At 52.5% G+C, this 55,252-nt stretch carries 61 protein-coding genes, 3 tRNA genes and 1 other RNA gene (1 of these 65 cut by a window edge); 27 read left to right on the top strand and 38 right to left on the bottom strand.

All coding sequences use genetic code 11. The annotated features are described in order from the left end of the window. The 7 genes from modA to O0S09_RS06190 all read right to left on the bottom strand — a co-directional run. Positions 1-440, bottom strand: the 5' end (the start) of a protein-coding gene (modA, locus tag O0S09_RS06220) for a molybdate ABC transporter substrate-binding protein (RefSeq protein ID WP_268923102.1). The gene continues 484 nt to the left of window position 1, outside the view; the window shows 440 of its 924 coding nt (coding positions 1-440); its start codon is at positions 438-440; its stop codon lies beyond the left edge, outside the window. 152 nt (positions 441-592) lie between these two features. Further along, the gene (locus O0S09_RS06215) at positions 593-1,558 is read right to left on the bottom strand and encodes a malate dehydrogenase (RefSeq protein ID WP_268923101.1); all 966 of its coding nucleotides are present in this window, start codon (positions 1,556-1,558) and stop codon (positions 593-595) included. A gap of 22 nt (positions 1,559-1,580) precedes the next feature. After that, an RNA gene (gene ffs / locus O0S09_RS06210) (signal recognition particle sRNA) lies at positions 1,581-1,892 on the bottom strand. 72 nt (positions 1,893-1,964) lie between these two features. Beyond that, positions 1,965-2,036, bottom strand: a tRNA-Ile gene (locus O0S09_RS06205). 319 nt (positions 2,037-2,355) lie between these two features. Next, positions 2,356-2,428 (bottom strand) — tRNA-Asn (locus O0S09_RS06200). A 71-nt stretch (positions 2,429-2,499) separates the two neighbouring features. After that, the gene (locus O0S09_RS06195) at positions 2,500-2,802 is read right to left on the bottom strand and encodes a hypothetical protein (RefSeq protein WP_268923100.1); all 303 of its coding nucleotides are present in this window, start codon (positions 2,800-2,802) and stop codon (positions 2,500-2,502) included. 3 nt (positions 2,803-2,805) lie between these two features. After that, positions 2,806-3,156 carry a hypothetical protein gene (locus O0S09_RS06190; protein ID WP_268923099.1) on the bottom strand — a complete coding sequence of 117 codons (351 nt, stop codon included), beginning with the start codon at positions 3,154-3,156 and terminating at the stop codon, positions 2,806-2,808. Between the two features lie 67 nt (positions 3,157-3,223). Here O0S09_RS06190 and O0S09_RS06185 point away from each other — a divergent pair, with 67 nt between their 5' ends. The 3 genes from O0S09_RS06185 (at position 3,224) to O0S09_RS06175 (ending at position 6,034) form a co-directional block, all read left to right on the top strand. Beyond that, positions 3,224-4,357, top strand: coding sequence for a M24 family metallopeptidase (locus O0S09_RS06185; protein WP_277612915.1), 1,134 nt, complete (start codon positions 3,224-3,226; stop codon positions 4,355-4,357). 1 nt (position 4,358) lies between these two features. Next, the gene (gene map / locus O0S09_RS06180; protein WP_268923097.1) at positions 4,359-5,234 is read left to right on the top strand and encodes a type II methionyl aminopeptidase; all 876 of its coding nucleotides are present in this window, start codon (positions 4,359-4,361) and stop codon (positions 5,232-5,234) included. A 158-nt stretch (positions 5,235-5,392) separates the two neighbouring features. Then, a complete protein-coding gene (locus O0S09_RS06175) occupies positions 5,393-6,034 on the top strand; it encodes an ArsR/SmtB family transcription factor (RefSeq protein WP_268923096.1) in 642 nt (213 codons plus the stop codon). 134 nt (positions 6,035-6,168) lie between these two features. Here the strand turns inward: O0S09_RS06175 and O0S09_RS06170 are convergent, their stop codons facing one another. From O0S09_RS06170 to O0S09_RS06155, 4 genes are all read right to left on the bottom strand, one after another. Next, complete coding sequence (locus O0S09_RS06170; protein WP_268923095.1) at positions 6,169-6,330, bottom strand: hypothetical protein; 162 nt, start codon at positions 6,328-6,330, stop codon at positions 6,169-6,171. Between the two features lie 226 nt (positions 6,331-6,556). Further along, complete coding sequence (locus O0S09_RS06165) at positions 6,557-7,255, bottom strand: DUF169 domain-containing protein (protein WP_338148505.1); 699 nt, start codon at positions 7,253-7,255, stop codon at positions 6,557-6,559. A gap of 334 nt (positions 7,256-7,589) precedes the next feature. Next, positions 7,590-8,408 (bottom strand): NAD(+)/NADH kinase, encoded by an 819-nt coding sequence (locus O0S09_RS06160; RefSeq protein ID WP_268923202.1) that lies wholly within the window; start codon positions 8,406-8,408, stop codon positions 7,590-7,592. After that, the gene (locus O0S09_RS06155) at positions 8,408-9,208 is read right to left on the bottom strand and encodes a bifunctional fructose-bisphosphatase/inositol-phosphate phosphatase (protein WP_268923093.1); all 801 of its coding nucleotides are present in this window, start codon (positions 9,206-9,208) and stop codon (positions 8,408-8,410) included. The genes O0S09_RS06160 and O0S09_RS06155 overlap by 1 nt, the downstream gene beginning before the upstream one ends. A 118-nt stretch (positions 9,209-9,326) precedes the next feature. On the opposite strand from O0S09_RS06155, the gene O0S09_RS06150 reads away from it, so the two are divergent. The 5 genes from O0S09_RS06150 (at position 9,327) to O0S09_RS06130 (ending at position 12,129) form a co-directional block, all read left to right on the top strand. Next, positions 9,327-9,707, top strand: a complete 381-nt coding sequence (locus O0S09_RS06150) for a translation initiation factor IF-5A (protein WP_268923092.1) — start codon at positions 9,327-9,329, stop codon at positions 9,705-9,707. A 17-nt stretch (positions 9,708-9,724) separates the two neighbouring features. Continuing rightward, a complete protein-coding gene (gene speB / locus O0S09_RS06145; RefSeq protein WP_268923091.1) occupies positions 9,725-10,582 on the top strand; it encodes an agmatinase in 858 nt (285 codons plus the stop codon). Beyond that, positions 10,566-11,066, top strand: a complete 501-nt coding sequence (locus O0S09_RS06140; RefSeq protein WP_268923090.1) for a GNAT family N-acetyltransferase — start codon at positions 10,566-10,568, stop codon at positions 11,064-11,066. The genes speB and O0S09_RS06140 overlap by 17 nt, the downstream gene beginning before the upstream one ends. 87 nt (positions 11,067-11,153) lie before the next feature. Beyond that, positions 11,154-11,480, top strand: coding sequence for a PadR family transcriptional regulator (locus O0S09_RS06135; RefSeq protein WP_268923089.1), 327 nt, complete (start codon positions 11,154-11,156; stop codon positions 11,478-11,480). Position 11,481: 1 nt separating this feature from the next. Continuing rightward, positions 11,482-12,129: a DUF1129 domain-containing protein gene (locus O0S09_RS06130; protein WP_268923088.1), complete on the top strand. Its 648-nt coding sequence runs from the start codon at positions 11,482-11,484 to the stop codon at positions 12,127-12,129. A gap of 87 nt (positions 12,130-12,216) precedes the next feature. Here O0S09_RS06130 and O0S09_RS06125 read toward each other — a convergent pair whose 3' ends face one another. From O0S09_RS06125 to O0S09_RS06080, 10 genes are all read right to left on the bottom strand, one after another. Next, complete coding sequence (locus O0S09_RS06125; RefSeq protein WP_268923087.1) at positions 12,217-13,614, bottom strand: META domain-containing protein; 1,398 nt, start codon at positions 13,612-13,614, stop codon at positions 12,217-12,219. Between the two features lie 239 nt (positions 13,615-13,853). Continuing rightward, on the bottom strand, positions 13,854-15,269 hold the full coding sequence (locus O0S09_RS06120) for an META domain-containing protein (protein ID WP_268923086.1): 1,416 nt from the start codon (positions 15,267-15,269) through the stop codon (positions 13,854-13,856). A 121-nt stretch (positions 15,270-15,390) separates the two neighbouring features. Further along, positions 15,391-16,581, bottom strand: coding sequence for a M20/M25/M40 family metallo-hydrolase (locus tag O0S09_RS06115; RefSeq protein ID WP_268923085.1), 1,191 nt, complete (start codon positions 16,579-16,581; stop codon positions 15,391-15,393). Between the two features lie 3 nt (positions 16,582-16,584). Then, positions 16,585-17,100 carry a hypothetical protein gene (locus O0S09_RS06110; protein ID WP_268923084.1) on the bottom strand — a complete coding sequence of 172 codons (516 nt, stop codon included), beginning with the start codon at positions 17,098-17,100 and terminating at the stop codon, positions 16,585-16,587. A 101-nt stretch (positions 17,101-17,201) separates the two neighbouring features. Beyond that, positions 17,202-17,375 carry a 4Fe-4S binding protein gene (locus tag O0S09_RS06105; RefSeq protein WP_268923083.1) on the bottom strand — a complete coding sequence of 58 codons (174 nt, stop codon included), beginning with the start codon at positions 17,373-17,375 and terminating at the stop codon, positions 17,202-17,204. Between the two features lie 103 nt (positions 17,376-17,478). Further along, a complete protein-coding gene (gene dapB, locus O0S09_RS06100; protein WP_268923082.1) occupies positions 17,479-18,234 on the bottom strand; it encodes a 4-hydroxy-tetrahydrodipicolinate reductase in 756 nt (251 codons plus the stop codon). Beyond that, on the bottom strand, positions 18,227-19,120 hold the full coding sequence (gene dapA, locus O0S09_RS06095) for a 4-hydroxy-tetrahydrodipicolinate synthase (RefSeq protein WP_268923081.1): 894 nt from the start codon (positions 19,118-19,120) through the stop codon (positions 18,227-18,229). The genes dapB and dapA overlap by 8 nt, the downstream gene beginning before the upstream one ends. Positions 19,121-19,382: 262 nt before the next feature. Then, the gene (locus tag O0S09_RS06090) at positions 19,383-19,577 is read right to left on the bottom strand and encodes a 30S ribosomal protein S17e (RefSeq protein ID WP_268923080.1); all 195 of its coding nucleotides are present in this window, start codon (positions 19,575-19,577) and stop codon (positions 19,383-19,385) included. A gap of 10 nt (positions 19,578-19,587) precedes the next feature. Continuing rightward, complete coding sequence (locus O0S09_RS06085) at positions 19,588-20,100, bottom strand: thiamine-phosphate synthase family protein (RefSeq protein ID WP_268923079.1); 513 nt, start codon at positions 20,098-20,100, stop codon at positions 19,588-19,590. Positions 20,101-20,103: 3 nt separating this feature from the next. Then, positions 20,104-20,655: an HD domain-containing protein gene (locus O0S09_RS06080; protein ID WP_268923078.1), complete on the bottom strand. Its 552-nt coding sequence runs from the start codon at positions 20,653-20,655 to the stop codon at positions 20,104-20,106. A 56-nt stretch (positions 20,656-20,711) separates the two neighbouring features. Here O0S09_RS06080 and O0S09_RS06075 point away from each other — a divergent pair, with 56 nt between their 5' ends. After that, positions 20,712-20,891 carry a hypothetical protein gene (locus O0S09_RS06075; RefSeq protein ID WP_268923077.1) on the top strand — a complete coding sequence of 60 codons (180 nt, stop codon included), beginning with the start codon at positions 20,712-20,714 and terminating at the stop codon, positions 20,889-20,891. A 39-nt stretch (positions 20,892-20,930) separates the two neighbouring features. Here O0S09_RS06075 and O0S09_RS06070 read toward each other — a convergent pair whose 3' ends face one another. The 5 genes from O0S09_RS06070 to O0S09_RS06050 all read right to left on the bottom strand — a co-directional run bounded on the left by O0S09_RS06070 (position 20,931) and on the right by O0S09_RS06050 (position 25,728). Further along, positions 20,931-22,568 carry a class I adenylate-forming enzyme family protein gene (locus O0S09_RS06070; protein ID WP_268923076.1) on the bottom strand — a complete coding sequence of 546 codons (1,638 nt, stop codon included), beginning with the start codon at positions 22,566-22,568 and terminating at the stop codon, positions 20,931-20,933. A gap of 124 nt (positions 22,569-22,692) precedes the next feature. Beyond that, complete coding sequence (locus O0S09_RS06065; RefSeq protein ID WP_268923075.1) at positions 22,693-23,742, bottom strand: DNA primase large subunit PriL; 1,050 nt, start codon at positions 23,740-23,742, stop codon at positions 22,693-22,695. Between the two features lie 2 nt (positions 23,743-23,744). Further along, complete coding sequence (locus O0S09_RS06060; protein WP_268923074.1) at positions 23,745-24,488, bottom strand: DNA polymerase sliding clamp; 744 nt, start codon at positions 24,486-24,488, stop codon at positions 23,745-23,747. A 263-nt stretch (positions 24,489-24,751) separates the two neighbouring features. Continuing rightward, the gene (locus O0S09_RS06055; RefSeq protein WP_268923073.1) at positions 24,752-25,312 is read right to left on the bottom strand and encodes a TATA-box-binding protein; all 561 of its coding nucleotides are present in this window, start codon (positions 25,310-25,312) and stop codon (positions 24,752-24,754) included. 95 nt (positions 25,313-25,407) lie between these two features. Next, the gene (locus O0S09_RS06050; protein ID WP_268923072.1) at positions 25,408-25,728 is read right to left on the bottom strand and encodes a transcription factor S; all 321 of its coding nucleotides are present in this window, start codon (positions 25,726-25,728) and stop codon (positions 25,408-25,410) included. Between the two features lie 109 nt (positions 25,729-25,837). Between O0S09_RS06050 and artA the strand changes: the two genes are divergently transcribed. Then, on the top strand, positions 25,838-26,701 hold the full coding sequence (artA, locus tag O0S09_RS06045) for an archaeosortase A (RefSeq protein ID WP_268923071.1): 864 nt from the start codon (positions 25,838-25,840) through the stop codon (positions 26,699-26,701). 9 nt (positions 26,702-26,710) lie between these two features. Continuing rightward, entirely contained in the window at positions 26,711-27,094 is a 384-nt protein-coding gene (locus O0S09_RS06040; protein ID WP_268923070.1) for an HIT family protein, read from the top strand. Here O0S09_RS06040 and fen read toward each other — a convergent pair. After that, entirely contained in the window at positions 27,091-28,092 is a 1,002-nt protein-coding gene (gene fen / locus O0S09_RS06035; RefSeq protein WP_268923069.1) for a flap endonuclease-1, read from the bottom strand. The two genes, O0S09_RS06040 and fen, sit on opposite strands and share 4 nt — an antisense overlap. Positions 28,093-28,100: 8 nt before the next feature. Beyond that, a complete protein-coding gene (locus O0S09_RS06030; RefSeq protein ID WP_268923068.1) occupies positions 28,101-28,430 on the bottom strand; it encodes a hypothetical protein in 330 nt (109 codons plus the stop codon). Positions 28,431-28,472: 42 nt separating this feature from the next. On the opposite strand from O0S09_RS06030, the gene O0S09_RS06025 reads away from it, so the two are divergent. Then, a complete protein-coding gene (locus O0S09_RS06025) occupies positions 28,473-29,393 on the top strand; it encodes a presenilin family intramembrane aspartyl protease PSH (protein ID WP_268923067.1) in 921 nt (306 codons plus the stop codon). 60 nt (positions 29,394-29,453) lie between these two features. Continuing rightward, positions 29,454-29,525, top strand: a tRNA-Gly gene (locus O0S09_RS06020). A gap of 120 nt (positions 29,526-29,645) precedes the next feature. Here O0S09_RS06020 and O0S09_RS06015 read toward each other — a convergent pair. The 5 genes from O0S09_RS06015 to O0S09_RS05995 all read right to left on the bottom strand — a co-directional run bounded on the left by O0S09_RS06015 (position 29,646) and on the right by O0S09_RS05995 (position 34,253). After that, the gene (locus tag O0S09_RS06015; protein ID WP_268923066.1) at positions 29,646-30,839 is read right to left on the bottom strand and encodes an NAD(P)/FAD-dependent oxidoreductase; all 1,194 of its coding nucleotides are present in this window, start codon (positions 30,837-30,839) and stop codon (positions 29,646-29,648) included. Between the two features lie 17 nt (positions 30,840-30,856). Then, positions 30,857-32,050: an NAD(P)/FAD-dependent oxidoreductase gene (locus tag O0S09_RS06010; protein ID WP_268923065.1), complete on the bottom strand. Its 1,194-nt coding sequence runs from the start codon at positions 32,048-32,050 to the stop codon at positions 30,857-30,859. Next, positions 32,047-32,226 (bottom strand): 4Fe-4S binding protein, encoded by a 180-nt coding sequence (locus tag O0S09_RS06005; RefSeq protein ID WP_268923064.1) that lies wholly within the window; start codon positions 32,224-32,226, stop codon positions 32,047-32,049. Before O0S09_RS06005 ends, O0S09_RS06010 begins: the two co-directional genes overlap by 4 nt. A 198-nt stretch (positions 32,227-32,424) precedes the next feature. Then, positions 32,425-33,618: an inorganic phosphate transporter gene (locus O0S09_RS06000; RefSeq protein ID WP_268923063.1), complete on the bottom strand. Its 1,194-nt coding sequence runs from the start codon at positions 33,616-33,618 to the stop codon at positions 32,425-32,427. A 5-nt stretch (positions 33,619-33,623) separates the two neighbouring features. Continuing rightward, positions 33,624-34,253 carry a DUF47 domain-containing protein gene (locus O0S09_RS05995; protein ID WP_268923062.1) on the bottom strand — a complete coding sequence of 210 codons (630 nt, stop codon included), beginning with the start codon at positions 34,251-34,253 and terminating at the stop codon, positions 33,624-33,626. A gap of 131 nt (positions 34,254-34,384) precedes the next feature. On the opposite strand from O0S09_RS05995, the gene O0S09_RS05990 reads away from it, so the two are divergent. The 7 genes from O0S09_RS05990 to O0S09_RS05960 all read left to right on the top strand — a co-directional run bounded on the left by O0S09_RS05990 (position 34,385) and on the right by O0S09_RS05960 (position 40,676). Continuing rightward, on the top strand, positions 34,385-34,990 hold the full coding sequence (locus tag O0S09_RS05990) for a DNA-3-methyladenine glycosylase family protein (protein ID WP_268923060.1): 606 nt from the start codon (positions 34,385-34,387) through the stop codon (positions 34,988-34,990). A gap of 134 nt (positions 34,991-35,124) precedes the next feature. Then, positions 35,125-35,580 carry a pyridoxamine 5'-phosphate oxidase family protein gene (locus O0S09_RS05985; protein WP_268923059.1) on the top strand — a complete coding sequence of 152 codons (456 nt, stop codon included), beginning with the start codon at positions 35,125-35,127 and terminating at the stop codon, positions 35,578-35,580. A gap of 1 nt (position 35,581) precedes the next feature. Next, positions 35,582-36,625 (top strand): NAD(P)/FAD-dependent oxidoreductase, encoded by a 1,044-nt coding sequence (locus O0S09_RS05980; protein WP_268923058.1) that lies wholly within the window; start codon positions 35,582-35,584, stop codon positions 36,623-36,625. 25 nt (positions 36,626-36,650) lie between these two features. Beyond that, on the top strand, positions 36,651-37,139 hold the full coding sequence (locus O0S09_RS05975) for a GNAT family N-acetyltransferase (protein WP_268923057.1): 489 nt from the start codon (positions 36,651-36,653) through the stop codon (positions 37,137-37,139). Positions 37,140-37,208: 69 nt separating this feature from the next. Next, a complete protein-coding gene (locus tag O0S09_RS05970; protein ID WP_268923056.1) occupies positions 37,209-38,420 on the top strand; it encodes a bifunctional 5,6,7,8-tetrahydromethanopterin hydro-lyase/3-hexulose-6-phosphate synthase in 1,212 nt (403 codons plus the stop codon). A 276-nt stretch (positions 38,421-38,696) separates the two neighbouring features. Beyond that, positions 38,697-40,157 (top strand): homoserine O-acetyltransferase MetX, encoded by a 1,461-nt coding sequence (gene metX / locus O0S09_RS05965; RefSeq protein WP_277612913.1) that lies wholly within the window; start codon positions 38,697-38,699, stop codon positions 40,155-40,157. A gap of 30 nt (positions 40,158-40,187) precedes the next feature. After that, positions 40,188-40,676, top strand: a complete 489-nt coding sequence (locus O0S09_RS05960; protein ID WP_268923055.1) for a threonyl-tRNA synthetase editing domain-containing protein — start codon at positions 40,188-40,190, stop codon at positions 40,674-40,676. 266 nt (positions 40,677-40,942) lie between these two features. Here O0S09_RS05960 and O0S09_RS05955 read toward each other — a convergent pair whose 3' ends face one another. Both O0S09_RS05955 and O0S09_RS05950 read right to left on the bottom strand, forming a co-directional pair. Further along, positions 40,943-41,191: a pro-sigmaK processing inhibitor BofA family protein gene (locus O0S09_RS05955; protein WP_268923054.1), complete on the bottom strand. Its 249-nt coding sequence runs from the start codon at positions 41,189-41,191 to the stop codon at positions 40,943-40,945. Between the two features lie 353 nt (positions 41,192-41,544). Then, the gene (locus O0S09_RS05950; RefSeq protein WP_268923053.1) at positions 41,545-42,768 is read right to left on the bottom strand and encodes an FprA family A-type flavoprotein; all 1,224 of its coding nucleotides are present in this window, start codon (positions 42,766-42,768) and stop codon (positions 41,545-41,547) included. A gap of 327 nt (positions 42,769-43,095) precedes the next feature. Here O0S09_RS05950 and fae point away from each other — a divergent pair, with 327 nt between their 5' ends. Together fae and msvR are read left to right on the top strand one after the other, a co-directional pair. Further along, on the top strand, positions 43,096-43,641 hold the full coding sequence (gene fae / locus O0S09_RS05945; RefSeq protein ID WP_277612912.1) for a formaldehyde-activating enzyme: 546 nt from the start codon (positions 43,096-43,098) through the stop codon (positions 43,639-43,641). Between the two features lie 126 nt (positions 43,642-43,767). Beyond that, a complete protein-coding gene (gene msvR, locus O0S09_RS05940; protein ID WP_268923052.1) occupies positions 43,768-44,577 on the top strand; it encodes a transcriptional factor MsvR in 810 nt (269 codons plus the stop codon). 14 nt (positions 44,578-44,591) lie between these two features. On the opposite strand, the gene O0S09_RS05935 is transcribed toward msvR, so the two are convergent. Then, positions 44,592-45,920, bottom strand: coding sequence for a hypothetical protein (locus O0S09_RS05935; protein ID WP_268923051.1), 1,329 nt, complete (start codon positions 45,918-45,920; stop codon positions 44,592-44,594). 97 nt (positions 45,921-46,017) lie between these two features. Between O0S09_RS05935 and endA the strand changes: the two genes are divergently transcribed. Genes endA through pheT form a run of 4 tightly spaced genes read left to right on the top strand, consistent with a single transcriptional unit; the run spans position 46,018 to position 51,369 of the window. Beyond that, positions 46,018-47,049 (top strand): tRNA-intron lyase, encoded by a 1,032-nt coding sequence (gene endA, locus O0S09_RS05930; RefSeq protein WP_268923050.1) that lies wholly within the window; start codon positions 46,018-46,020, stop codon positions 47,047-47,049. A 20-nt stretch (positions 47,050-47,069) separates the two neighbouring features. Then, positions 47,070-48,326 (top strand): tryptophan--tRNA ligase, encoded by a 1,257-nt coding sequence (locus tag O0S09_RS05925; protein ID WP_268923049.1) that lies wholly within the window; start codon positions 47,070-47,072, stop codon positions 48,324-48,326. 2 nt (positions 48,327-48,328) lie between these two features. Then, entirely contained in the window at positions 48,329-49,753 is a 1,425-nt protein-coding gene (pheS, locus tag O0S09_RS05920) for a phenylalanine--tRNA ligase subunit alpha (RefSeq protein ID WP_268923048.1), read from the top strand. A 2-nt stretch (positions 49,754-49,755) separates the two neighbouring features. Then, complete coding sequence (gene pheT, locus O0S09_RS05915) at positions 49,756-51,369, top strand: phenylalanine--tRNA ligase subunit beta (RefSeq protein ID WP_268923047.1); 1,614 nt, start codon at positions 49,756-49,758, stop codon at positions 51,367-51,369. A gap of 133 nt (positions 51,370-51,502) precedes the next feature. Here pheT and metG read toward each other — a convergent pair whose 3' ends face one another. Then, complete coding sequence (gene metG, locus O0S09_RS05910; RefSeq protein WP_268923046.1) at positions 51,503-53,530, bottom strand: methionine--tRNA ligase; 2,028 nt, start codon at positions 53,528-53,530, stop codon at positions 51,503-51,505. 145 nt (positions 53,531-53,675) lie between these two features. Between metG and O0S09_RS05905 the strand changes: the two genes are divergently transcribed. Continuing rightward, on the top strand, positions 53,676-54,800 hold the full coding sequence (locus O0S09_RS05905; RefSeq protein ID WP_268923045.1) for a type IV pilin domain-containing protein: 1,125 nt from the start codon (positions 53,676-53,678) through the stop codon (positions 54,798-54,800). A gap of 134 nt (positions 54,801-54,934) precedes the next feature. Here the strand turns inward: O0S09_RS05905 and O0S09_RS05900 are convergent. After that, a partial coding sequence (locus O0S09_RS05900) for a hypothetical protein (protein WP_268923044.1) occupies positions 54,935-55,252 on the bottom strand: 318 nt, incomplete at its 5' end.

Here is a 55,252-nt window from a genome sequence, read left to right as displayed (position 1 = left end):
AGAATCTTCTTCTCGGAGATCAGACCCGCATCAACAACCGGCGTGAACTGCTTATTGTTTGCAGAAATGTACATATCAACATCGGCGCCCTCAAGAATCTGGGTCTTTAACGTCTGGCTTCCGGCGAAGTTGAAGTTGACTTTGATGTTTTTGTTCTCTGCCTCAAACTGCTTGCCCATCTCTCCCAGAACACCGGTAAGGGACGCAGCAGCAAAGACATTGATCTCACCGGAAATCTCAGACGCAGTCGGAGTAGGAGTGGCGACAGCGGTCTGCGTTGCGGTTGCAGTCGGAGTTGCGGTCGGAGTCGGGGTTGCCGGCGTATCAGTTCCGATACAGCCCGCCATACCCACGGTGAGCACTACACACACAAGGAGTGCTGCAAAAATCCAGGTTTTGGTCAGCTTCATACTAATCCAGATCATATTTGACTGAATCATATTTAATAGTAAGCCGATTGTGATTAACAGATTAAATTAACTAAGTTTACAAAAAAGCAGAAAGAACACCGGCTGAATACCACAACCCCATCATCGCGTACCGGGAACTATCGGCAGCCATACCGGTACAAAATACCAAAGAAAAGAGAAAATTACTCAGACTCTTGTGACTCCGCATCCAGCGCAGCACAGACCTTTTCCGTCATATCCTTAATGAGTTTCACCGACTCCCCGAACATCGCCGTCTCCGTAATCGACAGACGAACCCCGATCGGAAACACCCCGCCACGCGTAATCCGTGCCGGAACACTGATACAGACACCCTCGTGACCGAAAATCTCACGGCGAATCTGCGTTGACACCGTCAGCATACGGTTCTCATCCTCGACAATCGTCCGGATAAGCGTCGCAATCGCATCGCCCGGACCAAACACCGTCGCACCCTTCGCCTTAATGATATACGAACCGCTGTTCTTCACCCGCTCAATCATCTCCTCGCGCGGCAGCTTCGCAATACCGATCATATTATCGATCTGAATACCGCCAATCGTCGTTGCCGACCACATCGGCACCATCGTATCCCCGTGCTCACCGATAATACGCGTGTGCACCTCACTCACATGCACATTGAAAAACTCCGCAAGGCACGCCTTCAGACGCATCGAATCCAGATGAGTTCCAAGACCAAACACCCGGTGCGGCATCATCCCCGAGTACTTCAGGGCAACCGTTGTCATAATATCAACTGGATTAGTCACCACCAGAAGTATGGAATCCGGAGCCATCCGCCCCACCTGCTCCGCATAATGCCGGACAATCTTTGCATTCTGCAACGCAAGATCCAGCCTCGTCTGATCAGACCGGCGCGGAACACCGGACGTCAGAACAACAATATCCGACCCGCGCAGTTCTTTCGGATTCGTCCCGAACGTAACCCGCGTATTCGTTCCCCGTGCAGCAAACGAGTCCATCATATCATGTGCAAGACCATCAAGAAACTGTTCATTGCCCGGCCGCCCATACAGACACATCTCCTGAACATGGGGAAACTGCGAAACAGCATGCGCTGCATACGAACCAACCTGACCGGTCGCACCGATGATCGTCACTTTTGCCATGAGAAAACCCTCATAAAATCAAGATGGGACACGTTTTCGGTTGAAAGCGCACATCCGGCCTCTCTGACATACCCCTTCTCCGCCCCGCAACCCTGTGGGCGCCATGCGTTCACAGTAAGTCTGCTCCCTTCCGGGCCTGAACCGGTGCCCACGACAAGAGGGAAACATATCCCTCCGGATATGTCCTCCCCCGCCGCTGACCTCACAGGACGAGGTATCAACGTCAGAATATGCCGCGTCAGTCAGACTGCCACAGCCGTCCTCAAACTTCGTCCCCTGCGTATTGGCTGTTTCAGGTTACAGGTGACGCCAAGCCACCCGGACTAGTCCCATATATAATGAGTCCTTCACTGGTTAAAATGATGTAGGATGCGGAACAGTCAGACAACACCTACCCGAACAAAAATGGGCCCGGAGGGGTTCGAACCCACGACCACCCGGTTATGAGCCGGGCGCTCCACCACTAAGCTACAGGCCCAATGCTATGAGAATAATTACGGAAAATGGGATGGCAGATAAATCTGCATCCCGAGAGAAATTTGTTCCCTTGCAGAAGAACATATCATATTTGGCATACATCTACTTAAAGGTGTCCGTTCGCCGAATGTCTCGTCTTTATTCCCGATCATCCCACGGAAGCAAAAACATCACGGAAACAGATTAATTCAGGATTCTGTGATGTTCACGAACTATTCCGTGATGTTTTTTTTCAGTGGATCTCAGGACTCTATGGACGACGCCCGATCACAGACGAATCAACACCGACTACAGGAATCAGAAACGAAAAACAAAAGAAGCGCCGCCAACAGGACTCGAACCTGTGACATGCTGGTTAACAGCCAGCCACTCTACCAACTGAGTTATGGCGGCAATCAAACCCGTTGCGAAAGGATTTCGCACGTGTCTTGCCTAAATAGATGTGCTACACACCGTATTAAAGATTATGATTTGGAAATGGTTTTATCCTGATGCAGAGCAGCCAGGTGCAGAATCAGATCCTCCAAATCCTCATCAAAATGTTCCAGCATATTGTAGGCCTTCGGCGTCGCAATCGCACCGGCAGGTGTCGCCTTAATGTACTGCATCTGCTCTAAGACCCGGAGAGAATAACGGATGCGGTGCTGCGGCTGGCCAAGTTCTTCCGTGAGTTTCATAATACCAATAGGACCGTTCCGTGCAACGACACGCATAACCGACAGATGGCGTTCAAGCAGCTCCACTTCTCCTTTGATTTTGCTCAGCATAAGTTACATCCCCCCCTTCTGTTCCTGTTCATCGCGCAGCTCTTCCTCAAGCTCTGCACGAATTCTGGCACGATACTCCTCCTCTTCTTTCTTCGCCTGTGCAATACGTTCTTCCTTAGTGGTTCCGTGAACATTCAGCCACGCTTTGGTTGCCTTATACCGGGGAACAAAGAGCAGAACTGCCGCTGCACAGACAATACCAGCCGCGACAACCACCGGCAGCTTAAACCAGTAACCATCGTCAACAATCGCCCACACGCAGACGGCAACAGCGGCGGAGAAGATGATGACATTCAGGAGGACAACACAGAGGGTAAATTTGCCCTTGAATATCATCTGCTCTTTTTCATCCATTAGTATGTACATCGGTGTCACAGCAATAAAAACTACATCTCTCCGAAACACACATCTCTTGATCACTATGAGAACTCTCACGGATGCCCTGGCAGAAAAAAACTCTGATGCATACGTTGCCTACGACTCATCGGCAAATGCAGATATGCGATATTTAGCAGGCTTTCTTGCATCCGACCCGTATATTTACATATATCCGAAAAACGGAAGAGGGACAATTGTCGTCTCATCCATGGAAGAACTACGTGCGCGAAAAGAAACATCATGCAACGTGATAACAAGGAGCGCGGCGGGACTCCCGGACCTCCTGCAGGAACTCAAAGACCCCGAACGTGCAGCAGCACAGATGATCCGAAACCTTGCCGGAACAAAACTCCTGGTACCAGCCTCAATGCCGGTCGGATTCGCACAGACACTCATGCAGGTTGCAGACATCACCGTTGACCGCACAACCGTCGCAGCCATGCGGCGCGTGAAAACTCCTGACGAGATCCTCCTCATGCGCGAGGTTCAGCAGCAGAACGAAGCAGCAACCCGCGCAGCAGTGGAACTTATCAGAAAATCCGGAATCGACGAACACGGCGGCCTGATCTATGAAGACGAACCCGTAACCTCCGAAAAAGTGCGCGAGGTCATTGCATCCGTACTGCGCCCCTCTGCATGTGAAGAGCGCGACACCATCATCTCCTGCGGTCCCGACACAGCAATGCCGCACTGCCTCGGCACCGGACAACTGCACGCAAACCAGCCCATTGTAATGGACGTCTTCCCCCGTAATCTGAAAACCGGCTACTTCGCCGACATGACCAGAACCATCGCAAAAGGCGCCCCCGCAAAAGAAATCATGCAGATGTACGAAACCGTACACGCCGCAAAAGAACTTGCCGCAGACATGCTCGGCCCCGGAATTACCGGAGCCGAAGTCCACAACGCAGTCGCCGCATTCTTCATCGAAAAAGGATATGAAACCGCAGGTGCCTCAGGATTCATTCACAGTCTCGGACACGGGGTCGGTCTTGAGATCCACGAAGGACCCTCGCTCTCACCGTCCGGCGGCATCCTTGAACCGGGAAACGTCGTAACCATTGAACCTGGTCTGTACTATCCGGGAATCGGCGGCGTACGTCTGGAAGACATGGGCGTCATCACCGAGAACGGATTTGACAGGTTTACTAACTTTGAGGAGCAATTAATAGTATAATATGAACGATACCGAGCTTGACAATTACCTGGAAGCAGGCAGAATTGCAAAGGAGGTGCTGCACAGTTGTGCAGCAGAGATTAAGCCCGGAGTTCTGATGGGTGATATCTTTGACATGGTGGTTGACCAGATAGAAACAAAAGGCGCAATGCTGTCATTTCCCCCCAATATATCCTTCAATGACGTAGCGGCGCATGACTCACCGTCACCCGGGGACGAACGCACCTTCACCGAAGGCGATCTGATCAAACTCGATATCGGAACACACATTGACGGATACATTGCCGACACCGCAGTTACCGTAAACCTCGGCGACCACGACAAACTCTGTGAAGCGTCAAAGGAAGCACTCGAAGCAGCAATTCAGATCGTGAAACCCGAAGTTGTAGTAAGCGAGATCGGCGCAGCGGTTGAAAAAGCGATCACCTCCTACGGATTCAAACCGATCATAAACCTCACCGGCCACGCAGTTGCGCGCTACGATCTGCACCACGGCCTCTCCATCCCGAACACCGGACTCTTCGGATCCGGTGTTCTCCGAAAGGACGATGTGATCGCAATCGAACCATTCGCAACCACCGGCTCGGGAATGGTGCACGAATCACCGCGTGCAGAGATCTACCAGGCTGTGGGCAACACCCCGGTACGCTCCCCGACCGCCCGCAAAATTATGAAAAAAGCAGAAGAAATGAACGGCCTCCCATTCTCCCGCCGATGGCTGAACATACCAAAGGCCGACCTCGCACTGCCGACACTGCTCCGACAGGGAAACCTGTATGTGTACCACTGTCTTGCGGATGTACCGGAAAGCTTCGTTGCACAGTTTGAACATACCATGATAGTAACCGAAGACGGGCCGCTCGTTACCACCCGGTAACTTTTCTTTTTTTTACAAGCAGCATAACTGCAACAATCTTCGAAGTCTACCAGAAGGTTATATAATTCCGCGTCCAATGTTCTCTCATAAGACTCGGCACGCCAAGGGCGTTGCTTCAGCCCCCCGAAAGGGGTCGCTCTCCACAGGTCGTGATAACGGTGACAGACGATAATGTTGTGGTTGTTGAACAGGGATCCTTTGAGGCACAGAAAATTGCAAAGGCAATGTCTTCCCCGACCTCAGCTGACCTGTTCAACATCCTTTCTGACTGCCCAATGAGTGCAACCGCATTAGCCGAGCGGAGCGGACTTCCCCTGACAACCGTAAAATACCATCTGGAAAATATGCTGTCGGCGGCCCTCATCGAGGTTACGGATACGCGCTGGAGCGCAAAAGGCCGTGAGATGAAAATTTATGCGGTCAAGGATCAGGTTGTAGTAATTGCACCCAAAAAGAAAGTGGACATCCGCGGTATTGTGGAACGCTACGGTGTCGCCGCAGGCGCTCTCGCAGTAGTATGTTCTCTGGGCCTTGCAATCCCGTCAACACTGCTCGGATTCATCCAGCAAACACCAGTCGGACCGGAGGTTGTATCAGCAATGGCAAAGACCGGGGCAGTCAATGTTGAACTGGGAGACCCCCTGGCAACTACACTCGTATCCCCGACGGAGACAGGAACAGTCGTATCCGGCATGCCGCTGTGGATCCATGAAGCAGTCATACTATTCTTCATTGCAGGCGTAGTGATTCTCGCGCTGATGATGGCGTATGAAGTGTACTCCATCCGGCGCGATGTCTGATTATTCCTCTATTTTTGTCGTATTGGACCAACCATTCAGACAATACCTTCCAGACCGCACGGGAAATATCCGGCACGGGAAAACACCATTTACCAAAAAGGAAAAAAGAGGAGATATATGGCAGTGAGAAGAAATTATTCCTTTTTCGTATCCAATTTCATCTCATTTGCAGCCTGTTTCACACCTTTGGTCACGCCCCTGACGGTAGTGGAAAGAGTATCTGCAGCATTTGTAAGAGTATCTTCAACTTTATGGGCAATTTCTTTTTCTTTGTGAGAGGAGGTATTCGATGACATTGGTACATTCCTTAGAGGTGGTATCGGTGCAGCAACTGCAGGCAGAACACCCGTCTGTGCTACAATACATATATTATTTCCAGAACTAATAGCAGTTCAGATAGTACCAAAACCGGCCAAAACGTCAAATACTGTCACCATCAAAGCATTTTTCTAAGACAGATCAGATCAGTGCAACGCATGGCTGGCCGCAGACACGACCGTGATACATCCCGATAAAAAAGAATTATTTTTTGGATCCCGCAGCATTCACCACGGTGGAGAGATGCAGAGCGATCTCCTCAATCATCTCAACAGGGAACCCGACCACCATCTCCTCATCCGCAATACCGGAAAACTTGCGGGAACCGTCACAGCCAAGCGAGAAGTTCGGTTTACCGTTCAGAAGAACATAAGCGGTCGCATCGGAACAGACCGACTGAATACCGGAAAACTGTGGATAAATTCTGCCGCCGAGCCGGTAAAGTACCGTCTGGGCAAGCTTGAGCATTGCTTTTGGTTTTGCAAAGAGCAACACGACACTTGGTGCAAACTCAGCTTTCTCCAGTGGTGCATACAGCGTTGCATACGTCTCCTGCGGGAGATTCGGCACACTCTCCATGGTCCGGCGGCTGGAAGAAACAGACTCGTATTTTCCCAGTTTATAATAGTGTTCGCCGGATTTCAGCGACGCACCCTTCGCACGAAGACCAAGTGCCCAAGCCCCACCGCCGCACTGATGTTTCGCATCGGTTGCATAGAAAACCTTCCCCTCACGGGCAAGGGAAATCATGCGGCAGTGACGGACTGTTTCCTCGATCTCAGGAACACCATCCGGAATCTGTTCCGGTGCGGTTACGATCTTCACCGCAACCGGAGAGCCGCAAAGATCCAGGTTTTCCTTGAGCACAGCAGAAATCGCTGCAAAATCCGGATTTGATTTCATACCATCCATGATGGAACATAGGAGACGCAGTTATATAATCATTCCTTTCCCAAGGCATTGGTCATAAAGTCCTGAGACCCACGACTCGCACGGCAGGACCGTGCGAGTCGTTTGGGCAAATATTCGATTGAACGACGATGATTTGTAATCTGTCCAGAAACGAAGTTATGGACAACACCATCCCAACCCGGAAATTCTGACCGGAAGTCAGAATTGAAATGCGGGAAACAACAGCCAGATAAACCACATACAAATATATAAAATTCCGTACGAACAGAAACACGAAAGCAATTCACAGCGGATTTTTCCAAAAAAAACAGGGACGAAAAAAAGATCACAGAAGCCGGAGCTTCTGCTCAACCTTCTCAAAGAAACTTCTCCCCACATCAAGGAAGAGTGCAGATTCAGGAGACTTCCGCACCACAAGCGATGCCTCCTCGCCGATATCATACTGCATCTGACCATCAAGCACCAGCTGGGCCGGCTTACTGCTGACGAGCCGCACCTCAATCTCGCTTGAGGAACTGATCAGATGCGGCCGCGACGACAGCATAAACGGTGCAAGCGGCACCAGCACAAACGCCTCGATCAGCGGATCCACAATCGGCCCTCCGGCGCTCATCGCATACGCCGTTGACCCGGTAGGCGTCCCCACAATAAGACCGTCCGCACGGAACTCTGCGGACTTTCTGCCGTCGATGAACGTCTCAAACTGCAGCATCTTCGCCGGTCGCGACGTAACAATCACCGCCTCATTGAGTGCGGAACCGATCGGCACGCCATCGTGCTCAATCATAATGCGCATACGCGGCTCAACCGGAAGCGGCAGGGAAAGACCCGCAAGAATCTCTCCCGCATGATCCCGCTCCAGATCCGTCAGGAACCCGACACGCCCCTGATTCACCCCGACGATCGGAATCTGGCGGGCAAGCATGCGCACCGCACGAAGCACGCTTCCATCACCGCCGAGCACAACAATCAGATCCGCGGAAAAGGAAGGATGCCCAAGCGACACTCCCGCATATCCGAGTTCGGATGCAACCGAATCCTCATAAACCACCTCATGCCCCGCATCCGCAAGCATCCAGCCAAGCGACTGGGCCGTCTCAATCGGGTCCCGGAAATCCACTCGTGACACAATACAGATCTTCATCATGACCTCAGATACTCAATCACCTTGCGGTGAATTACACGGTTCGTTGCAACAACACACCGGCCGGAGACAACATTATCCGGAAACTCAAGCACACTGCCGTCCGGAAGCGTCACACGCCCCCCTGCCTCCCGGCAGATCAGAATACCTGCAGCAGCATCCGTAACCCGCAGCGTATTTCGCATATCCACAAACCCGTCAAGCCGCCCGCAGGCAACATAACAGAGCTCAAGCGCTGATGCCCCCAGAAGACGCCAGCGGCGGATTTTATGGCCGAGCTGCATCATCCGTGTCATATCAAACTTCTTCGCATACACACTCATTGCCGAATGATCCAGCATCGTCTCCGTTGACACCTGAATCGGACTGCCGTTCAGATATGCACCTTCCCCGCGGATGGCGGTAAACGTCTCACCGTTTGCAAGATTCTTCACATATCCCGCAATCACCTGATCACCATCGGAGAGGGCGATGGAGAGAGCATAGAAAGGAATACCCGACACCGCATTGAACGTGCCGTCCACCGGATCAAGATACGCAATTCCTGCATCCCCGCCGATATCAACCATCCCCGCTTCTTCAGAGAGAAGCGAACGGCAGACCTTCTTCTCGCGAAACACCGACAGCACCAGATCCTCTGCCACGCGGTCGATACGTTCTGTTGGTGTATTGTCCGCACCGATGCACAGCTCCTCGCCGCCGTAGGCAGAGCCTATCAGAGGGGCAAGTTCCTGCACCATGATTTTTCCGACCTCGTCACACACGGAAAGAAACTGAAACGGCGTCGCCATAAGATACATCTGTATTAGTGCGGCAGCCTCATGAAATCAGCGGTGGAACAAAAGCGGTCGTGCATCCGCGCTTCGGTCGCAACACTCATAAGCGATTACCTCACATAATTAGTCAGAGTTCATTATCATGAAGGAACAGACAGAAGTTGGTAAGCTCAAGGAAGGCCGTTACGTTGTTGTTGACGACGAACCGTGTAAGATCCAGAGCATCGCAATCTCCAAGCCGGGAAAGCACGGAGCAGCAAAAGCAAGACTCGATGTTGTCGGTCTCTTTGACGGTCAGAAACGTTCCGTCGTATCCCCGACATCCGCAACCGTCTATGCACCGATTGTTGAACGCAAGACCGGACAGATCCTGACCATTGCCGGAAACGTTGTGACCTTTATGGATATGAAGGACTTCAACAACTTCGAACTTGTTGTTGACGACGACATCGTTGCAACCTTCCAGCCTGCTCAGGAAGTTCCCTACATTGAATCCCTCGGCAAGCGCAAGCTTGACCTCTGAGACTGCACAATATACCCATGCAGTCTTTTTCAAACACTCTTTTCGCAGATGCAGAGTCAGCATACGAAGATGCCTGCTACGTAATATTTGGCGTTCCGTTTGACGGGACAACATCGTTCAAGGCAGGTGCACGTGATGCACCCCAGGCGATCCGTGCAGTATCCTACAATCTTGAAACATACTTGCCGTATTATGATCTGGAGATGCCGGAGATTTTGTTCCATGACATGGGCGATCTCTACTGCGACTGTCTGCCGGATCTTGTAACGGATCAGGTGGCGGACGCGGTTTCGGATCTGCAGAAGGACGGAAAGTTTCCGGTGGTGATCGGCGGTGAACACTCGGTGACGATTGGTGCAGTGCGTACACTTGCGCCCGCGTGGTATGTGGTCTGCGATGCACATCTGGATATGCAGGAAGAGTTCCGGGGCTCACCCTACAACCATGACTGTGTAACGGCACGGGTTTCGGAGACGGTAAAAAATATTATTCTGATCGGACCGCGCAGCGGCACCCGCGAAGAGTTCGCAGCGGCACGGGAAAAATATCATCTATATACAGCAGACGATGTTCAGGAGCGCGGCATTGCCTCTATTCTTGAAGAAGTAGGAGATCTGATCGGTGATGAGACAGTGTATCTCTCCATCGATGCAGATGCCATTGACTGCTGCATGACACCGGGTCTTGGAACACCGGAACCGTTCGGACTGACACCAACAGACATCCGCTCGGTGATCCGCAAACTTTCACAGAAAAATGTGATCGGATTTGATTATGTCGAGGTGCTGCCAAACGACGCAGGCCAGACGACGGTTGTTGCAGCGCATCTGATCCGTGAGTTCATCGCAGGGCATTACCGTGCTCATCACAGATAGGCTGACAATTCTTCCGCTGACGACGGATCAGTTTGATCTTCTCCTCCGGGATAAGAAAAGCCTGGAACGATCGCTCGGACTGCGGCCATCCGGAATCCCGCTCGACACTCATACACACGAGGCGATGTCCGGTCTCTTCCGGGAAGCAAAATCTCACCCTGAAAACTATTTTTGGTACACTTACTGGATAATTATTCTCAGAGCAGATGCCGTCGCTGTCGGAGGACTCTGTTTCATGCAGGAACCGGATGCCGCAGGAGAATCAGAGATCGGTTACGGAATAGATCCGCCGTTCCAAAACTGCGGATATATGACCGAGGCACTGTCAGCAGTATGCAGCTGGGCAAAAGGAAGAACCAACGTCCGGACAATAACTGCCGGAACAGAAACGACTAACACCGCATCCCGGAGAGTTCTGGAGAAGAACGGCTTTTCTCTCAGCAACCGTGACGGTGACCAAACATACTGGCGGATTGCTCTGTAACCAAAATCTATTTACGACGGCACATCCAATTCTGATCACTACTATGCATTGCAATGTAGAATGCAATACAAGGTAGCCGGAGTAGAAATGTTTGACCGATCACAGCTGATGAAGGGAACACTGGAAGGATGTATTCTTCTGATCATCGGCCGGGAAACCACCTACGGATACGAAATTATGGAGAAGCTGATTCAGTACGGATTTTCCGGCATTCGGGAAGGAACAATTTATCCTCTTCTCGTACGGCTGGAAAAAAAGCAGCTGATCGCCTCTGAGTATCGCATCTCGCCGCTTGGACCGAGCAGGAAATACTATCATCTGACCGACAGCGGCCGCAAGACCGCTGAAGAATTTTCAGCGGCATGGCAGGATATTTCGCAGGCAGTTGAACGCATACTTGACAGAGGAGAATAACATGTCTGAATTATCACAACTCAGAAAAGAAAACAATGAACTGGAAAAGGAACTGACAAAAGAGAACAGTGATCTGATCACACGGATGTACTTCTATCTGGTATCCTCCAGTCTGAAAGAGACGGAAGTTGAGATCATCCGAAAGGATCTGACCGGCATGGCACTTGAAGCACAGGAGCGGGGAGAAGCATTCGCGGATGTGATCGGGGAGGACTATAAGCAGTTCTGTGATGAACTGATCGCAAACGGCAGGAAAAAAACACCGGGCGGAAAACTTCTTGAGATTCTTGAACTCCTGCTCTATGCCGGAAATGTGCTGCTGATCGGAACGATACTTCTCGACGGCACCATGCCCGGAACAGGACTTGCAATAACACCGGCATTTATTACGTCCATCCTGTTTGGTGTGGTCTCCGGGACTGCTGTTCTGTGGTTCCTTTCCCGGGTCGTCTGGGGACTGCCGGAAAAGAATCTCCGGAGAAATCAGATTCTCGGATACGGAGGACTGTTTGCAGCTCTCGCAGGATTCATTCTGTTGAACAGATATTTACCGGCAACGGAACTGTTTACCATAGATCCCTATACTATTCTGGTGTTTGGGATTGCCGCTCTCATCATTGTTGTTCTGATCCGGAAACGGCAGAACTGACATCCAAGACTTTTTTTCACGAAGACGTACAAAAAAAGAAAAAATTGGTGTGAGTGTTTTTGGGTGTGTATGGTGTGGATATTATATTCACGCAAACGTCAGCACAGTGTTTCCGGCTGCGTCGGTGAGGAAGAGTTTTCCGTCGACTACTTTGTAACCGGCTACGGTTCCGAGTGCTTCGTAGAACTTAGACTCAGCGTTCATTGCATCCTCGGGTCCTGCCATCATGGTGGAACCGACTGCGCTGAAGGTAAGACCGTCTGCGGTTTCAGTGTAGCTGCCGAAGTAGAGGTTGACCGGAGCCTGACCGTTGAATGAACCGTCTGCGGTAAGGTTGAGGGTAACATCACTGTTGCCTTCAAGAACCCACTCGTTGGCAAGTCCAGTCTTCTCAGCACCCGGAAGGGCCTTTGCAGCAGGCGTCTGGGTATCGACCGGGCGGACAAAGGTCAGCAGAGTCTTGCCATCCTTGTCGGTGAACTCAAGCATGCCTTCACCGACTTTGTAACCGGTGACATTGTCCAGAGCTGCAAAGAACTCGGTCTCGGCCTTCATCTGATCCTCAGGTCCTGCCATCTTGGTTGCACCGACCGGACCAAAGCTGATGGAGCCGTCGGTGATGCTGGCAGTTCCGAAGTAGAGGTTAACCGGAGCCTGACCATTGAACACACCGTCTGCGGTGATGTCAAGGGTGATACCTTTATCGGTGGAAAGCGTCCAGTTACCGGAGATGAGAGAGCCTGCCTGCTGAAGGGCAGCCTCATTAAAGGTCAGGAGGGTCTTACCGTCCTTGTCGGTCAGGAGAAGCTTGCCGTCAGCAATCTTGTAACCGGTGACATTGTTCAGGGCTGTAAAGAACTCGGTCTCTGCCTTCATCTGATCCTCAGGTCCTGCCATGAGGGTGGTGCCTGCATTTCCAAAGGTAATACCGTTGGTTCCGGTGACAAACCAGCTGCCGAAGTAGTTGTTGATCGGTGCTTTGCCGCTGAATGCACCATTGGTGAACTCAAGGGTAACTTTGCTGTTGTCAGCAAGAGCCCAGGAAGTTCCGTCAAGGGTCTCTGCGGGCATTGCGGCAAACGTCAGGAGAGTGTTGCCGGAAGCGTCGGTGAAGGTTACTACACCATTTGCAACGGTGTAACCGGTGACATTCAGGAGTGCTGCAAGGAAGTTCCGTTCCTGCGCCATCATGTGTTCCGGTCCTGCCATTCTGGTGGTTGCCATCGGGCTGAAGATTAATTTTCCGTTCTCAACGGAGAAGGTACCGTGATAGAGGTTGACACCGGCATTGCCGCTGACGTTGGTTCCGACAATCTCCATACTGATGATGCCGTTCGGGTGTTCTGCATTCGATCCGGATCCAATACCAGTAAGGATCCACTTGCCCTCAAGGGACTGGGTCTGCGGTGCTGCAATACAGCCTGCCGCAAAGACAAGTCCGCCTACAAGAATGAGGGCGATTAACACAAGTCCTGTGTGTTTCATACTACATACTTGGTCACGGGAGGATATAAGGCTGGCTTAAGCTACGAATTTTTTCTCAGTTATACGGGCTTCGTTTTCAAAATAGAACACACATTTGAGATTTTCTGAGAGATTGCCGTATTGTGCAAAAGAAAGAATCTGCATGAGGTTCGACGGTGCGGAACGGAATAGATTTTCGTCATTTGTGGAAAAACCCTGCGGCATACAGAAGTATTTTCGCGCGAAAAAAAGTGGAATGATTATGCCTGATCGTAGGTCAGGAGTGCCGCACCTCCCGGTCCGGTGAGTACAAGCTGGCCGTCAACAAGGTTGTAGCCGGTAACCTCACCGAGACTGGTCAGATAAGAGGTCTCTTTTTTGATCCTATCCGCAGGTCCGGTCATTTTGGTGGTAGAAATATCTGATACAGAGAGACCCTGGTTTTGGGAAAAGACGGCGTTTGCAGTATAGACGTTTACGGGGGCCTGACCGCTGAAGGTACCGTCGTCACCGATGACAAGCGTGATACTGCTGTATCCGGCGAGTGTCCAGGAGGTCCCCTTGAGCTGGTCGGCCACGTTTACCGCAAAGAGCATGGTGTTGCTGTTGTGATCCGTGAGAGTAAGAGTACCGTCTGCGATGTGGTAATCGCTCGCATTGTTGAGGATGCGATAGTACTGGGTTTCATAGGCACTAACCCTGTCATCGGCGGATGCCATTAAGGTACTGATGACATTGCTGACGGTAAGGGTGTCAACACCCGTCGTTCTCCAGGTCCCGCCGTAGGTATTGACAGGGGCCTGACCGGTGAAAGTTCCGGTGGTGTCAAACCGCAGAGTAACAGTCTTTGATGCCTGGGGAGGAACAATGCCGTTCACGGAGATCAGTTCCCAGGTTGTGTCTGCAAGCATGTTTTTGAAGATAAGGACGGGTTTGCCGCTGCCATCAGTCAGACTGAGAGTACCCATGCCAAAGTTAAATCCGCTTACTCCCGGAAGCAGGGCAAAGTAATCGTCTTCCTGTGCCATGAGTACGGGTGCGCCTGCAGCTTTGGTACTGGCAATATCAGCAATGGTCAGTTTGGTACCGTCAAGTTTCCAGGTTCCGGTGAACTGATTGATGCCGCCGGTTCCAAAGATCGTACCGTTTTCATCGAAACTGAGCGTGATGAGAGCAAGCGGCTGGGCTGCAGCAGATGCGGCCGGAGCTGTATAGGAAACAAGGGACCATGCAGTGTTTTTGAGCGGGGGAGTAAAGGTGAGAAGCGTGTGTCCGTCCTTATCCAGCAGAACAAGCGAACCGTCGGTCAGTTTGTAACCGGTAACGTTGGCAAGAGAGGCAAAGTATCTGTCCTCATAAGCCATGAACTGGGTCGGTCCTGCCATAAGGGTTGCCGCAATCTGTCCGAAGGTGAGCGTTCCCGCCCCCGGATCCGCGGTATAGGATACGGAGTAGCCGTTAACACCGCCGTTTCCGGACGCACTGCCGCTCTCACCGAAAGTAAGCGAAATCGTAGTTGCGGGAAGCGATGCAGCATCACTGCCGGTACTAAACCCGGCAAGAACCCATGTTGTTCCTGCAGGATTCGGCTGACTGCCTGTGTTAACGCAGCCGGCCGAGAGAATTACTGCCCCAATACAAAGGAGCGCAAGAATAAGTATGCCTGTACGTTTCATACCAGTATGATTTGCAGGCGTGGGTTATAAGAGTCGAGATGATTACAATTTTTTTGGAGAACATACCCGTCCGTCCTCTCATCTGCATAACGGAAAAATCAAAAACAATATGGTTCTGGAATCAGAATCCGTACTTTTCCCGGTACGTATTGATCAGCCGGTAGTAAATCTCCTCAACCGACCGCAGCTGATCTATGCGTACCCGCTCGTTTAACCCGTGCAGACCGCATAACTCTCCCGGTCCGTACTCAATTGCCCGGAACCCTGCCTTGCGCAGTGCCCGTGCATCCGACGCCGCCCACTGCACCATCGGTTTTGAGGCAACATGATACACACTGCTTATCGCATTTGCAGTACTTTGTACCAGAAACGACTCAGGATCCGTTAGAGAAGCATTCGCCTTTGTGAGCGGCGTAACCTTTGCCGACGACGGCAGCTGACCGTAAATTTCTCGGAGGATATCATCACAGTCACAGCCCCACGGCAGCCGGAGATCCATTGTCAGGCGGCATTTCTGTGCAACAATATTCACCCGCTCACCACCGGAGATAAGACCGGGATTGTACATGATCTGCCGGAAAATCGGAGAAAGTTCATGACCCTCACGCTCTTCCTGCATATCGCTGATCGCAATGGAATGCTCAATAAGCTCCTCTAATGCAGGAGACTGGGGATACACGCGGTTGTGCAGCACGTCAACCCATGCAAGGAAGGAAAACGCCTGCATAATCGCACTTTCCCCCACCACCGGAAACAGCGACGAATGCCCCGGAGTCCCGGTAAACTCCACCTCAAACCGGCATATCCCTTTCTGACCGACCGACGGAGCAAACGCAGGAGTCGGTTCTGCAATCAGCGCATCGCAGGGATGGATCAGCTGTTTTTCAATCAGATACCGCGTACCGTAACGGCCGCCGCCCTCCTCATCGCAGACAAATGCAAGAGACACCGGAATCTCGCCGCAGTCATCCATCGCCCGCTCAACTGCGGTAAGAATCACCGCACAGCCGCCTTTCATATCCGTACTTCCGCGGCCGTGTACATACGTGTCGTCAACAACCCCGGCATACGGAGGAATATCCCATCCCTCCTCCATTGCAGGAACCACATCCATGTGGCCGGAAAGCATCAGTGCACGATTCTGCTCCCGGGAAATGACATTGCAGTGCCCGGGGGATCCTTCCGTAATATCCGAACGAATACCAAGCCCCTCAAGAAGCGATGCAATATACTGGGCAACCTCTGTTGTATCGCCGGGAGGATTTTCGCTTTTGATCTTCACCAGTTCCGAACAGATACGTACAACATCCATCGCTTACCTCGCGGCGTGTTTTGCCTTGTACTCAGCAAACAGTTTCCCGAGTGCACCTGCCGGATACATGCTCCGAAGAACCTGCTGGGAGAAAATATCGTCGGCCATGTCACGGAAGAACTGCGGCGGCAGCGGTGTCCGGGACGCAGGGTCCAGAACGATCCGGAATCCCACATACCGCGTGCACTCGTCCGGATCATATATCAGCTGCCAGAGCATTGGCGTATTTTCAAACATCTCCTGGTTCGTATCCCGCAACCAGACCATAAATCCGGGGAACAGCGCATTGTCCCCTTCCTTTGCCAGATCAACCCGGCGGCGGAGATACTCAGCCGTCATCACACAACGGATTGAATCAGGGTTGTAGGCAAGAGAGCTCAGCGTATAATCAAGATGCGCGACAGCATCAATGAGATAAAAGTAGAGAACGGGATCCATCTCAGACGGATTTTCCAGAATCAGTGACTTGTGATAGAGATACTCGGCCTCATTTGAGTACTCGTTTCTCTGCGGTAACATAGTAGTAGTTTGTCGGGAGAGACAAAAAGCGTTGGTATGCAGGCGCAAAATATGCACGGCAGAATTGAACCGAAAAAGAAAAGAAAATGGTGGAAGTGAGTTTATTCCATGTGGATGGCGCTTTCCGGGCACTCATCCACACAGGTCTCACAGTCAACGCAGGCAGAGGCGTCCACAACTGCCTTGTCGTTGTCAAGCTCGATTGCTGCTGCCGGGCAGATGTCCACACAGGTTCCACAGCCGGTACACTTGTCTTTATTAACTACTGCTACCATTTCAAATACCTCAAATAGTTCTTATTGTATTTCAATCAGAAATAAAAATAGGTTTCGACCGGGGAACAAAAAAACCGTTCATCCCCGGGAAAGATACCTGGAGTTACAGCCCGAGAACTTCTTTCATGGTGTAGAGACCCGGAGCTTTGCCGGAAACCCAGGCAGCCGCACGAACTGCACCGCGGGCAAACACTGCACGATCATATGCCCGATGCGTCAGCTCGATCGTTTCATAGTTCTGGTGGAACTGCACGGTGTGATCGCCGACCACATCCCCCCCGCGAATCACATGAACACCGATCTCATTCCCGCGTTCGGTCATGCCGCAGCGGCCGTACATCTCCTCACGCCTGCCAACCTCTTCCTCGATAACCTTCAGAATGGTCTTGGCCGTTCCGCTCGGTGCATCTTTTTTGTGGCGGTGGTGGGCTTCGATCACTTCAATGTCATAATCGCCGAGTCTCTTTGCGGCTTCACGAACCAGTTCCCAGAAGATGTTGACACCGACGCTGAAGTTCGTCGTTTTGACGACCGGCACACCTTTGACTGCATCAATCAGCTCCGCATCCTGCTCCGGGGTGAAACCGGTCGTACCGATAACAAGGGCTACATTATGGGCTGCGGCAATTTTTGCGTTCACCATGGTTGCCGCGGCAACCGTGAAGTCGATCATCACGTCCGGTTTGTACTCCTCGATAAACGCTGCAAGACCGGACGATTCCACCACCGGCTTTCCGAGAATCTGTCCCGGACGGATATCAACACCGCCAATCAGTTCAAGTTCCGGATTTTCCACAACCATGTTGGCGATGGTTGTGCCCATGCGGCCCATTGCACCGCAGATCATTACTTTAGTCATAGTGAGAAAGCACCTCCCGCAGTTTTTCAGTCATCTCCGGGGTCAGCGAATCCAGCGGCAGCCGGACATTACCAGAGGCAATCAGTCCGCGGATCTCTGCGGCACGCTTGACCGGCACCGGGTTTACATCCATGAACATCGCTTTGGACAGCTCCATCAGTTCATAGTGGATTCTGCGTGCTCCGTCCATGTCGCCCTTTACAAAGGCGTTATACATGGCAACCATACGCTTCGGCTCAATGTTTGCGGTAACGGAGATACAGCCCTGACCACCGATGGAAAGCACCGGCAGCGTCAGTGAGTCGTCACCGGAGGTGAGGACAAACGGATACTCGCGTTCCACACCTTCAAGACCGTGGATAATGGCCATCATCTGATCGATGTTGCCGCTTGCCTCTTTGACGGCAACGATATTGGGGATTGTTTTCGCCATCTCAATGATCAGATCAGGCGGCAGGTTCTGACCGGTTCTGCCGGGGATGTTGTACACCACAACGGGAAGACCGATATCGGCAACTTTTTTGTAGTGCTTGAGAAGACCGCTCCGGTTTGGTTTATTGTAGTAGGGACTGATCAGGAGGGCACCGTCCGCTCCGGCAATTTTTGCAGCACGGGTCATGAGAAGCGCTTCTTCAGTGTTGTTGGATCCGGTTCCGGCAATAACGGGTATGCGGTTGTTTGCGGCGGACACGGCTTCTTCAATAACACGGATGTGCTCAGCATGCGTCATCGTGGCAGATTCGCCGGTCGAGCCGCAGGGCAGGAGACCGTGAACACCGCCGGAGATTACATGCTCAATACAGCTCCGGAGCCCCTCGATATCAAGGGACTGTGAGGCATCATCACGGAACGGAGTGATGAGTGCAGGAATCACACCTTCGAACATAGTACCTATGAATTGGGTGCGGAAGCTACATGTACCTTCGCTTGATACAGGTGCTGCCGGGATCATGAATTTCCGGAAATCCTGTCAGTAGAAAACAGGCTGACAGCTCTCCCGGAGAAAAAACCGGCGGAACACAAAACAGAAGAAAAAATGTTTTTGTGCCGGGAAGGCGAAATCCCCCGCAAAAGGAAAACTCTCCCGCATGAATGTATTGCAGGACCGCAAAAGCGGTGAGCAAGGTGGTACCTTGCGATTTTGAGAATTACCGGCGGCGGTTGTGGGTATTGACCTTGCGGGTAATGAATCCGGCAACGCGGTTGCGGATGCTCTTACTCTCAATGGTGGTGATCTCGGAAACAACTCTCTTGTTGTCGTCAAAGCTGTTGTTAAAGCTTGCTCCGTGCTGTTCCATAAGGGCGACGCCCATACTCTTGATATAGCTTGGCTTAATTCCCATGCGATATTCCTCAGATGTCTGTATATGTAAGTCGTTCTGATATGATAAGTATTCTGTTTGCCACCTCTTCAGGAGTGGAGCCAAGAATACGGATCAGCGGCTCGGCTCCTTTCGTACCACTATCAATAATCACCAGCGGCACTCCGTCACGACAGCAGGAGGCAATACCCCAGTCCATACTGGATATTCCCGGCGGAAACTTCACCGGATCATACTCGGCAACATCACGCAGGGTTTCCCGGACAACCCCGGCAATCTCTTCGGTATACCGGATACACCCTACCGCGCGGATATCGGCATCAAACCTGACGACCGTCAGCAGTACACGGACGAGGAGATCATCTGTGCCAAACCCGATTCCGGTCGATCTGACCACTGCAATATCCTTCATGTCGCGGGGATTTTTCACGGCATACGCAAGCGCCACACCGCCGGAGGGCAGGAGATAGCGGGGAATATTCATCACACGGCCGTGCGCCTGCTGAAGAGCCTTCAGCACCACGGACTGTTCCTTCGCTGACATGGATTACGCAAGCCCGAGCTGATCCCGTACCGCGGAAATCTCGCGAATTGCAATTTCATACATCCGTTCGCGCGGCACCAGTGCATCACCCAGTGCAATCCGGCTGCGGTCGCAGCCTGCAGCAAAGGATGCGGCCTTGTACTTCTTTGTCACCGTCTTTGGGGTGACCTCCGTAATTTTACCGCCCTTCACATACGCACACGCAATTACCAGGCCCGACACACTGTCGGCAACCTGCAGACAGATCTCAACCGGAGTTGTGTACTCTCCCGAAAACAGCATATGGTTGTGGCGTTTGATCGGCCCGGCAATCTCGTCACCCACCCCGGCAGCCTTCAGGATGTCGTATCCCGCAGGTCCGTGCCGGGTCATATCCTCACCGATCTCCTCAAAATCAATATCATGCAGAATACCGATTATTTCCCAGAGACGGGCATCCTCCATAAGCTCCTCGGCAAGTCCCTTCATGACAGCGGCGGTCGCAATACAGTGTCCGCGAAGCGAATCCGTCATCACATGTGCATGCAGAAGGGCAAGCGCCTCATCTTTCTCCATACCTAATACTTGCGTTATCAAAACTCATAAAAGCACACACGCCAATTCATATAACCATGAAAGGATGGGTTCTGGATATCATTGTCGGGGTCTCTGCCCTGATCGTATTCGGCATTCTGCTGTTTGCCCTGCCGATGGTCATGCCTGCGGCATACGGATATATTGGCGCATTACTACTGTTTGTCGTGTACCTGACCGTGGCCGGTCTGACCATCATTAAAAAAGCAATTGCCTGAAACCTCAGAAAAAAAAAATATTTTTTATGCTGTTTTGATTCAGCGGGACGCGTTTTTCCGGAGTTCCATCTCCTCCAGCGCCCGGTAATCGGTTTTTTCCATCTTGGTACGCGGAAGAGCGGAAACGATCTCAACCGCCGCGGGAATACTCCACCGGTTCAGCCTCCCCACCGCATACTCAATGAGTTTGCGTTCCGCCTCCGCAGGATCCATCTTCCGCTTCAGAGTGACATACAGCTTGATACGGGTATCATGTTTCCAGGGAATGCCGATCGCACAGACCTCCTGCACATCAGGATGCGTCTGCATGACCTCCTCGATCATCATCGGATACACGTTATAACCGTTCACTTTCACCATGCGCTTGTGCCGTGAACGGAAACAGATGTCACCGGTCGGGGTGATCTTTACAATATCTCCGGTGTGCAGCCAGAGCTTTCCGTCCTCATGCCGCCTGAGAACCGCATCGGTTGCCTCCTGATTACGATAGTAACCGGTCATCACCGCATCACTTAAGAGACACAGTTCCCCTTCCCCACCGTCCGGCAGAACATTTGTGGTTCCCGGCTCAACGGTACAGACCCTGTTTCCCATCAGCGGAATGCCGACACAGCCCGTAGGAACCGTACGGTAGCCGTCCGCCGTTAACGCGCAGACACTGCATGCTTCGGTCAGTCCGTAGCCGGGCCGGAACTTCACCTTACAGTCACCCTGACGGAGAAGCTGGTTGTACCGGTTGATCAGACTGCCGCCCACACTGTCGCCGCCCGCAACGATCAACTTGATGAACGAAAGATCCTTTCCCTCAAACTCGCGGTACATCCGTTCATACATCGCAGGGACTCCGGCAATGTATGCGGTCTTCTCCGAAAGAATGGTATGGGCACACTCTTTTGCATCAAACCTCGGCAGAAGGGCAACCTTCAGACCTGCGGAAAGCGGCGTATGGACGGTGACCGCAAGACCGAATGCATGGAACATCGGAAGAATTGCCAGAAATCCGTCGCCCGCATGAATCTCCTCGCCGCCGATGCCTACTACAAGCTGAATTGCAACCGCATTTACCGCAAAGTTGGACAGCATCACCCCCTTTGCAGTCCCGGTCGTACCGCCGGTGTACATAATAACTGCGGTATCTTTTGGAGCACCTGCCATCTCCGGAACACCGGACGCGGCAACTGCGGCACGCCCTTCTTTCATGAGATCTTCCCACTCGGTGATCTTCCTGACATTTTCCCCGTTGAGACATTTCCGGACCGCCCGGCGATACACCCATCCCATGAGATAGCCTTTCGGCGTTTTCGGGAAGTAGGCGGGGGTTCTGCACCGGATAATCTCCACATCCATTCCCGAGCAGACAGCCTCATTGATCTCACAGGTCAGTACGTACTTGCTTTCGGTCAGATCCACCGCGTATCCGGTCTCACCAGTGGTTGACAGCGGGTGCACCATGTTGCAGACCGCACCGATCAGATTGACCGCATAGACTGCAACAACACACTGCGGAATATTGGGAAGGAAGATGGTAACAAAGTCCCCGCGTTGTACCCCGTGGGCACGAAGACCGGCAGCGCACGCATGAACCTCGGCAAGAAGTTCCCCGTAGCTGATATGATTCCCGTAATAGGCAAGAGCAGGACGCGTGCTTCCTGCACGCTCTGCCCCGTATCTTAGCATAGAATACAGGGTTTGCTTCGCTGATTCAGGATAGGGTATTACTGGCAAATTGCTCCTCCATGACTCCACATGGTTTACTCCTTAGATGTATTGACGGAGGCTATAAATATTTACGGAATTATCGTTATTCCTTCGGCTTTTCCGGAACAGATTTTTCCGCAGCAGTCTGTGCCTGGGCTTCTTCCCGGAGACGCTTTCTTTCCAGCAGTTTTTTCTTGGAACGATAATAGTTGAGGGGATGGGCGATTTTGTCGCACAGCGAATCACGGTTTACACAGATACCATGCGTCAGCATGGTCTGGCAGGCGGGTGTCGTGTACTCATGCGTGGTGATATGATCCACCTGATACATGGTCATATCGGGATTAAAGTCAGGACTCCGGGCAAAAATACCCGCAACCTGTGCGGGTGTCATGCCGATATTGTTCAGAAATGCCGTCATCGCAAACCTGCCCGAGTGCGAAAGATTGACACCCGCCGCAGCTCCCGCAATCAGCGCCTGAATGCAGGGAGGGTATGCTGATTCATCGATTGCCCCGAACTCGGCAAGTGTTCTCTCCTGCAGAGCAGCCGTGATTTTTTCACACCACGGCGCAAACTCATGTTCCATCGACGGAGGAATGGTCAGCGGCAGCTGGGACACAAGAATTTTTCTGATGCGTTCCCGCAGCAGTATGTCCTGTTCATCGTCGGAGATTGCAACCTGCCCGGCATCCACATCACGGTTAATGAGACGCCACTTCGGTTCACGGACGGTTGAGGCAAGTTCCACATATTTGATCACCGGCATTTTTCCAAGACCCAGGGTGATCCCGAGTGTCTCACAGACATGGTTCTTGAGTTTTTCATTCTCCTCGTCATGGATGTAGAAGTACACCCGTTTTGCTTCCATGCGTGCAAGCCTCTCGATGAGGTTGCGGTCCCTGATACAGGAGACAAGAACGCGTGCAAGTACATAGGTCGCAATGTCGGCAACAACATCCTGTGACTCAGGATAGATTTCTTTTCCGTCGATGGCACAGGCTACCCGCTCGACTGCGGTGTCGAGATACTTCCGTCCGAGGGCCGATGCAGTGAAGTCATGCATCTTGATGCCGCGTGCGGCAAGAAACTCCTGGGACTCTTTCAAAAAAGGATAGTGGGTTAGGTCGCGCGGCTCAACGGCGAGACGCATAATTAGTCTGCCTCAATTCTCGGGGCAAGCAGATAGCCGATCTTGCCTTTGCCGTCTGCATAAACAAAGGAAAACTGTACCGGGTGGTCGTTGCCGAGCCGGATCTGTACTTTGTCGGCTCTGCTGATGGACTTGCCCATGTCTTTCAGGTAGTCAAGGGAGAAAAGTGAGCGTGCCGCAGCGCAGGAGAGGTAATGGACATCGTCACCTGCAAGTTCGCGTTTGATTCTGTCGCTGTCACCTTCGGCATTCAGGGTGAAGACCTGGGTATCCGGGTTTACGGATAAGGAGATCTTGTCAGAGACCATTGCAGAGGCCTTGATTGCGTCGTAGAACATGGAACCTGCAACCTCAAACGTTGCGGGAAGGTCAAGGTTCGGCGCGTTCGGATCCTTTCTGATGGTCTTCGTGTCAAGCAGAGTTATGGAGTATTCATATCCGCCGAAACTAATCTTCAGCTTTTTTCCGGTGTCATCAAGTTCAAGTGCAACGGAATCGGTCTTGCCGATCATGCCCATCATTGCCCGGATCTTTTCGATGTCAAGACCGAGTTCCGCGGGTTCTGCCGTATAGGCGGAAAATGCACCGGCTTCAAGCTCCAGGGACACCATGGCAACGTTGGAGGTATCAACCGTGATTGTGCGGATGCCGCGCTCATCGACGTGAAGTCGGCATTCGTTTACCAGTGCAGAGACAGCATCGATCGTCTCCCGGAAAATATCTGCATCTATTGTTGCTTTTAACATCTGTAATACCCCTTGACACACCCGAACATTGCCAGTGTGACGGTCGTTAATAATACTGTACTTATACACCGTATAAATTTATATCATTGCCGCTGTATCCGGCGTTGCTCCAAAAGTCCCGGCTTGTCCATACCATTCTGTCTGATGCACATTGAGTGTCCGGATAGTGTCACCCGTGCGGCACGGCCGATATGAATCTGCCGTATGCCTCCAACTCCGTCTATAAGAAAAAAAGGGAAAAGGATGCCCGTGATCCAGAGATATCAGAGCATTTTCAGATCGGAGAGATCTTTGTAAATCTTTTGAACCGCCCGCTTTGCATCCTCAGGCACTTTACCGCCGGTGATGATCAGTTTTCCGGACCCAAACAGCAGGACAACAACTTTTGGATCGTCCAGCCGATAGACAAGACCGGGGAACTGTTCCGGTTCATACTCGATCTTGTCAAGGTTGAAGCTCATTGCGATCTTGTTGAGATTGATGCGCGAACCCAGATCGGCGGAGGTCACAATATTCTGAATACTGTAGGTAGGATTGTCCACAATCTCAATATTGAGGTCGCGGAGGAGGCCTACCAGATACTCAAGGCCTTTGTTGAGGCTGTCGATGCTTTTTGCACCGGTAAGCACAACCTTGCCCGATCCGAACACCAGTGCAGCAATTTTCGGGTTCTGCATCCGCAGAACAACACCCGGAAACCGTTGTTTATTGTATTCTGCGCCGGGGATCTGCGCTGCGAGAACGAGGAGATCCAGTTTATCATTCACCTTTGTGGAGGCAACCACATTTTCGATCTTCAATGATTCATCGGGCAGGCCTGACATATTTATATCTAAAACAGGTAACTATATAAAAACTCGGTTGGGATCGTACAGAAAAAAAATCAGATGGGAGATCCCCCTCTCCCCTGCATACCGACTCAATCGTATTCACGCCAGGTGTGTTTGCATTTGGTGCAGCGGAAGAACCTGACCTCCGATTCATCCGCACTGCGAAGCTGGCGAAGCCACCACTCGGCAATTCCATGTCCGCAGTTCGGACATTTGATGGCACAGGTCGGTTTTGTTTCGATATCCATATCTTCGTCAACGATAAGGATGTCATTTTCCTGCATATAAGCAACTTTTTTCATTTGTTCCTTCTCTGCCGAGCTGATCTCCTCTGCATACCCGCACTTTGCACAGGTCAGTTTGCCGTCTCTGGACTTCATTAATTTCCCGCATTTCGGACAGAACATCATAGAGTTAAATATTTGTTTTGAAACCTTATATACTCTGACCATATCCGGGAACATAGTCCTCCAGCAAAACCCTCTTTATCGATCACGGCAAACAGTGTAACCAGTTCTTATGTTGGAGCAGTTGATTGAAGCCGTTGTCATCCTTTCCTGTATTGCATTCCTGCTCTTTCTGATTCCGGGAAAGCATCAGAAGTATGTGGCAAGTACCGGATGGATTACCATGGAGGCAGTGCTCCTGCTGATGTTCCCCCATTTCTTTGAGGAGGGAAACTTTGTCTATCCAATAATTGCGATCGCTGCCCTGCCGTGTATTTACATAACCGTAAAACGACTGCTCATGGAGGATTACTATATCCGCCGCCTGACATATGCCGCATCCATTGCATATCTGATCTATGCACCGTTTGCATTCATTCCGGCTCTGGGAAACTGGCTGATCAGTGTGGTCGTGGATCTGGTGGCAGTTGTTCTTACCGCAATCGGAACACCGTACACCATGTCGGCCTGGAACATCTTTATGGGAGAGGTCCTGCCGGGCAACACCTTCGGGTTCCAGGTTGAGGTTATTCTCGGATGCACCGGCATTCAGGCGATTGCCATTCTTCTCGGTGTTGTGGCCATCATTCCGTCAAGCTGGAAGAGGAAAATCGCTCTGTTCTTCCTGGTAACGATACCGATCTTTGTGGTGAACATCTTCCGCAATGTGTATGTGGTAACCGCATACACGCAGCAGTGGTATCCCTGGTTCCAGGAATGGTTCCCGGAACCGGAGATGTACGGCTATGCGAGTTTCTTCTGGGCACACAACGTGTTCTGCGAACTCCTCGCAGTTGTCGTGCTGATTGGTATTGCCTATCTGCTCTTCAAACTGAACCCGACAATGGTTACGACGCTGCGCGACATCGGGGTCGTATACTATGAGGAGCTGACTGCAATGCGTGACCGGATATTCGGCAGGAAATCAATCGAATAATCTTTTTTTATGACAGACTGTCCCTTCTGCAATCCGGATGAAATTCTTCTGGAAAATGATCTGGCGTTTGCCAAGGATGATCTCTATCCGGTCTCACCCGGCCATCTGCTGGTAATTCCCAGACGGCATGTTGCATCCTGGTTTGATCTCACACCCGCCGAGCAGACGGCGGTCCTCGCGCTTGTGAACCAGGCAAAAGATCTGCTGGATGAAACATATGCACCCGACGGCTACAATCTTGGGATAAACTGCGGAGAGGCCGCAGGCCAGACGGTGATGCATGTTCATCTGCATCTAATTCCGCGGTATATCGGGGACGTGCCAAATCCCCGCGGCGGAATCCGTGCGGTGATTGCAGCAAAACAGGATTATACGAACCAGACAAGACGTTAAAACCAGGAGTCGAGAGTTGCCTGGCCCTTTTTTGCGCCGAGACGTTCCAGCCCTGCGGATACCCGGTCCTCCGAGAAACCGTGCTGTTCACAGAGAATTTCAAAGACTTTTTCCTGTACCGGTGCTTTTTTTGCAATGGTGTAGTTCTTTTCCACCGGAGGATCAAGGAAGTAGCGGATAAGTTCCTCCGGATCTGCAGCGTTCTCCGACTCGACAATGCGTTCGGCAAACTTTCCTTCGCGAACAAGTTTGACCGCGGTTTTCGGGCCGACACCCTTTACACCGCTGTTGTAGTCGGTACCGATGAGAAGGGCGGAGGCGATCAGTTCGACCTGCGTCATTTCCAGACCGTTCAGGACTTCCGCAAGAATCAGTCGTTCCGGATAAACCGGCACATACTTCCCGTGCAGGCGGCGTTTGCCGGAGACAGTAAGATTGCGGAGAAGCTTCGGTGTTCCAAACAGCAGTGAGTCATAATCCTGCGACACCGCGTAGGTAACATCTCCCGCGGCGGCCATATATGCAGACTGTGCTTCCCCTTCCTCGGGAGCCTGAATCCAGGGAATGCCAAGAGCCGTCAGAAGTTCCTTGGAGGAGTCGGTGATAAATGCATCAACTTTTGAGGAGGCCATTGCATATTTGCGTGCGGAATCCTCATCGCCTTCTTTTACGGCGCGTTCCCAGGACTCTTTTGCATTCTCACGAATGACACGTCGTTCGGCAAGGGTTGCTTCCTTAAATGCCGGGGGCTTTCCATCAAACACGTACACGGGCGTGATGTTTTTTTCCACAAGATTTGCGGTGCGGAACAGAAGACCGCTCAGGTGGGATGTGATGCGGCCTTCGTCATCCATCAGCGGGGTTCCGTCCGGCTGACGGATACCGCTTAAAAACTGGTACAGGGCATTGTATGCATCGATGGCCGCGGTACCGCCGAGTTGATCCCATGCAAGGGATTCCTTATAATCCGCAATGAGCGGCCGCAGTGCAACACCCATGGTTTTGCCTACCGGTACATTCTGCTTTTGATGCTCTCAACTGCCTCAACAACTTTCAGCGAGGTGGCATCCTGCCGCTGGATCATCTGACGCCCGAGGTCTTCGAGGTTACTGCGCATGACCCGTTCACGTGCTGCGCTCTGTTCTTCAAGACGGCGGAGACGGAAAAGAATCAAGAGCAGCAGCAGGCCCACGGAAATAATCAGCAGTTCAACCCCAATTGCGACAAAAGCGTCCTGCCAGAGCCGGATAATGATAGCAAGGCCGGAGACTGCCATGACAATTACCAGCAGAACTTCCAGCAGGATTCCCGGAAGGCTTTCACGACGAACATTCATATTTTAACTAAGGAGACCGCTAAAATATTAAGTTACCTATACATGAGTGAATTTTCCCTCCGTTCTCTTGTGCCGTACTCCGGCATGCTCCTCCTGATGCTTGCGACCGGGCTATTGTCGCTTCTGCTGATCTACCCGGTTACGCAGGCGGGACTGGGTGCATTTGAGGATCCGGATTCGATCGCAAATCCGTTTGTGTTCCTGTTTATTATGCTCGTGTTCACTGCGCTCCTGTTACTTTTGATTAAGTGGAAAGCGCAGACGGTTATCAGTGCAATTATCGGTATCTGTCTGGCACTGGTAATCTACTATGTCGTCTCGTCGCTGATATTTTCCTATGTCCCGACACTTCCTGCGTCGTGGATCGGGATTGCCGCTGCGGTGATCGTGATTCTGCTGCTCTGGTACCGGCCGGAGTGGTATGTGATCAATGTTTCGGGAATTCTTATCTCGGCAGGCTGTGCGGCGATCTTCGGCATTTCACTTTCGATTATTCCGGTACTGATTCTGCTGATTCTGCTGATTGTATACGATGCGGTTTCGGTACACCGGACAAAGCATATGCTGACGCTTGCGGACGGTGTTCTCCGCCAGAAAATGCCGATTATGTTTATTGTTCCCAAAACCCGCAGTTACTCCTACCGGAACTCCGGGTTTTCCCTGCAGGACAGTAAAGAGGAACGCGGCGCCTACATGATAGGAATGGGGGATATGATCATGCCGGCAATTCTGGTGGTTTCCGCACAGGTGTATGCAGGCGGCGAGGGTATTCTCTCCGTGGCAGGAATTGCACTTCCCGCACTCGGCGCCCTGATCGGCGGTATTATCGGTCTGTGCTCGCTGATGATTCCCTTAAACTCCGGAAAACCGCAGCCGGGCCTTCCGTATATTAACGCGGGAGCCATCATCGGTTTCCTGATCTGCTGTGCAGTAACCGGTTCCTGGGCCTGGATCGGACTCTGACGGACAATAGGGAATCGTAATGTATATATGCGAATTCTGCCAATCTTGTAAGGCACACACGCATCGATAGTGTAGTGGTTATCACTAGGCGTTGCCAACGCCTAAACTCGGGTTCGAGTCCCGGTCGATGCACTTCTTTTTCTGATTTCTGTTATGACAATCCCAAATGCAGTGAGATGTTTTCAGTAGTACAAAGGCATCCGTCCGGAAAAATATACAAAAAACAGAGGGAAAAAAATAGTCCCGAAGGAATCATCCTCGGCGCAGAAAGAGCATCGGGAACCTGACCACAAGCCAGGGATTGCTCTTCAGCATCGCCGCAAGAACGGAAGGGATGGTCACCTCGTCCAGATGCAGATCCGGAACGGATCCAATCACCGCATTCAGCAGGGAATCATCCATCCGGAAGAACACCTCTTTGATCAGATACGAGCGTGACAGGAACGTTCCCATACGGCTCTGACGCCAGGTCCTCTCATAGGCAGTCAGCGCCTGCCGGGAACAGTCGTCTTGGGCAACTGCATTCGCTGCCGTCTCGCCGGCAAGACGCCCTGAATACAGCGCCTGGTAGATTCCTCCACCAGTGAACGGATCAGAAAGCCGCGCAGCATCACCGCAGATGATCAGATTATCTGCAATCGTGGATTCAAGCGGCTTGCAGGTGGAGACACCACCTGCAATCAGTTCCGTGATTTTACCGTCCGGGAAGTTCTTCTCCATGAACCGATCCAGATAATCCTTCGCACGGTGACCGTCACCGGATTTTGTCCCCGGGATTCCTATGCCGATGTTTGCACAGCGCGGACCTTTGGCAAATATCCAGATGTATCCGTGCGGGCAGTCCGTGCTGCTCCAGTAAAAGACATTCGTCTCCGGCTCAATGTCAATGCCGGTAACCAGATACTGCACACACGAGTCAAGATCGGCGAGAGGCACGGTTGTATTGATACCCGCAAACTTTGCAAACTTCGACTCCACACCATCAGCTGCAATCACGACTTTCGCACGGACTTCGCAGGTCCTTCCATGCTGATGGATTATCACACCTGAAAGCCTGCCCTCTTCCATGAAAGGAACAGCACGTGCGTGGACCAGAACATCCGCGCCCGCATCGGCTGCTTTCCGTGCCAGATCGCGATCAAAGATTTTCCGATCCAGCGTATAGCCAAGCACTTCATTCCCGGTTTTTCCGGTAATCGTGAAACTACATTTGTCCGGCGCAATGAACCGGGCTTTTCGGATAACCGTAGAAACCCATTTCGGATCCGGATCCATGAACTCGGCAAGGTCTGCGGTTACAATGCCCTCGGCACACCGTACCGGAGCGCCGATTGCAGGCCGCTTTTCAACCAGCAGGACCGAGGCACCACGGGCAGCGGCAGCATGTGCCGCCATGGAACCTGCAGGTCCTGCGCCCACTACAACAACATCATACGCTTCTTTCATCGTACCCGAAAAAAAGATTAGAGTGCTTTGAGGAGATGCGGCAGTTCAAGAGCCAGCCACGGATTCGCCTTAAAGATTGCAAGCACCAGTTTTTTCACGCTCAGATCCTCAATACTGAGATCCGACATGGAGTGAACAATCGAGTTCAGTTTCTTGTCGTCCATCTTGATGAACGACTCCTTGACCGCATAATTACGAGCAAGCGTTTTGCCAACCGGGCCCTCACGCCAGGTCTTGTCATAGATCATCAGGGCATTCTTTGAGGTATCGCCGTTCTTGATTGCCGTTGCCGCAACATTTCCGGCCAGGTTTCCGGTGTACATCGCATTGTAGATACCGCCGCCCGTGATAGGATCAGAAAGCCGTGCAGCATCGCCCACAATGATCAGGTTGTCTGCAACGGTACTCTCAAGCGGCTTGCAGACGGAGACGCCACCCACAATAAGTTCGGTGACTTTTCCGTTCGGGAACTCTTTTGCCAGATAGCGGTCAAGATAGTCCTTTGCACGGTGTCCCTCGCCGGATTTGGTTCCGGCAATACCGATACCGATGTTTGCACAGCGCGGGCCTTTCGGGAAGATCCAGATGTATCCCCACGGACATGCCTCGTTTGAGACATAGAACACATTTGCTTTCGGATCAATATCGATGTCATTGACGACATACTGGGCACAGGTCTCAAGCTCCCAGAGCGGCACGGTTGTATCGATTCCGGCCCACTTTGCAAACTTCGACTCAACACCGTCGGCTGCAATCACGACTTTCGCACGGACCTCGTAGGTCTTTCCGTGCTGGTGAATGACAGCTCCCTGCAGTTTACCGTCGATCATGATCGGTGCGGATGCACGTGCATGCACCTGAATCTCTGCACCGGCTTCCGCCGCACGCCAGACAAGTTCACGGTCAAACATCTTGCGGTCCAGAACATATCCGACCTTTCCTCCGGCTGCTTCGCCACCGATGGTGAACCGTGTGCCGTCCGGACCGACAAGCACTGCACGCTCAATGTCGGTTGAGACCCATTTCGGATCTGCTTCGATAAACTCGGCGAGCGCATCTTTTCCAATACCCTCCGCACAGCGGACCGGGGCACCGATTGCAGGTCGTTTTTCAACCAGCAGGACCGAAAGACCTGCCTCGGCTGCTGCCTTTGCCGCAAGAGCTCCTCCCGGACCTCCTCCAACAACCAGAACGTCGTAAGCCTCCTTCATTTTTCCACCCATTCAATAGCCCCGAGAGGACAGACGGTCGAGCAGATTTTGCATTTGTTCTTGCAGGTCTCTGTATCAACAGTAAGATACGCGTCGATTAACTCAAGCGAACCCTGCGGACAGACTGACACACATGCCCCACAGTAGCCGCAAACGTCTCTGCGAATATTGATCATTGCAGTACTCATTGGGGGGCGTAACGCATAAACTCTCTGGATGAGAGAAAGATAAGCAATATGGATGACGAAATACCAAAACCCGGACTGATGTATATTGTGCTGATGATTGTCGCCATCGGCTGTGTCGTGTACGGGATCTCACTGATGTTTTAAAAGAAGGGAAGCGGGATTCCGCTTTCCGGAAAAGGATTCGGGTTAAAACCCGAACACCAGCCGGGCGGCAAGGTAACAGATGCCGGAGACTGCTGCGGCTGCGGGAATAGTTAAGATCCAGGCGGTTACCATCTGGCGGACTGCTCCCCACCGCACCGCACCGGCTCCCCGCGTCACGCCGGTTCCCATGATGGTTCCGGTTGCAACGTGTGTTGTTGAGACCGGAACACCAAACATGGTCATAAAGGATAATACCATCCCGCCGGACATTGACGCGGAAAATCCCTGATAGGGACGGATACGGGTAATGCCCGTGCCCATCTTTTTGATAACCTTCCAGCCGCCGGACAAAAGACCAAGAGCAATCGCAAGAGCCGACAGTACAATTACCCACATGGGAAGTTCTGCATCGGCCGTTACAAATCCTGCGGCGATCAGAATTGCGATGATGATACCCATTGCGTTCTGGGCGTCATTGCCGCCAAGACTCATCGCCTGAAAACCGGAACCCACAATCTGCGCACGCTGGAACCATTTGTTCATCTTCGTCGGGTGTTTGGCACTTGCCATGATTTTGGTTAAAATGGTGGTGAAGATGTAGGAGACGATCAGGCCGAGCATCGGCGAGACACAGATAAAGAGCAGGATGGCAAGCAGCCCTTTAATGACGAACAGATCCAGAATCATCAGGATGGGAATCGTCACAACTGCCCCGGCCGCTGCCCCGAGGATTGCATAGAACTTCAGGGAGTCCCTGAAGACTGCTGCAAGAACTGCCATGATACCTGCACCGAGAACTGCACCGCAGGCAAGATAGACAACGGTCCATCCGACAAGCTCCGGCGCAGGCCAGAACACGGCGGAGATTCCTCCCGCGGCAAGACCCGCCCCCATCAGGCCGCCGACAAGGGCGTGTGATGAGGATACCGGAATGCCGTAGTGCGAACAGGCGTTCACCCACAGCACTGCACCGATGAGTCCGATAAAAAGAAGTACCGGCGTGAAGATACCGGGATCAACAATACCTTTTCCAATAGTTTTTGCAACTGCGGTTGAGTAGATAAAAGGACCGGCAAGACAACAGACAGATGCGATCAGAATTGCAGTCCGGGGTGCAAGCGCCCGCGTTGCAATAACGGTTGCCACCGTGTTGGATGCGTCGTTTCTTCCGTTGGAAAAGTTGAACGCAAGCGCGATCACAATGCCTGCGATGATAATAACCGTGTTCGCGTCCATTGCACTCACGTGTGACGGATCAGAATTGCGGCAAACACATCGGCCACATCTTCACATTTGTCGGTAGCAATCTCAAAGTGCTCATAGATGTCCTTGAGTTTGATGATCTCGACAGGGTCTTTTGTCTTGAACAGACTGTACAGGGCATTGGAAAGGATGTCATCTCCCTGATTTTCCAGGCGGTTGATCTCAATGCAGCATCCCTTGATGGTTTCGGGATCGTTCAGCGTGCGGAGACCGGCAACGCCGGTACGGATCTCTTCTGCCGCCTGACGGATCACCGAGGCAAACTCAACCATGAACGTGTCGGGTTTCTCGATTTCGTAGATCAGGAGCATGTTGGCTCCCGAGTCGATGAAGTCGATCACATCATCAAGAGCGGTAACCAGCCGGGAGATCTCTTCCGGCTCAATTGGTGTGATGAACGTCCGGTTCAGTTCGTCATATGCCCGGTGCGCCATTGCGTCGCCCCGGTGCTCAAGATCTTTCATCTGCCGGTATTTTTCCTGAATATTGGTGTAGTCGGCAAAGATATTTACTAAAAGATCCGCTGCTTCGCAGACAATCTCCGCCTGCTCTTCGAACAGTTCAAAAAAGAATTTATCCTGCGGGACCACCCAGCTTTTCAACCCCATCCTCTCGTAACCTCTTTACAGATACATAGTAAGGAATGTTACATGAATCTTTGCCTTTGCAGGGCGTTGCGGGGAGCATTTTTCCGAGCCGAATACTACTTATTCCCTCTGTGTCCATATCTGACTCAATCATGCAGTATTTCCCTTACGGCACAATGGAAACCGAGGCTCTGAAGGCAGCAGATCCAATTCTCGGAGCTGCAATTGACCGGCTCGGGCACCCCGACCGGCCGCTGATGCCGGATCTTTTTACCGCTCTTGTCAACTGTGTGATCGCCCAGCAGATTTCCACCAAAGCAGCCGAGACGGTGTATGGCCGGGTGGTTGACCGGTGCGGCGGGGCCGTAACCCCCGAACAGATCGCCCGGTTCTCCGAAGAGGAGATTCAGTCACTTGGTATGTCACGGAGAAAGGCAGGGTACATCCGGGGCATTGCTTTCGCTTTTGTTTCAGGGCAGATTGATGCCCGGAAACTGCGGGAGGCTGATGAGGATCGGATCATCAGAGAGCTTACTGCGCTGCCGGGGATCGGTATCTGGACTGCCGAGATGCTGATGCTTCACTCCCTGCAGCATCCGGACATCTGCAGCTGGCATGATCTTGGGATACGGCGGGGAATGATGCGGCTGTATGGGATGGAGACGGTTTCAAAGAAAGAGTTTGAGGAACTGCGCCGCCGCTATTCCCCGTACGGAAGTGTTGCTTCGATCTATCTCTGGGCACTCGCACATCAATAGCTGTGCCCGGTTCCTCTACCGTAAACCACAGTAGCCAACACATAGTATTGATATATTTTTCAAAACAACTGTGTTTTTTGTGACTTTCGTCCATTATTAATACTTCATCATCCTACAACGTACCCATGAGACCTATGAGGAGGAAAGCATCCCAGCTCCCGGAGAGTGATGCACGGGATATTCTGCAAAACGGTATCTGGGGAACGCTTGCAACGGCAGACAGCGGCGGACAGCCCTATGCGGTTCCTATGAACTATGTTTTGCGGGGAAACACCCTGTATCTTCACTCCGCAGTGGAAGGACATAAGATCGACAATCTGCGCGAAAATCCGCTTGTATCCTTTTTAGTTGTTACAACAGCAGAGGTTCTTCCCGATCGGTTTGACATGGCCTACCGATCCGTGGTGGTGTTTGGAACAGCACGGTTTGTCGGGGATACAACAGAAAAACAGACTGCCCTTGAAGCCCTGATGGAGAAATACTCGCCGGCATTCCATGACAGGGCGATGGAGTACATCAGCCGCAACATCGGCAGAACTGCCGTTATTGCAGTGGATATCAGTGATCTCAGCGCAAAGACTGGACAGTAACATGTATGATGTAGTCATCGCGGGAGCAGGACCTGCCGGCTGCATCACCGCAAAACTCCTGGCCGACTCAGGATACTCTGTTCTGATTGCTGATAAGACGGTGATGCCCAGACAAAAATCCTGTTCCGGCATTCTGATCCAGAAATCCGTCGGAATCCTTGAACATACGTTCGGAAAGATCCCCCGGGCGGTGTATGCCGAGCCGCATCTGAACAAAGGTATGATCCTGACTACCGATACCGGCATGAAAATCCCGGTTGAGGGACTTTGCCTCAGTATCTGGCGCAGCCTCCTTGACTACTGGATGGTACTGGAGGCGGCTGATGCCGGTGCAGTGTTTCTTGAAGAAACACCGGTCATCGGATTTGTTGAGAAAAAAGATCACGTTGCAGTCCGGCTCGGCGGAAAATCCGCGTCCGGACTGTCGGCGAGGGTCCTTGCCGGATGTGACGGACCTGCCGGAACCGTTCGCAGGAAACTCCGGAAAAAACCGGGAGACTGTATCACCACCTACCAGGTTTATGCCAAAGGGGAAATTGATCTCGATCCTGCATACTTCCACACGTTTCTGCAGCCTGAGCTTTCCGATTATGATGCATGGTGTATGGTCAAAGATAACTACATCATTACCGGTGTCGGTGTTCATCATGCACCGGATGCAGGCAGATATCATAAAAAATTTCTCGCGTACCTCGCAGAAAATCACCATGCACGGCTTTCCGCTCCTGAGTTTGAGGAGCGATGGCTGCTTCCCCGCATAACACCGGAAAATCCGGTTGACAAAGGGGAGGGGAGAGTATTTCTTGCGGGGGATGCGGCAAATATGCTCAATCCGCTGGGTGAGGGTATATCCAGTGCTTTGGTAAGCGGCAGTGCATTTGCCGATGCATTTATGCGTGCCGCAGAGCCGGGGGAGAAACCGGACCCCGTACGTCTCCGTACCATGTATGAGACCAGTCTTTCCCCTACCATTGACCACATGTACCGGCAGTGGCGGCTGCTTGCCGCAATATCCCCGAAGTTTGCCTATCTGAGGGATATCTAAAAAAATCCCGGAACAAATACTATGTATGGATTCGCTGTGTCTGCGGTTTGCAGTTCCCGGTGATGTTCCCCGGATACTGGGATTTATCCGCGAACTCGCCGAGTATGAACATATGGAGAATGAGGTTGTGGCAACCGAGGAGCTTCTTCATGAATGGCTGTTTGTCAGACGAAAGGCAGAGGTTCTGATAGGGGAGAGTGACGGAACGGCAGTCGGGTTTGCGCTGTTCTTCCATAACTTTTCCACGTTTCTCGGGCGGGCGGGAATATACTTGGAGGATCTGTATGTGAGACCGGAGTTCCGCGGACGCGGAATCGGGAAAGCGTTTCTTGCGCGACTTGCCGCAGTTGCAGTGGAGCGCGGATGCGGCAGACTTGAATGGTGGTGTCTGGACTGGAACCGTCCGAGTATCGATTTTTATCTCGCGCTCGGCGCTGAGCCGATGAGTGACTGGACGGTGTACCGCGTCTGCGGCAACACGTTATCAGAGCTGGCAGAAAAGGACAGGCTGTAACCTGACAGGGAGGAGAAGCCACGTCGTCTTTATAGTCTTGCAAGACCAACGGTACTGCAGAGATTTTCTATGTTTTTGATTGGTGAAGCACTCGTTGGCGATGGGGCAGAACTTGCTCACATCGATCTTATGATCGGCGACAAGATGGGACCGGTCGGAACCGCTTTTGCAAACGGTCTGACCCAGCTTTCCGCCGGACACACGCCGCTGCTTGGCGTTATCCGCCCGAACCTTCTGCCAAAACCGGCAGTCCTGATTGTTCCGAAGGTTACGCTGAAGCACACGGAGCAGGTAACCCAGATCTTCGGCCCCGCACAGGCCGCAGTATCCAAGGCGGTTGCCGATGCTCTTGAGGACGGCGTTTTTACCGGTATGGATGTTGATGATGTGGTAATTGTTGCAAGCGTTTTCATCTCTCCGGAGGCAGCGGACTTCAACAAGCTCTACCGCTTCAACTACGGAGCAACCCGCCTTGCACTTTCCCGTGCGCTTGACAAGTTCCCAGACACGGCAACCGTTCTCAAGGAGAAGGACCGGGCAGCCCATGGTGTTATGGGATTCAAGGTTCAGCGGCTCTGGAACCCGCCGTATCTGCAGGTCGCGATGGATCTGGTTGATATGAAACAGGTGGAGCGTGTGCTGCGTGAGGTTCCGCAGAATGATCATGTCATCTTTGAGGCGGGAACGCCGCTCATCAAACAGTTCGGTTTACACGTTATTGGTGAGATCCGCAAGATCCGCCCGAACTGTTTCATTGTTGCAGATTTAAAGACGCTGGATACCGGCAACCTGGAGGCACGTATGGTTTCCAACGCCGGCGGCGATGCAGCAGTGGTCTCCGGTCTTGCACCGGTTGAGACGATTGCAGCATTCATTAAGGAAGCAAAGAAGTGCGGTATCTATGCGATCATCGATATGCTGAATGTGGCAGAGCCGGCAAAACTGATCGAGAACCTTGCAAAGATGGGCGGCGCTGCGCTTCTTCCGCAGTATGTGGAGATGCACCGCGCAATCGATAAGGAGGCAAGCGGTGAGTACAGCTGGGGCGACATCAAGAAGATCAAGGCGGTTGCCGCAAAGTACAATGCAAAGATTCTGGTTGCAACCGCCGGTGGTATCCGCGTGCCGGTTGTCAAGAAGGCAATCGCCGCAGGTGCGGATGTTGTGGTGGTCGGACGCGCTATTACGGCAAGCAAAGATATCAAGAATGCGGCTGAGTCCTTCCTTGCAGAGCTTGACTCCGAAGAGATCGATCAGTTCCGTGTGATGACGGATTTCTAAACCGATTCCATTTTTTCTTTTTTTCAAAGAGTTGCTTTTTGCAAAGGTCTCCTTACGGCTTTTTCCGGATGGAGTTTTGGTTGTGCCTGGAGAAAACCCAGAACCCCTGTTCACAGGTGTTCTGCCAAAAAACAATACTTTAAACATTCCTCCGCCCAATAATCACAGTGTGAATTTACGGGACAGTGAACGCGAGACGACGTGCAGTGTTTCGGAGTGAGGTTTTTCCAGAATGCGATCAATGAATACTACTATCCCCCGGAGGGAGGAGTGGTGATGAGAGGTTCCGTCGGCGACACGACAACCCAGTATCACCGGCTTGCCGCCCCCCTGCATCTTGAGTCCGGGGCTGTCCTGCACGGAGTGACAATTGCCTACGAGCAGTACGGTGCATCCCCGTCTCTTGGAAATACGATTCTCGTCTGTCATGCACTTTCAGGAGATGCCCATGCGGCAGGCATGCACAGAGGTGATAAGCATCCGGGATGGTGGGACGGTATCATCGGTCCCGGAAAAGCGCTTGATACCGATCGCTACTGTATCATTGCAACGAATGTGATTGGCGGGTGCAAAGGTTCCACCGGCCCGGCCTCGATAAATCCGGAGACCGGTGCACCGTACGGTACGGATTTTCCGGTGGTAACCATCCGAGATATGGTTGCAGCGCAGCACCAGTTTCTGATCGAGCGCGGGATTACCGAGCTCTATGCGGTTGTCGGCGGATCAATGGGCGGAATGCAGGCACTGACCTGGAGCGTGACGTTCCCCGGATTTGCCCGCCGGGTTGTTGCAATTGCGGCTGCGGGGTATTCAACCCCGATGCACATTGCCTTTGGTGCGGTGGGCCGGGCGGCAATCATGACCGATCCTGCGTGGAAAGGCGGACGCTATCCGGCAAACGAGCGCCCCGATCATGGTCTGTCGCTTGCGCGGATGATCGCCCACATTACGTATCTGTCGGATCAGTCGATGCACAAGAAGTTCGGGCGCACCCTGCAGGAGAAGACCGAGTATGGATACGGGTTTGAGACCGAGTTCAGTGTGGAAAGCTATCTGAAGCATCAGGGGAGCAGTTTTGTGCAGCGGTTTGATCCGAATTCCTATCTCTACATCACCAAAGCCATTGATTACTATGATCTGACCAGAAACGGATCGCTCAGTGAAGGGTTTGCCAATGCCGATGCGAAGTTTCTGATTCTGTCGGTGTCCACCGACTGGCTGTATCCGCCGTATCTTTCGGAGGAGATTGTGCTGGCATTAAACAGCACCGGAAAGGATGTGCAGTACACCGAGGTGATGTCCGGATACGGTCACGACGGGTTCCTTCTTGAGGATGATCAGATGAATTATCTCATCGGAAGGTTCCTGACACCACTTACCGTTGCCGATATTATGATCCGGGATCCTCCCGCCATATGCAGCTGCGCTACAATTCGTGCGACGGCGCAGGCGATGATTGAGCGTGAGGTCAATCATCTGCCGGTACTGCATCCAGACGGTACGCTTGAGGGGATTGTGACGTCCTGGGATATTGCAAAGGCGGTTGCGGGCGAGCATCTCATGCTCGCGGAAATTATGACGCGCGATGTTATCTGCGTGTCTGCTGCGGACACACTGCGGGAGGCGGCGCGGATTTTGGATCAGCATCACATCTCGGCGCTTCCGGTCGTGGAGAGCGGCCGGGTTGTCGGGATGCTCACCAGTGAGCAGCTCTCGAATATGGCGGAGAGGAACTGACGAAAGGGAACAAACGGAGAGGTACAAACGATGAAGATACTTGGCATTCACGCGGATCGCGTCTGGTATAAGATTACGAAGAAAACAAAGATGGCAGAACCGGAACCGGTCCCCGAGGATGAGATGACGGACTGCGTTCTGCTTTTCTGCTGTGTGGAAAAGTCTGATGAGATAAGTCCTGAGGCGACGGTCACTGCAACCGTGGAGAGTATTCTTGTACGGCTCGGACGGCTGAAGGCAAAACGGGTGATGCTGTTTCCGTATGCGCATCTTGCATCCGATCTTGGTTGTCCGGGGATTTCCCAGTGGATTTTACGGTCCATCCAGACGCGGCTTGCTGAGGATGGTATTGATACGAAACGCGCTGCATTCGGCTGGTACAAGGAGTTTGAGATCAAGAGCAAGGGGCATCCGATGGCAGATTTTTCCATGTCGATCTGCCCGTTTGCGGGCGGAGTCTGTGAAGGGGAGTGCTGCCCGAAAAAGCAGGAGCATCAGGAAGCTGCCTGCCATTCCTGATTTTTTTCCGTACGGCAGTGGTGACAGTATCCGCATTACATGGTTCTGTGATGCGGGTTTGAAAATGAAGTGCCGAACCCGGGGTTAATTCCAAAAATCTGAAAAGTCTCTTATTCTGGGATCAAAGATTACGAAACGACACAACAGGCCAACCGATGTGCTGAAGGTATGCGTTCCGTCTATTCAAGTATACGGAAGACGGAATACACAGGTATCAGGACTATTCCTTGGATCCACCCGGGGAAATGGCTGCAAAAAAAAAGATTTTAGATGACGATTCCAAAGAATGCGAGGATGATGAGGAGTGCGGCGCCGAGTATTCCGCCGACGGCGCAGACGATGACCTGGGCAACGGAGAGGTCTCCGATGGGAGCGAGGTTGAAGTACGAGACGATGAAGAGGATGACAACTCCGCACACGGCGTTGATGAGGAGTTTAAGTCCGTTCCTGAGGAAGAAGAAGAGAATTGCCGCGATTGCGATGGCGACAATGATCATGAGTATGGTTCCTATCATAAGTGGTATAGTGTTGGGAGAGGGAAGAGAAAAAATGTTGTGGTGGACTGCTGCCCTGATTTCCGTGCCTCTCACGGAAAACACAGGACGCATGCCTGCGGGCCGGAAATGTGATCTCCGAAGAACTGCGATTATCAGGAGATAAATTCAGGTACAGCTCCCGTTTGTCCGCAAGATTGATAACGGAATACGTAGAGAATACTATTGTAGTTGCGGGGAAGAGGGGAGTTCTGTCTCACACCTACGAAAATCCAATTGTTCTCTTTTCAGGTCTGTGGTAAGGGTTGTTTTCCGGAGGGAGAATCTGCCGCAATAAGCGTAAAAAAAGAAGATGCGGGAACGGATTCCCTGGCTTACGGCATCTTTTTGATCTCTTTTGCGATTTCCTGACCGAGTTTGAAGAACTTTTCCTTGTCTGTCTGGTCCGGACGGTAGGTGAACTCGACTGGGTCGTGCCAGATCTGAATGCCTGCTTTCTCCAGAAGTTCGGTGATGACTTTGGGCGCTCCGCCCTTGCCGCCGTTGGATCCGAAGGCAAATCCGATCTTCTTCTGGGTCTGTTTGCCCGGTCTGATTCCCATCAGATAGTACAGGAATCCTGCAACCGTCGGCAGCGGATAGTCTTCAAGGGTGGGAGAACCGACGATGACCGCTTTTGAGTCGAGAATGTCGCGGACGACATCGGATCTGTGGACACCCTCATAGCGTCCGTCTTTGAGGAGATCAACCTTGACCTCAACACCTTCGGAGATTGCTCCCTCGGCAATGTACTGGGCTGCAATGCCGGTTGAGTAGTGCATCGTGTCGTAGACGATGGTGATCTTGTTTTTGGATACACCGTTGGCCCAGTTGACGTAGGCGTTGATGATGTCTGCTGCGTGGCTTCTCCAGATGATACCGTGCGACGGTGCGATCATTTCGATCGGGACACCGAGTTCGGTGACTTCACCGAGTTTCTTGAGAACCTTCGGAGAAAGCGGGACGATCAGGTTTGCCACGAACTTTGCTGCGTGTTCCATGGCGACATCAATGCCGAGTTCGTCGTCGAAACGCTCACTGGATGCAACGTGCTGGCCGAATGCATCGTTCGGGAAGAGGATTTTGTCTTCACCGAGATAGGTAAACATGGAGTCGGGCCAGTGGAGGAACGGTGCCTCAAGGAACGTGAGAGTCTTGCCGCCGCCGAGCGGGAGATTCTCAAGGTTCTTGATGGTGTGGATGTTCCATGCGCTCGTGTCATAGTGGCGTGCAAATCCTTTCTTTGCGATCTCGGTCATGTAGATCGGGACATTTGGAAGCTTCTTGGAAAGAAGCGGGAGGGAACCGGAGTGGTCGATCTCGATGTGGTTTGCAACGATGTAGTCGATCTTTTCCAGCGGGAGAACAGATTCAATACGTTCAATCAGCTGCCACTCGTGTCCGGGATAGGTTCCGTCAATCAGTGCAACCTTGTCGCCGATGACGAGGTATGCGTTGTAGGTGGTTCCCGGAAGTGTGTAGCCGTGGTAGTCACGAATGTTCCAGTCAATGGCTCCTACCCAGTAGACGCCGTTCTTAATTTTTACTGCTTTTAACATGGTAATTTCCCCATCCCGGACAGCAGCAGGATACAAAGCCGCAGTGTCTGGTGGTTACTCACATATTTGTTCTTGATATTTAATACCTATTAGATTGCGGCACTTTTGTACCAGGTACATTTAGTTCAATTGACATACTAAATTTTACAGATAAATGCTGTTTTTTTGTGAAATTTCGTTTGTGATGCGATGACATCCGATTATAAAGGGTGGAAGTGGTGTCAAGCAGTTTCGTATCCCCGAAGAGCAAATATTTAAGCCGTCATCACCATATGAACAGATGAGCAGACCCGGAACGGATCTGACATCAGCCCGCGAGGTACCAATATGGGATTTTTACAAAGCGTTGACAATGCGGTCGGAGGAGCAATCTCTCCGTTTACCCGCGTAATGTTTGGAGAAGCACTGGTCGGTGAGGGTGCGGAAGTTGCCCACATCGATCTGGTGATCGGACCAAAGGGAAGTTCCGTAGAACAGGCCTTCGTAAGTGCGCTTGCTTCTCCGCAGAAAGGACATACGCCGCTTCTTGCGGTGGTCACTCCGAATCTGCCGCCAAAACCGGTAACACTAATGGTCAATAAAGTTACCATGAAAAACGCAGGCCAGGCAGTAATGATGTTCGGCCCCGCACAGCATGCGGTTGCAATGGCAGTTATGGATTCGGTTGAGGAGGGAGTTATTCCCAAAGAGAAGGCCGAGGATCTGCTGATCATTGCATCCGTTTTCATCGAGTGGGATGCGGCAGACAAGAAGAAGGTGCATGACTGGAACTATGAGGCAACAAAGCTTGCAATCAAGCGTGCCATTACCGGTGAGCCGAAGGTGGATGAGGTTCTAGCAAAGAAGAACGCGGCGGTCCATCCCTTCAACTAATCTTTTTTTCCGGTAGTTCACCAGTACTTTCTTTGCACCATCACGAACATTCTTATCTGTTCGCGGCAAATGATATCCCAATTAGGTTTTTCGAAAAAACAAACGCGAATAGCCGTGAAAAATACTATGTCAGATATAGATAATGCCCAGCATCTCAGACTGTTCTCCAGTGACGGTACGGTCACAGCGATAAGCAGTCCGGTCAGAAACAGTATCCTGTTTCTTATCCGTGATGAGGGCGAGGTCTCTTTTTCCCGGATTATGGAGTACACCGGTCTGTCCAAGTCAACGGTGTCGGTACATGTCAACTCTCTGATTGAGTCCGGACTTATTGCGTCCCGGGCGGTTCCGGGAGATGCCCGCAAAAAGATGTATTATCTGACTGCGTCACATCTTGCTGATATTCAGCCGTGCCGTCAGACCGGAAACAATGAGTTCCGTGAACTGATCCGCCAGTGCTATATCAAGTACGACAATGTTGACTACCGCCAGATTATTCCCCATATTATTCAGGTGGCGCTGATTGAGGCAGGGATCAGAATCGATCCAATCATGCTGCGGGGAGGCGAGATGCTGGGTGAATCGGTCTCGGTGTATCTGGTTGCAGAGACACTGGAAAAGACGATTGAGAATGTGATCAAGTTCTGGGTACGGTACGGGCTTGGGGATATGCGCATCCGTACCACCTCTCCGCTGCGGCTGGAGATTTACAAATGTTATGAGTGCATGGTGCTGCCGAAGACGGAACGCGGCTGCTGTGTTATTTCACGCGGAGTTCTGACAGCGATTTTTTCGGCATACTTTAAGCAGCCGGTGCATGTGGAGGAGGTGGAGTGCATGACGCAGGGGTATCCTGCCTGCTGTTTTGAGATCGAGGTGCCGAAAGGCTATCAGATGGAGCCGATAAAGATTCCGCCCCGCCCGGTATCATACTAAAAAAAGATTTTAAGTCAGTTTTTCTTTCCGCCTTTTTTTGCGGAGTTCTTTTTCACCGGTTCGGGTTCGGGTTTTCGGATCAGAAGGAAGTACGCTGCTCCGGCAAGAATAAGGATTATCACCGCGGCACCCGCAATCCACATGCCTGCCCATTCCGTTCCGGCAGAACCGGTCGGCACTGCCGTCGGGGTTCCGGTATCGGAAAGCGTGAGAAGAATGCCTTCGGCAGAACTGTCCATCATGACCCAGCCGACGAGTGCGGCGGAGCCTGCGGAGATGGATGCGATATCATTAAACATGGCGCGTTTGCCATTCTGGGATATTTTTTCAAGTTCAGTGATTGCACCGCCGACCGAAAGCGTCAGCCAGACCGGGTCGTCATAACCGTCCATTCCGGCAATGAGGTACCCGTCGCCGAACTGAACAACGGCGTAGGGAACGTAGCATCCGGGAAGTTCATTGACCCAGGCGTTGGTAAGGGTATCCGTGATGTGCGCTGCCCAGCCGAGACCGCCGGCCCAGGTTACGCCGAACGGCGGGTTGGAACCGACCACGAGGTAGCCTCCGTCCTGTGCACGGGTGATGGCGTATCCGCATGCACCTGCACCGTACATCGGATCAGCGCTGCCGGTCCGGATAATGCTCTGGCTCTGGACAACGCCGCCTCTGACTTTTGCAATCCAGGCATAGGCGCTTTCCTCGGTAAGATAGGAGGTGGTTCCACCGGTAAGAACGAGCGTGCCGTCATCCTCAAGAAGCATCGCAAGCGGAATCATGGATACAGTCTCGTTGCCGAGACGGATCTGGTCGTTGCCCGGAGCACCGGTTGAGAGCAGATATGTCTGGGTAAATCCGGTGTTGCTTTCCCAGAACCATCCGGCAAAGTGGATCACGTTTCCGGAGACGGCAATGTCTCCTGCACCGATCCCGGGTAATTTCTGCTGCCAGAGGATGCTGCCGCTTTTGTCAGTGCGGACAAGATAGGTGTCCCCGCCAAAGGTGTAGCCGGTCTCTTCAGAACCGTCAACGGTTCTAACGATCGTAGTGAGAACTGCTCCCCCGTCATCAAGAGCAATGAGGGTCCGAACGTCGTCACCGGGGAGGGATGACCGCCATATTTCCTTTCCCGCAGCATCGGTTTTCAGCAGAACGGCACCGGAGCTGTTGGCCATGCCGAGGAAGAAACCTCCGCCGTCTGCAGGTGCAACAGCTTCTGCATTAATATAGGTCCCGCCAAGCTGATAGGTCACGTTGAGATTCTCAACGGTGCCCGCGGAGGCTCCTCCGCAGCAGATGACTGCCGTCAGCAGTAGAACGAGAACTGCTTTTGCATATCGAATCATGTATAGTATGTTTTACGTTAGGGTATTAGTATGTTTGTGGCGGCCACCGGGAAGAAGACACCCCTTTAATGATTCCATAAAACAAACCTATACCCGCGTGAAGGCACAATTCGATGGCACACAGGTTCTGGCACCGCCGGAGGCAAAGGTTTTCTACGAGCAGAACGGTTACGGCCGCGTGGAAAAAACCGGAAACCTCCGGCTTGCCGTCGTGGAAGCCCTCTACCTTATAGCGCGCGGAAAGATTCAGATCGACGACTGGTCCTTTGACTCTCTTCTTGCCGAAAGTGCTGTATCACCCGGATTTCTCCGCAAATTCACGGTCTATCGTGATATCCGCGAACGCGGGTTTGTTATCACCACAGGACCCCAGGATTTCCGGGTCTTCCCCCGCGGTCAGCGGCCGGGACACGGGCAGTCAAAGTATCTGCTCCGTGTCTTGTCGGAACGCGATATGGTGGATCTCTCGGTTGTTCTCCGCGAGGCACAGACCGCGGCAAACATGCGCAAGCAGTTCCTGCTTGCCGTGGTTGATGATGAACACGAACTGACCTATTACGAGATACGGATTACCCGCCCCGCTGCAAAAGAGGGGGCAGTTTCTCCCTCGGCAGAGACAGAGAGCCTGCCGGATATTTCGGCAATCTTAGCAGGGACGCCTGCCTATGTTGCGGAGGACGGGACCGGTATCACCAAAACACTCAAGGACAGCTGGTATGGTACGATGCTGGATGCAACCCGGCTGTTTCTGGCACCGGTAGAGGTCTGCTGGCTGCTGGAGTCCGGGAATCTCTCGCTCACTCCGGAGATGACCGCAGAGGAGTACGAGGCACACGCGGCAGCATATGATCCGGAGTTCGCGGACAAGATGACCGTGTACCGGTACTTCCGCGGCATCGGGTGGTCACCCCGGACCGGCTACAAGTACGGTCATCATTTCCGTGTGTACACCGAAGAGGGAAAACATTCCGAGATGCTGGTGCATGCCTGCGGACAGGAACATTCCATGCCGATGAGTGTTATTTCCCGGTCGGTCCGGCTCGCCCACAGTGTGAAAAAGAAGATGCTCTTTGCCTGTATGGATAAGGCGGATGTCACCTTCATCGAATTTGCCCGTATGAAACTATAACATAACCGATTGTGAGATTTATGGCAGAACAGATTAATCCCTGGTCCAGTACTCCCAAAATGGATATTAACCGGCTGATTGCCGATTTTGGTATTGAACCGTTTGCACCGGTCAAGGAAAAGATAGCTGACCAGCCGGTGTTTATCCGCCGCGATATTGTCGCTGGTCATCGCGGGTATGATGCGGTGGCGGATGCGATTGCCCAGAAGAAACCGTTCCATGTGCTGACAGGTTTTATGCCGAGCGGTCATCCCCACTTTGGTCACCTGATGGTCATGAAGGAGGTTGTCTGGCACATTCAGCAGGGAGGAAAAGGATTCATTTCCATGGCAGACCGCGAGGCGCATGCGGTCCGCGGTCTGTCCTGGGAGGCGTGCGACCGGTACGCCCGCGAGTATATGGAGTGTCTGTATGCGCTCGGATTTTCCGGTGAGATATATTCCCAGCGCCGCAACAATGCGTTAAAGGATCTCGCATTCGAGGCGGCGACGAAGGTGAACTTCTCGGAGCTTTCCGCAATTTACGGGTTCGGACCGGAGACGGAACTTGCCCATGCGGTCTCGGTTTCGATGCAGGTTGCAGATATTCTCTATCCCCAGCTGATCGCAGGAACAGCACCGACCGTTGTACCGGTAGGAATTGATCAGGACCCGCACATCCGGCTGACGCGTGATATTACGAACGCACTCCGGATGTTTCTGGTGGAGGATCGCGGTACCCATATCAGTATCCGTGTCAAGAATGCGCCGGAAGGGGCACTCGACGCGGTGGCAAAGCGGTTTGGCGGTGCAAAGAAGTATGAGGGACATATCGATCTGCCCGCCGGACATACTGCTGAGGAGGTCGATGCGGTTGTGCGGGAGGTTGAGCGTGAGTTCGGCGGTTTCGGGTTCCTGCTGCCGTCGGCAACCTACCACAGTTTCTTACAGGGACTGCAGGGCGGCAAGATGTCGTCGAGTGTTCCGGATAGTCTGGTCTGGTTTGATGATCCTGACAAGGATGTCAAAAAGAAGATTATGGGGGCACTTACCGGCGGACGACAGACGCTTGAGGAACAGAAGAAGCTCGGCGGCGAGCCGGAGAAGTGTTCGATCTATCAGCTGAACAGATTCCACATGCAGGATGATGACGCAGAGCTTGCGGAGATGTGCCGCGCCTGCAGGGCGGGAGAGCTGATGTGCGGAACCTGTAAGAAGGAGACGCTTGAGCGGGTCAGGACCTTCCTGCGGGAGTTCAAGGAGAAGCGCGACGAGGTTGCGCATATGGCGGAGTGGTAACTATGGATCTGACAATAAATGAAAAGCGTGTGCTTGCAAGTCTTGCGGAGATGAAGTCTGCGGATGCTGCGGCACTTGCGGAGAAATTACATGCCCCGGCGGAGGCCGTGGTGCAGTGGGCGCATCTCTGCGCCGACCGCGGTCTTGCAGTACTGGAGAAGAGTGTTGCAGAGACTGCGGTTCTGACCGAGGAAGGAAAGAAGTATGCGGCAGCCGGTCTTCCCGAACGGCAGGTTCTTGCAAGTATTCAGGGACCTACTCCGATGGGGGAGCTGACAAAGCATCCGTTATCGAAGATTGCAATCGGCTGGCTGCGCAAGAAGAACTGGATTGTCATCGACAAGGGGATCGTCACAGCTGCGGAAAATGTGCCGGAGGGCGAGGATGAAGCTGCACTGAAAAATCCTGTTGCAGGAACTGCGGGATGCAAAGAGCTGGTGAAACGCGGTCTCGCCGAGATCACAGAGACCGTGTCGTGGACGATCTCCCTCACGCCTGCGGGTGCGGATGTTGCCGCGGCGGGTCTTGACCTCCGCGAGGAGGTCGGAACGCTTTCCCGCGAACAGATTCTGTCCGGCGAGTGGAAGAGTCTGCCGCTGCGCCGTTACAGCGTGGACAAACTGCCGAAGAAGATCTACGGCGGACGGGTGCACCCGAACCAGCAGATCCTTGATGAGATTCGCGCACTGCTGTTCGAGATGGGATTTACGGAGTTCCACGGATCGATTGTGCAGAATGCGTTCTGGAACTTTGATTCCCTCTATCAGCCGCAGGACCACCCTGCCCGCGAGATGCAGGATACGTTCCATCTTGCAGAGGAGATTGATCTGCCAAAGGGATGGGAGAAGATCCGGGATATCCATATGACCGGCGGTGACACGGGGTCAACCGGATGGGGCGGTGAGTGGAGTCCGGAGATTGCACGCAAGTGTGTTCTGCGGACGCACAGTACCTCACTGTCCATTCAGCATCTGGCAAAGAATCCGAATCCGCCGGTGAAGGCGTTCTCCATCTCCCGGGTGTACCGCCGGGAGACGATCGATCCGACCCACCTGCCGGAGTTTGAGCAGCTGGAGGGAATCGTGATGGACAAAGATCTGACGTTTGGTCATCTGCTCGGATTTTTCAAGGAGTTCTTCGGCAGAATGGGCTTTGAGTCGGTGCGGTTCCGGCCCGGGTATTTCCCGTACACCGAACCGTCGGTGGAGCCGGAGGTCTGGGTTGACGGACTCGGCTGGGTAGAACTCGGCGGTGCCGGCGTGTTCCGCAAGGAGGTTACCGCTCCGTGGGGCATTGACTGTCCGGTTCTTGCCTGGGGACTGGGTGTGTCCCGTGTTTCGATGCTGCGGATGGGATTAAAAGATCTCCGCCAGCTGTACCGCAGTGATATTGACTGGATTCGTGCAACTCCGGTCAGGAGGGTGTGATTATGCCGGTGGTAAAACTCAATAATGCGTATCTGGAACGGCTGACGAAGACGGACATCACGACGATCCGGGATAATCTGCCGATGATGGGGTCCGAGGTTGAACGCGAGGAGGAGGATCAGACGGATGTGCAGTTCTTCCCGAACCGTCCCGATCTCTACAGTGCGGAGGGAACGGCGCGGGCGATGCGGGGATATCTCGGCATTGAGACGGGTCTTCCGACCTATACGGTAAAACCGTCCGGGATCTCGTTCACCGTTGATCCAAAACTTACCAATATTCGTCCGTATCTTGGGTCTGCGGTTATTCGTAATGTGCGTATGGACAATGCGATGATTGAGTCCCTGATGGGTCTTCAGGAGTCGCTGCACTGGGCGGTCGGGCGCGGACGCAAGAAGGTTGCAATCGGGGTACATGATCTCGATAAGATTGAGGGACCGTTCTCTTATGTGGCAGCCGAGCGGTCAACGACGTTTGTCCCGCTGGATTATGATGTTCCGATGACGATGGATCAGATTCTTGCGGAGCATCCGAAGGGAAAGGCATATGCAAAGATCGTTGAAGATTTGCCGCTGTTCCCGCTGATTCATGATGCGAAGGGACGAGTCTGTTCGTTCCCGCCGATCATCAACGGGGAGCTTACCCGGGTTACGGAGGATACGAGAAATATTCTGCTGGATGTTACCGGTATTGAGCCGCGCGCGGTGATGGTTGCGGTCAACATTATCTGTACGGCAATGACGGAGATGGGAGCTACGATTGAGTCAGTGAATGTAGACGGTACGGTTACGCCGACACTTGCCCCGACAGAGCGGATTGTTTCAGTTGCGGCATGCAATGCCCTGGTGGGCATTGCGATCACCGCGGAGGAGATGAAGGCCCTTCTTGAGCGTATGCGGTTCGGCGCGGAGGTTCTGGATGCGGATCGGGTCCGCGTGACGATTCCCTGTTATCGTGCAGATATTATGCATGATCATGATATCTATGAGGATGTGGCAATCGCCTACGGCTATGATAAGATTCCGGCAGGCCTGCCGCCGACGTTTACGGTCGGTAAGCCGCATCCTGTGCAGGAGGTGTATCATCTTGTGCGCGGAATTATGGTCGGTATGTCCTATATTGAGAATACACCGTTTACGCTGACGAGTGAGAAGGTGTCGTATGCGATGATGCACCGTCCGGAGAATCCTGCGGCGCTTCATGTGCTGCATCCGATCAGTGAGGATCAGACAATTATCCGGACGGATATTCTGCCGATGCTGATGGAGTCGCTGTCCATTAACCGGTCACGCGAGCTGCCGCAGAGAATTTTTGCCTGCGGTGATGTGGTGGAGAATCTGGTGACGTATCCGAAGATGGCGGCGGCTTCCATCCACACGGCGGCTGACTTTTCCGAGGTTTATGCGGTTGTCGATGCGTTCTGCCGGATGGCGGCTCTGTCGTATGAGGTCCGGGAGTCGGAAGATCCGGCGTTCCTTGACGGCAGACGCGGTGATGTGTATGTTGCGGGAAAGAAGGTCGGGGTGTTTGGGGAGATCAGTCCCGATGTGCTGACGGCGTTCGGTCTTGAACATCCGGTCGCGGCGTTTGAGATGGATCTGTCCGGTCTGATCTAACTCTTTTTTGCCGCATGCGTTTTTTTCCGGAAAATGCCGGCGGGTTCGTTTTTTGTGTGGCTGTTACCTGGAGGATACACGGAACACACAGAAAAAAGAAGAAAAATTTAGTGGTGTGATGCCACAAAAAATTTTAGTGGACTCTTGTTCCCGGCGCGACGTCCCGCAGCGGGATCAGGAGTGAGGCGGGTTCACCTGCGGCGAACAGCATGCCGTTGCTTTCTTCGCCCCGGAATTTTGCGGGTTTGAGGTTGACGATGACGACAATTTTTTTGCCGACCATTTCTTCGGGCGTGTAGTCCAGTGCAATACTGGAGATGATCTGACGGACTTCTTTGCCGACGTCCACCTGTAACCGCAGAAGTTTTTCGGTCTTGGGGACTTTTTCTGCTTTTACGACGAGACCTACGCGGAGGTCCAGTTTTGTTACGTCGTCGATTGTTACTATGTCTTCTAAGAATGGATCAATTTCTGCTTCCATGGTAGTTTTTCCTGCAGCTTTATTTTGTGCTTCGATGGCGCGTTTTGCCAGGGTTGCTTCAAGTTCTTCGCGCTGTTTGTCTTCGATTCTGGCAAACAGCGGTTTTACTTCGCCGAGTGTTGTGTTTTCGAAGGGGACGAGTGCGTCCTGTATCGAGTGGTCTTCGATCTTGTCCGTGTAACCGAGCATTCCCCAGAGTTTCTGGGCAGATTCGGGCATTGCCGGCTGGAGGAGGAGGGCGCAGGCTTTGACGATCTGCAGGCAGTTCTTCAGGACCTGGGCTGCTTTGGCAGGGTCTTCCTTGATCAGTTTCCAGGGGGCGGCGTTGGAGATGTAGCTGTTGCCGTAGCCTGCGAGAAGCAGGATGCCGTCGACTGCGGCTTTGAACTCAAAGGATCTCACCGATGCTTCGACGGAGTGCAGGGTCTTTGCGATTTCGTCGAAGATCTCCTGTTCTGCGGCAACTTCGGGGACGCCGCCGAGTTTTGTCCAGACGAGGGTCATGCTGCGGTTGGCAAAGTTGCCGAAGGTGTTGACGAGTTCGTTGTTGATGCGGGCCTGGAACTCTTTCCAGGAGAAGTCGAGTTCGCGGGTGTGGCTGGTGTAGGCGAGCAGGTAGTAGCGCAGGTAGTCTGCCGGGAGGCCTTTGTCGAGGTAGTCTTCTTTGGTCCAGACTACGTAGCCGCGCGATTTGGAGAATTTCTGGCCGTCGATGGTGACCATGCCGCTTGCGACGACGGCGGACGGGGGCTGGTAGCCTGCGCCGTGGAGCATTGCGGGCCAGAATACGCAGTGGTGGTAGATGATGTCAGAGCCGATGAAGTGTACGCGGTCGCCGTCGCACCAGTATTTCTGCCAGCTGCTGCCTGCGGCTTTGGCCCATTCTTCGGTGAAGGCGATGTAGCCGATCGGGGCGTCCACCCAGACGTAGGTGACAAGGCCTTCTGCGTCTTTGCCGGGGAATGCGACGCCCCAGTCCATCATCCGGGTGATGCACCAGTCTTTGAGTTCGTTTTCAACCCAGCCGATGGCGTAGTTCCGGGCGTTGATGGTTCCGCCGAGGGTCGGGAGGTAGGCAAGGAGGTAGTCGCGGAATTCGCTGAGTTTGAAGTAGTAGTGTTTCTGTTCGCGGAGTTCGGCTTTGGTTCCGCAGGTGGCACAGACGGGGTCGAGGATTTCTCCGGGTTCCAGGTGTCTGCCGCAGCCCTGGTCGCATTCGTCACCGCGTGCGTGTTTGCCGCAGTAGGGGCAGGTTCCTTCGACGTAGCGGTCGGGGAGGAAGCGTTTGCAGTTGGGGCAGTAGCTCTGCTGGATGGTTTTTTCGTAGATGTAGCCTTTTTCGATCAGGGTTTTGATGATGGAGGCGGTCCGGCGGTGGTTCGCCGGGTCGTCGGTCATGCCGAACCGGTCGAACCGGATTCCCATTTCTTTGAAGACTTCGTCGAAGTGTGCATGGTAGTATTCGGAGACGGCACGCGGGGTGGTGTGCTCGGCTTCGGCGGTGACGACGATGGGGGTTCCGTGGTTGTCGGAACCGCAGATGAAGACGATGTCATCGCCAAGCCGCCGCAGGTAGCGGACATAGAAGTCGCCGGGTATGTAGGTCCTCAGGTGGCCAAGGTGGCACAGACCGTTGGTATAGGGAAGACCACAGGTGACGACTGTCGGCTTATTGGTCATAGTGGTTAGTATTTGGCGTGGATGAGGTATTAGGGTTTGGAAGGGTCAGGGGTTTTTTCAGAGAGATAAAAAAAAACGCCGATGATTTTTTCACGGCAGGATATTCCCATCACCATTATATTTCCCGACCCCCTATGTATTTCCAATGACATCCTCTTCTTCCCCGCGTGATGCTGCGGTCTCGCCGATCATCGCAACTATCCTGCTCGTCGTGCTGACGGTGACGGTTATTGCGGTTGCGGCGGTCGTGGTGATCAATATTTCTGAGGGCTACGGGGATCAGAAGACGGTGGACATCCGCGTAACACCAGTTTCCGGGACAAATAATTTCTCAGTTGTGCTGACCGGCGGGGCGGATGCTGCGGAACTGACAAAGATCCAGGGAAGGCTTGAGGGGGGTGGGCAGATATCATCTCCGATTGAAAACCCGAAGGTGGGTCTGCCGGAGGAGCGGAAGCTTGAGAGTACGATCCCCGGCGAGGTGCTGCTGACGCTGATCGGGACGTTCGCGGACGGGACGGTGCAGACGGTATATCAGTCGCTGGTGAATGTGCAGGCGACCGGGTTTTCTCTGGGGAGTGCGGTGTATCCGGAGAGGCCGACGGTAGTGGGGACACAAGAGCCGGTTGTGGTTCGGGGGACGCTGACGATAACGGCGAAGGATCAGGTGATGACAAAAGATGATTTCGTCAAGAACATTAAAAACACCGAGTGGAAAATTCAGAAGGGGATAAGGTCAGCAGATCTTGTACAGGGGGACAAAATCTCTTCAGTGACGTTAACGTTGAAGGGGAAGGATATTGTGCCGTCAGATGCAGTGATTCAAAATGCTAATGGGGAATCGGTAGAGTATAAGGGTACTATCTATGTGAACGGGACGCTGACTGATACCGAAGATATCAGTACATATGTCACGGTGCCAGAGAAGGCTGAATCTATAGATTTCCTCAATATCTACTTTGAAGTTAAGTTTAATTTAGATCTTATGAATAAAGTACCTGGTGCATCTCATGTGGAGATTAATGTGAATTCTATTGTATACAATAGAGACAATCACGACAAGAATGAGATACCGGTTTCCACTTCTCTTAGATACAGTGAAAAATATATAACTGTATCTTATCGGGATGTTGACATTCCTTTCCAGTGGATCTTGAATGGATGGGTGATGACTCTCACTGTGAAGGATGCTATTGGCACTCCGCTTGCCAAAGCAACATATGATATTGATATAAAGGGTAATATCAGGAAACGATTATCTCCCGGATGATCGTAGATTTTACGAGTCATCCCTGAGGAGAAAAGTGATCTGCTCTTATTAAAAAATGGATGAATGCCAAAGAGCAATACAATCTCATCTTATTTTCTCTTTATGATCGTATTATAGAGCAGGAATTTTCTTTTTCAGGGAATTGTCCACACGCCAGGTACGTGACACACCATCATGGTTGAAATCCCCGCAGAATGTTTCTTGGAGTAAGCACGGAAATGTTTCTGATACTGATGTATCCAGTTCCCCGATGAAAAATGGAATCGGTATTTGATTTCCCTCCCAACACACAGAATTGTGATGCCATGACAAGAGGTCGTCAGTTTTTCGGAAATTTTTTTCAGGAACAGGGAACTAATTGAGTGTGGGATGCCACGAAAAAAGTTCGTCAGTTTTTTTCGGGAATTTTTTTGAAAATTGTTTGCGGGTTGAGCAGCGAGCGGGCAGGATGG

This window comes from Methanocorpusculum vombati, from assembly GCF_026891935.1.
Taxonomy (GTDB): Archaea; Halobacteriota; Methanomicrobia; order Methanomicrobiales; family Methanocorpusculaceae; genus Methanocorpusculum; species Methanocorpusculum vombati.
Note: the sequence above shows the minus strand (reverse complement) of the source record. Positions and strands in the feature narration are given on the sequence as shown.

Excerpts from the sequence above, each read along its gene's own strand:
- O0S09_RS06215 (WP_268923101.1), bottom strand. The coding sequence starts at position 1,558 with ATGGCAAAAGTGACGATCATCGGTGCGACCGGTCAGGTTGGTTCGTAT.
- O0S09_RS06195 (WP_268923100.1), bottom strand. The coding sequence starts at position 2,802 with ATGCTGAGCAAAATCAAAGGAGAAGTGGAGCTGCTTGAACGCCATCTG.
- O0S09_RS06190 (WP_268923099.1), bottom strand. The coding sequence starts at position 3,156 with ATGGATGAAAAAGAGCAGATGATATTCAAGGGCAAATTTACCCTCTGT.
- O0S09_RS06185 (WP_277612915.1), top strand. The coding sequence starts at position 3,224 with ATGAGAACTCTCACGGATGCCCTGGCAGAAAAAAACTCTGATGCATAC.
- map (WP_268923097.1), top strand. The coding sequence starts at position 4,359 with ATGAACGATACCGAGCTTGACAATTACCTGGAAGCAGGCAGAATTGCA.
- O0S09_RS06170 (WP_268923095.1), bottom strand. The coding sequence starts at position 6,330 with ATGTCATCGAATACCTCCTCTCACAAAGAAAAAGAAATTGCCCATAAA.
- O0S09_RS06165 (WP_338148505.1), bottom strand. The coding sequence starts at position 7,255 with ATGAAATCAAATCCGGATTTTGCAGCGATTTCTGCTGTGCTCAAGGAA.
- O0S09_RS06160 (WP_268923202.1), bottom strand. The coding sequence starts at position 8,408 with ATGAAGATCTGTATTGTGTCACGAGTGGATTTCCGGGACCCGATTGAG.
- O0S09_RS06155 (WP_268923093.1), bottom strand. The coding sequence starts at position 9,208 with ATGTATCTTATGGCGACGCCGTTTCAGTTTCTTTCCGTGTGTGACGAG.
- O0S09_RS06150 (WP_268923092.1), top strand. The coding sequence starts at position 9,327 with ATGAAGGAACAGACAGAAGTTGGTAAGCTCAAGGAAGGCCGTTACGTT.
- speB (WP_268923091.1), top strand. The coding sequence starts at position 9,725 with ATGCAGTCTTTTTCAAACACTCTTTTCGCAGATGCAGAGTCAGCATAC.
- O0S09_RS06135 (WP_268923089.1), top strand. The coding sequence starts at position 11,154 with ATGTTTGACCGATCACAGCTGATGAAGGGAACACTGGAAGGATGTATT.
- O0S09_RS06130 (WP_268923088.1), top strand. The coding sequence starts at position 11,482 with ATGTCTGAATTATCACAACTCAGAAAAGAAAACAATGAACTGGAAAAG.
- O0S09_RS06125 (WP_268923087.1), bottom strand. The coding sequence starts at position 13,614 with ATGAAACACACAGGACTTGTGTTAATCGCCCTCATTCTTGTAGGCGGA.
- O0S09_RS06120 (WP_268923086.1), bottom strand. The coding sequence starts at position 15,269 with ATGAAACGTACAGGCATACTTATTCTTGCGCTCCTTTGTATTGGGGCA.
- O0S09_RS06115 (WP_268923085.1), bottom strand. The coding sequence starts at position 16,581 with ATGGATGTTGTACGTATCTGTTCGGAACTGGTGAAGATCAAAAGCGAA.
- O0S09_RS06110 (WP_268923084.1), bottom strand. The coding sequence starts at position 17,100 with ATGTTACCGCAGAGAAACGAGTACTCAAATGAGGCCGAGTATCTCTAT.
- O0S09_RS06105 (WP_268923083.1), bottom strand. The coding sequence starts at position 17,375 with ATGGTAGCAGTAGTTAATAAAGACAAGTGTACCGGCTGTGGAACCTGT.
- dapB (WP_268923082.1), bottom strand. The coding sequence starts at position 18,234 with ATGACTAAAGTAATGATCTGCGGTGCAATGGGCCGCATGGGCACAACC.
- dapA (WP_268923081.1), bottom strand. The coding sequence starts at position 19,120 with ATGTTCGAAGGTGTGATTCCTGCACTCATCACTCCGTTCCGTGATGAT.
- O0S09_RS06090 (WP_268923080.1), bottom strand. The coding sequence starts at position 19,577 with ATGGGAATTAAGCCAAGCTATATCAAGAGTATGGGCGTCGCCCTTATG.
- O0S09_RS06085 (WP_268923079.1), bottom strand. The coding sequence starts at position 20,100 with ATGTCAGCGAAGGAACAGTCCGTGGTGCTGAAGGCTCTTCAGCAGGCG.
- O0S09_RS06080 (WP_268923078.1), bottom strand. The coding sequence starts at position 20,655 with ATGGAGAAAGATGAGGCGCTTGCCCTTCTGCATGCACATGTGATGACG.
- O0S09_RS06075 (WP_268923077.1), top strand. The coding sequence starts at position 20,712 with ATGAAAGGATGGGTTCTGGATATCATTGTCGGGGTCTCTGCCCTGATC.
- O0S09_RS06070 (WP_268923076.1), bottom strand. The coding sequence starts at position 22,568 with ATGCTAAGATACGGGGCAGAGCGTGCAGGAAGCACGCGTCCTGCTCTT.
- O0S09_RS06065 (WP_268923075.1), bottom strand. The coding sequence starts at position 23,742 with ATGCGTCTCGCCGTTGAGCCGCGCGACCTAACCCACTATCCTTTTTTG.
- O0S09_RS06060 (WP_268923074.1), bottom strand. The coding sequence starts at position 24,488 with ATGTTAAAAGCAACAATAGATGCAGATATTTTCCGGGAGACGATCGAT.
- O0S09_RS06055 (WP_268923073.1), bottom strand. The coding sequence starts at position 25,312 with ATGTCAGGCCTGCCCGATGAATCATTGAAGATCGAAAATGTGGTTGCC.
- O0S09_RS06050 (WP_268923072.1), bottom strand. The coding sequence starts at position 25,728 with ATGATGTTCTGTCCGAAATGCGGGAAATTAATGAAGTCCAGAGACGGC.
- artA (WP_268923071.1), top strand. The coding sequence starts at position 25,838 with ATGTTGGAGCAGTTGATTGAAGCCGTTGTCATCCTTTCCTGTATTGCA.
- O0S09_RS06040 (WP_268923070.1), top strand. The coding sequence starts at position 26,711 with ATGACAGACTGTCCCTTCTGCAATCCGGATGAAATTCTTCTGGAAAAT.
- fen (WP_268923069.1), bottom strand. The coding sequence starts at position 28,092 with ATGGGTGTTGCACTGCGGCCGCTCATTGCGGATTATAAGGAATCCCTT.
- O0S09_RS06030 (WP_268923068.1), bottom strand. The coding sequence starts at position 28,430 with ATGAATGTTCGTCGTGAAAGCCTTCCGGGAATCCTGCTGGAAGTTCTG.
- O0S09_RS06025 (WP_268923067.1), top strand. The coding sequence starts at position 28,473 with ATGAGTGAATTTTCCCTCCGTTCTCTTGTGCCGTACTCCGGCATGCTC.
- O0S09_RS06015 (WP_268923066.1), bottom strand. The coding sequence starts at position 30,839 with ATGAAAGAAGCGTATGATGTTGTTGTAGTGGGCGCAGGACCTGCAGGT.
- O0S09_RS06010 (WP_268923065.1), bottom strand. The coding sequence starts at position 32,050 with ATGAAGGAGGCTTACGACGTTCTGGTTGTTGGAGGAGGTCCGGGAGGA.
- O0S09_RS06005 (WP_268923064.1), bottom strand. The coding sequence starts at position 32,226 with ATGATCAATATTCGCAGAGACGTTTGCGGCTACTGTGGGGCATGTGTG.
- O0S09_RS06000 (WP_268923063.1), bottom strand. The coding sequence starts at position 33,618 with ATGGACGCGAACACGGTTATTATCATCGCAGGCATTGTGATCGCGCTT.
- O0S09_RS05995 (WP_268923062.1), bottom strand. The coding sequence starts at position 34,253 with ATGGGGTTGAAAAGCTGGGTGGTCCCGCAGGATAAATTCTTTTTTGAA.
- O0S09_RS05990 (WP_268923060.1), top strand. The coding sequence starts at position 34,385 with ATGCAGTATTTCCCTTACGGCACAATGGAAACCGAGGCTCTGAAGGCA.
- O0S09_RS05985 (WP_268923059.1), top strand. The coding sequence starts at position 35,125 with ATGAGGAGGAAAGCATCCCAGCTCCCGGAGAGTGATGCACGGGATATT.
- O0S09_RS05980 (WP_268923058.1), top strand. The coding sequence starts at position 35,582 with ATGTATGATGTAGTCATCGCGGGAGCAGGACCTGCCGGCTGCATCACC.
- O0S09_RS05975 (WP_268923057.1), top strand. The coding sequence starts at position 36,651 with ATGGATTCGCTGTGTCTGCGGTTTGCAGTTCCCGGTGATGTTCCCCGG.
- O0S09_RS05970 (WP_268923056.1), top strand. The coding sequence starts at position 37,209 with ATGTTTTTGATTGGTGAAGCACTCGTTGGCGATGGGGCAGAACTTGCT.
- metX (WP_277612913.1), top strand. The coding sequence starts at position 38,697 with ATGAGAGGTTCCGTCGGCGACACGACAACCCAGTATCACCGGCTTGCC.
- O0S09_RS05960 (WP_268923055.1), top strand. The coding sequence starts at position 40,188 with ATGAAGATACTTGGCATTCACGCGGATCGCGTCTGGTATAAGATTACG.
- O0S09_RS05955 (WP_268923054.1), bottom strand. The coding sequence starts at position 41,191 with ATGATAGGAACCATACTCATGATCATTGTCGCCATCGCAATCGCGGCA.
- O0S09_RS05950 (WP_268923053.1), bottom strand. The coding sequence starts at position 42,768 with ATGTTAAAAGCAGTAAAAATTAAGAACGGCGTCTACTGGGTAGGAGCC.
- fae (WP_277612912.1), top strand. The coding sequence starts at position 43,096 with ATGGGATTTTTACAAAGCGTTGACAATGCGGTCGGAGGAGCAATCTCT.
- msvR (WP_268923052.1), top strand. The coding sequence starts at position 43,768 with ATGTCAGATATAGATAATGCCCAGCATCTCAGACTGTTCTCCAGTGAC.
- O0S09_RS05935 (WP_268923051.1), bottom strand. The coding sequence starts at position 45,920 with ATGATTCGATATGCAAAAGCAGTTCTCGTTCTACTGCTGACGGCAGTC.
- O0S09_RS05925 (WP_268923049.1), top strand. The coding sequence starts at position 47,070 with ATGGCAGAACAGATTAATCCCTGGTCCAGTACTCCCAAAATGGATATT.
- pheS (WP_268923048.1), top strand. The coding sequence starts at position 48,329 with ATGGATCTGACAATAAATGAAAAGCGTGTGCTTGCAAGTCTTGCGGAG.
- pheT (WP_268923047.1), top strand. The coding sequence starts at position 49,756 with ATGCCGGTGGTAAAACTCAATAATGCGTATCTGGAACGGCTGACGAAG.
- metG (WP_268923046.1), bottom strand. The coding sequence starts at position 53,530 with ATGACCAATAAGCCGACAGTCGTCACCTGTGGTCTTCCCTATACCAAC.
- O0S09_RS05905 (WP_268923045.1), top strand. The coding sequence starts at position 53,676 with ATGACATCCTCTTCTTCCCCGCGTGATGCTGCGGTCTCGCCGATCATC.